Source organism: Alistipes sp. AF14-19 (assembly GCF_003461645.1).
GTDB classification, from domain to species: domain Bacteria; phylum Bacteroidota; class Bacteroidia; order Bacteroidales; family Rikenellaceae; genus Alistipes; species Alistipes shahii.
The window spans coordinates 1-57,671 of record NZ_QTXM01000017.1; the positions used below are offsets into that span (position 1 = coordinate 1).

The window sequence follows — 57,671 nt, forward strand, 5'->3', positions numbered from 1 at the left end:
GTCGTGCGTCGCCCCGCTGAAGGCAACGACCGCAAAGACAGCAACACTGACCGAGAAGAACAGCGGAAGGTGAAGCGACAGGGCCGCGACGCCGAACAGAACGCCGCTCAGCAACTGGCTCCCCACGACCCAGAACTTCTTCGTCCGGTAAAGCTCCAAAAAAGGGCTCCACAGAAACTTGATCGTCCATGGCCACATGATCAGAGAGGTCCAGAACGCGATCTGAGCATCCGAGATCCCCAGGTCCTTGTACAGAACCGCAGAAACCATGTTCAGAACCACAAACGGAAGCCCCATCGCAAAGTAGAGCGATGGAACCCACCGAAGGGGTGAACGCGAAGAAAGATTCATTTCTGTAGGATCAACGTATTACTCCACAATTATCTCATCGGTGAAAATCCATCCGCCAGGATGTCCGTTATGAAAGGCTTTCAGCCGAATATAACGTCCTTGGGATTCACCCGTCCAGCCAAACGTCCGGTAACAGTCCTGTCTGAAATCGAACGGCACGTCGTTCTCAACGGTCGCAAGCATCGTATACGCCTTATTATCGTTCGAAACAGAAATTTCAACCGCCCGAGGCATCCAAATATCAGCATAGAATCCCTGCATAAAGTCTGCGGCAATATGTTTCACTGAACAGCATTCCCCCAAATCAACCACCAGATCAATGTCTGTATCGAGCCAGCCTTGCCAGCGGCCGTCGCCGTAATTCCAGTCTCCGCGCAGCCCGTCGGTCAGCGAGCCATCGCCCACAGCCGCGTATTTCGGGCTGTAAGGCGTATGGTAAACAACCGGTTTGCCTGTCGAGAGGCACAGAACAGGTTCGATTGATTCGGGACGGTCCCCTACGGCATTCTTCTGATCGAAAGGATGATATCCCCTCTCTTGCATCCACGCCACGGCATCGAGTACGCGGGCATGAAAATCATCGTAATCCTTGCGTTCCGGAAGGCTCCACCCCACTTCGGCAATAGCCATCAAGCGCGGCCATATCATATGCTCGGCATGTTCCCCGGTCGGCACATGCTCGCACCACAAATTACCCTGCACACCAAGGATCATCGGCACTACATCGACGCCGAGCGAATCGGGAGCCGGATCCAGGGAATAAGCCTTTTCAAGCGTGACGAAAGCCGCAGCAGCAGCCGGTTCACGCGTAGGATCATCTTGGCAATAATCAAGGTAACAATAACTATTGGGAGTCATCACGGCCTGATGTCCCGCACGGGCGGCTGCAATACCGCCCTCGGAACCTCGCCACGACATCACCGTAGCGTCCGGAGCCAATCCGCCTTGCAGAATCTCGTCCCAGCCCAGCAAACGGCGTCCCTTACCGTTAAGAAACACCTCAACACGATGCACCAGATAGCTCTGCAATCCGTCAACATCTTCCAGTCCTTCCTGCCTCATCCGAGTCCGACAGCGCGGACATGTCGCCCAACTCGCCTTGTCCGCTTCATCACCTCCAATATGGATATATTCCGAGGGAAAAAGTTCAATGACTTCCGAAAGCACATTCTTCAGAAATTCGAAGGTTTCTTCATTGCCAATACACAAGTCCTTATTGACATAAGGCTTGCCGCTGCAGGCAAGTTGCGGATAGGTTGCCAGCACCTCCTCGCTATGCCCGGGCATCTCAATCTCGGGAATCACGGTGATATGCAGGGCGCGAGCGTATTCAACCACCTCGCGGATCTCCTCCTGCATATAATAACCGCCTTCGGCCGCAGGATCATCCCGATGACAGTAACGCCGGTCGCCGTAATACCACTCCGTATAACAGGAATAGGGCCTCCAAGCCGCAAAATCCGTCAACTCGGGATATTTCTTGATCTCGATACGCCAGCCAGCACCGTCGGTCAGATGCCAATGAAACCGGTTGAGCTTGTAGCGGGCCAGCAGATCGAGTTGCCGTTTGACAAACTCCTTATCCCGGAAATGACGCGATACGTCGAGCATGAAGCCCCGGTAAGCGAAACGCGGAGCGTCTTCGATCGTAACGGCGGGAATACGTTGCCCCGTATGCTCTGCCAACTGCGCCAGCGACTGCAAACCGTAAAACAAACCGGCTGCATCAGGAGCCGTAATCGTCATGCTGTCGCGGACGACATCAAGCCGATAACTCTCGGGGGCACCTTTATCTGCAATCCGCAACCGCAGAGCCGGAATATCGCCTTCGAGGGCTTCGACAAAAGGAACGGGGAAAAACCGGCCTGCAACCGAACGCTCCATCCACGCTGCAAGATCGGCTTTTTCCTGCCCCTCAAGATCAGTGACATAAGTCAACGTCCGAGGCATACGGAATGTCCCTTCACCCCAATTCACATGCTGCGGAACGGGAATGATTCCCGTAGAAAAGGTCTCCGACGGCCGGCTGCATGCCCCGGCAAACAACACTGCGGCAAGAAACAGATATCGTAATTTCATAGTTTATTTTTTAATTAAAAAGCGGACGGCTTGCAGGCCGCCCGCTTCGATACATAGCACTGCATTTTTCCGTACAACGAGGTCCGTTGCTTAAAATAGGGATTCAAAAAACAGGACCATTTCGAAAAAATGTATGTCGCTTACCAATTGGTGTCAATAAAATCCGGATTTCTTCCTTCCCCGTAGGCATCATATCCGTGGCCCGTCTGATCGACAATCCGATTATAGAAAATGCGATTAAGAATCGGGTCTCTACGAGGCTCTTCAAGCACTTCGCATTCGTTCATCTTCCAATAGGCCAGCAAGCCGGGCGACTGCGGATCGACAACCACCAAATCCTTGTTGTTGGCGATTTCATTCGACGAGAGCGCCCGCGACCAGACACGTGCCTCGGCCAAATAACCGTTAAGCGGACGGTTACCCTGATAAACCGAAGCTGCACCCAAACCAAATCCGATATGGCTGCCGCCATCCAACTTATGATAACCTGCAATATCAACCGTCTCTCCCTGGTGCTTTTGCTCGGCAACAAGTTTTCCGTCGATGTAAACACGCAACACAGAGCGCGACCATACGGCAGCCACATGGTACCATTGGTTCAAAGCACAAGGCGAACTGATAGCTGCCGGCTGATAATCGCCTTTGCAGACCTGGAGCACGTCATAGCCGATCTTCACATCGCCGAAACGCATACAAACTTCACCCTCAAAGCCCATAATCGACGATATGTAAGGATCGCTCTCCTTAAATGCATTAACCATAACACGGCATTCAAGCGTCACCTCCTGCATCGTTTCGAGATTCAATCCTTCAAATGAGGGATGCTCGGGGAAAGTCGGAACAAAGCACTTGTTGCCTGACCCAATATAGACCGCTTTACTCCTAACCGGTGCCCGGAATACAAGAAAAAGCTTACTCGACGATTCCAAGATCGACATGCCTCCGTCCGTAGAGGCGATCTTGACCGGCAGACAATAGAATGTTCCCGGTTTCAGTTCCTCGTTCACGACAACTTCGACACTTTCCGAAACATTTTTACCGGCAGCAATCACCACTTCTTTTTTCGCAAACGTAAAGTCTTCGAGTGCAACGGCAGTCCGTCCGTATCTGTCATTATAATCCGCAACCAGTTCCGGACATGCTTCAAACGACACATGCGTATCACGGTCGACAATCTGTGCCGCCGAAACTGTAAATTCGGCTTTTTCTCCAGCTTGGGAGATCGTAATGGTTTTAACCTCTTGCCGCTGTGCCTCGGTGATATAAATCGACGGTATGTATTCGGAAGCCTCCTGACACCCTGCAAGAGCAGCCATACCTGCGACAAAAACAATAAAATATTTCAGGTTCATAGTTTTTCCGTATTTAACAATTAATTCGAAGCAATGGCATTGAATTCATTGCATCCTACATAACCATTGAGCGCACTCTCTTTATCGCAACGATAGGTCATTCGGACAAAACGGCAAGAAACAGGCTTATAGAATTTCACATACTGCCAATCATCACCGCTCAAAGCCAAAGAGACGAAAGAATCCCCCGATTGCGAAACCCAATGCTGACCGTCTTCGCTCGTCTTCACGTCATAAAGCCGTAATACCTTATAATAGCCTAAACCATACATGGGACGGATGCGGAAACCTGCAAGCGTATGAACATTCACCATATCGACAGTCGCCGTCACGGAGCCGTTTGTAATATACCAGCCTGATTGATTCATCGCTATTGCTCCGTCGAACATTTGCGAAGAGACGAGCCCTTCTGCACCCGGAGCATCATAAGTCCATCCGCTCATATCCGCAATCACCGTACCGGGAACCCGCGTAGCATTTTCCTCAATATTCCCTTCCATCTTTTTGAATACCACGAATTTAACAATATCCTTATCTCCAATGGTATTGAAATCCGCATTCCCGCCAAGATCGACTTTCAAAACCACCATCGATCCGTCCGACGTCAGTTTTTCATAATCAACAGCCTTAATCTCAACAGGGGTGGTCGCCTGACTATTTTTCGGAAGCAACAACTCGTCTGGAAGCGTTACATCATTCGCAGACATCGGGGTGTATTTCGTGCCGTGCTGTTTGTTATAACTATCAACCAAGGCAGGATCAGCCACAATGGAAAATTTGCTATCGACAGGCACTCCGATGGAGGCCTGCAATTGCAACGTATAACCTTTCTTCTCAATGACCATACCGTCTTCTCCTTGCATCACAGAGATTTCAGTCACCTGCTCCATTCCAGGAAGCGACAGAACACAAACCTGCTGCTTCGTCTTCAACTTAAGGTAACAAACCTCTTTGTCGGTATTGGCAGAAAAACCTGAATGCTTTGAGAAATCAACACGCACTGGAACCAAATATTCCTCATCACCCAATGTCGTAACATCTGTAATGCCGACGATAACCGGAGTTTCCGAATCCTGTGACCCGGCCACGAAATGAAGCGGTCCGGAAAAAGAGATAAGTGCGGGATCCAGCGTTTTATATTCCGTATAATAATAATTGTTATAAGCCGTCACCAGACTGTTGTCCACAACCAGCGGAATCTCGGCATCGGCTGTCGGGACACCCGTCAACGAGCCCGTCAACGAGAACCGGATGCCGTCACTCATGCCCGAAGGAAAGACCGGAATCTCGAAAGCGTACTCGCCTGCCTCGTTCAACGTAACCAAATTTTTCGAATAGTCCCCATGCGGGGCCGGATTTGCATACTGAATCGCCTGACGCATATATTTATAAGGCATATCCGAATGGCCATATTCATACTCCATGTGATAAGCGCCAAAGCCGCACGAAGTGCCATTTACCGCAAAATCGGCCATACCCTGCAACGACATCATCTGTTCACCAGATAAGGTCGTATGAGGTCTACCGCCACTTTTCCAATAAGACTCGAAATTTTCAGTAAAAATAAGCTGATCGGCTTTCCAGCCCACCCGTTCTGCACTTGCCGTACGGCTTGTCAATGATGTATAGCCCATGGTCGCAGACGAGCATCCATAAGCCTGCGAAACGCCATAATTACAAAGTTCGGCAATACCCTGATCAAGAGCATCAATGTTACCGTCGATCAGGAACAGACGTCCTGTCCCCGATTTAGGACCGATATATTGGCTCAACTCTTCGCAGAACTTCTTAAACAGTCCGGGCGTGGTATTCAGCGGTCCCAAATGGTCTGCAGCGGTTTCGAAGTCAATATCAATACCGTCATATTGATATTTATCAATTGAATCCTTGCCCCATGCCCTGGCATAGTCTTTAAGGGACTCATCGGTGATCTGACCGTCAACCTTGAACTCTTCGGGAACATCTTTTGCTGAAATGCAGAAAACAACCTTCGTCCCCAATACCTGCTGCACGAAAGCTTTGTCTTCGATCTGCTCCCGGCTCAAACTGTGCCACTGACTCCACATGGAGATAATATCCATCGAGTCGGGTGCACTGCGCAAACGGCTCTGTTCTGAAGCGCCAATAGCTGTCCAAGAACCAAACCAGCCGAAAGCGAGTTTGTGATCCGTTTTCTTGTAAGCACGCAAACGGGCATAATAAACATCGTCACGTACGATGGGCGACTGTAATTCCGGACGTTGGATTTGAACCGGCTCAGGAGTGGTCTGCTTCTCACAGGAAATGAACGCAATTCCACAAACGAGCGGCAACAGAAAATGTTTTATACTATTTTTCATAATGAAATTCATTTGTGATTTCTATTCGACTTTTATCGGGCATCCCACCAAAGTCGGGTACCTCCACTGTCGGGTCCTCCCAACAAGCGCGTCGCAGCATTCACGGCTCCGGCGTTGTTCGCATACTCGCTCTTGGGGAAAATCACCCGTCGAATCTGCTTATTTTTGTCAATCGACGGATCGTTGCTATTTTCGTTAATCGGGAAAAGTTTCGGGAAACCCGTGCGACGGAACTCGGCCCATGCCTCCATCCCATTAGGGTAGAGGGCGATCCACTTTTGAGTAATGATTCGCTCCAACTCATTTCCATCTTCGGCCCACTTCACAGAAACGGTTCCTAATGCATTCTTTGAATACTTGGTCGGATTTTCCGACATATCTATGAATCGGGCAGGGGTCTTCATACTCTGCGCATAATCGGCAGCATCAGATGCGGACAATCCGTTCTCGAGAAACGACAGACGAATGCCCTCTTCATAATCGGATTTGGCCCCGCTCTTATCGCCTTTCAGCAGTTTGAATTCCGCTTTCAGGAAAGCCACCTCCGAAGCAAGCAGCCAACGCATCGGAGTCTCACCGAAAATGTTTGGAGCGGACATCTTGGTATAAAATTTCTGTTCGGTCGACCCCAAACCGTTAACCACACCATGAAAACCTCCTCCGGTAATGGTCGCAGGTTGGAACATCTTCTCGCGGCGCGGATCTTCATAACCATTCAGATACGAATCCATCGAAGCTCCCATACGGGCATCGTTGTAGGAGTTCCAAATCATTTCCAACGGATTGGTGACCGTAATCTGGCGATAAGTCTGCAACAAGGCATTCTCATCCGTCGAGGTGATGACCCCGCCCTCAATGGCTTCCTGCGCATATTGAAGGGCCAGGTCCGGCTCGACATAGCGGATACGCATCGCCAGACGCAGTTTGAGCGAACGGGCAAATTTCAGCCATTTGGCAAAATCCCCGCCATAAACGGCATCAACCTTCACCAACGCTTTGCTGTCGGGCGTTGTAGCAAGAAAATCTTCCAAAACGGAAATCGAATTATTGAGCGTCTGGAAAAAATGGTCGTAAAGTACATCTTGAGCATCATAAGGCGAGCGAGCCTCCCCGAAATGGAGTACAGGCAGGGGACCATACATATCGCTGGCCCGGTGAAGAGTCACAACCTTCAGAATATCTCCGACAGCCATCACCTCGCCGGCAACCAATCCCTGATCGTAGGCCGCTTTGAGTTGAAGCCATGCAGGCATCACTTGCGTAAATGCAACCGAAAAGACAGTACTGCGCCAATTATTCGTCAAATTATAAACGAGTGGATTGATACCACCCTCCCAATGATTGGCACATGCCATGTAACCGGCATAATGGTCTGCCAACAAGTTCCAACCTGTCTGATAATTATTCACAGGAACCGTCGTTTCACCCGTAGTGGGATACATTGCATCCAGCTCCATGGAGGTGATCAATGTAGTCGGGTCGATTTGCTGTGCGGAATTCGGGTCGGTATTGAAATGCTCGAAATCGCCCGTACAAGATACCATTGTCAACAGCGAAGCCGTAACGAAAGCCAAACCAATTTTGGTTCTATATAAAGTATTTTTCATGATGATTCTATCGTTTTAGAATTGAAGTCTCACGCTGAAACCGATTGTACGGACACTTGGCTGCATGAAAAAGTCGATTCCCTGATAATAAGTGCTTGTCGAAGCGGTCTGTTCGGGATCGAACGGAGCTTTGTTATAAAGCATCCAAAGGTTGCGGCCCACAAGCGACACCGTCGCCTGCATCTTGTTACGGAACCATTTCGAGGGCAGGTCATAACCCAATGAAAGCTCCCGCAGACGCACATTATCCATATCGTAGACATAGCGAGCCAGCATGCCCATACCGTCGCCTGTATTATTAAAGAACTCCTGAGCTCCGGAACCAGGAAGCATCTGATGTTCCGAAAGCTGAATCCCGTTTTCACGAGCATCAACCGAAGCTTCCGAAACCCCGAAGCGGTCCATCAAAGCTTGTGTCACCGACACACCGCGACCGCCGATGCGCGCATCGAACAATGCACCGAGTGAAATACCTTTCCAGGAGAACTGGTTATTCCATCCCAAACGGGCACGCGCATCCGTATTTCCTGCATAAATCCAGGTGTCGGGATCGGTCGTCACCGTATTCGAGTTCGGATCGACATAAATGTTGCCTTTGTCATCGGTTTTAAGACCTGTCACATAGAAATCTCCGATAGAGCCGCCCTTTTTCAACTTAACCCGATAACCTCCGAAATCCATATTCACTTCCGGAAGATTCACTTCAGCTCCCGTTACGGGATCAATCGTTCCTTCGGGAACCAGTTCGCGAATCGTATTGCGGTTCATCGAAAAAGTGAAACTCGTCGACCATGAGAAATTCTTCCACGTGTTCTTATAGCCGGCAACAGCCTCAATACCCCAGTTATTGACTTTACCGGCATTCAAATAGGCCTTCTTGTAACCGGTCGAGGGAGGGGCGTCATAGCAGAACAACTGGTTATAAGTCGCCGTATTATAGTAAGTAAAATCAGCCCAGATCTTGTTGTCGAGAAACTTTGCATTCATACCTACTTCGAAAGATTTGGTACGCTCCGGACGCAAATGCGTAGCAGGAGCGATCGTTTCGGTTGTCACAACGCCTCCCTTGATCGAATAATTCCGTCCCGTAATGTAACGCTGCGGCGGGTTGCCGACCTCGGCGTACGAGGTCCGAATTTTAAGGAACGAAATGCCTGTTTTCGAAAGATCTGCCATCGACGAGATCACGGCAGAAAGGCCTACTGAAGGATAAAAGATATTCAATTCATCCGTAAAAGCCAACTGCGAAGCCCATTCGTTACGAGCCGTCACATCCAGATAAAGCATCCCTTTCCAACCCAGTTGTAACGTGGCATAAACGGCCTGATTCTGATCATGGTAATTCTCTTGACCGGGTAGTGTGTTCAGGTCGCTCGATACGATATTGTTATAAGTGAATTTATTCGGAATACCGGCCAAATGTCCCTCATAACCGACCAGTGAATGTTTGTCATCCGTAAGACTGGCTCCCAAGTTAAATTGCAGGGAAAGCGCTCTGTCGAAAAAACTCTTGTCGATGGACAAAAGGGCATCAGCATAGAGGTTATTATGACTCATTGTATGGTTCAAGTAGTTACCATATTCCGATGCAAAAAGAGTATTCGAAGAGGCATAGATTTTACGCGTATAATTCATCCGCGTGTTGTCCGTACGCACCCGACCGGACAGAGTCAACCAATCGGTAACATTCCATTTGAGCGTAGCATTGAATGTATAACGCTGCATATTATTCTCGAACAGCTCTCGATTGGTAACCCAATAAGGATTTTCCACGCCATTAATGAATTCCAAACCCCAAAATTGTTCGCTGTAACCCAAACCAGCATTATAACGCTCGTAAAGTTGATACTTACGGATATCATCTCCTCGCGGAAACAGATAGACGCCGATCAGCGGATTGTGATAGATACCCTGCACCAATGCATTCCGCGAATACTGCTTCATATAAGTAGCACCCAAATCGAGCGTCAGCTTTTCAGGCAGAAGCACGGCGGAATTCCGCAAGGAAAAATTATAACGGTTGTAGACATTGTTGGGAATAATGCCCCGCGTGTTTACAGAAGCGGCCGAAAAATAAGTCTGATTACGCTCGGTACCAGCGGTGATGCCAATCGAGTTCGTTTCATCAAACCCGGTCTGGAAAAAATCTTCGGGGTCATAACGATGGGGGGGGGAAACCAACTTCTCACCCCAACTCATTGAAGGTGCGTCTGAACTCGTACCATAGGTATTCTGAAACTCAGGCATTACGAGAGGCGATGAAAAGGTTGTATTGTTGGCATAGTTAACACGCACACGTCCTTCTTGTCCCTTTTTAGTAGTAATAAGGATCACACCGTTGGCTCCCTGTGAACCATAGAGAGCGGCTGCCGTAGCTCCCGTCAATACAGACATCGACTCGATGTCCTCTGGGTTGATGTTGGCGATACCTTCGTAATCGCCACCATCGGGCGTTTCATAAATGCCTTCCGTCTGTTTAGAACGCAGGCTCGGAAGCGGAATGCCGTCAACTACATAAAGTGCATTGTTATCCCCGTTGATCGACTTCACGCCACGCATAACCACACGCGTCGAACCTCCGGCTCCCGAAGCGCTGGCATTGATCTGCAAGCCTGCGATCTTTCCGGAAAGCGAATTGACGAAATTGGCATCCTTAACCGTATTGACAATAGAGCCAGAAACCTCCTGAACATTATAGGTCAATGCTTTTTCCTGTTTCTTGATACCGAGCGCCGTCACCACGACAGCATCTACACCAAGCGACTGTTCCTGCAAAACGATATCAATTCGCTCCCGGGTGCCGACAAGCAGTTCAATCGGCTCATATCCCAGATAATTAACCGTTATCATAGTATTTGCATTCACTTCTGGAATACGCAACGTATAAACTCCGTCGACACCTGAACTCGTGCCAACAGTCGTTCCTTTGACAAGTATTGCCGCACCTATCACAGCATCACCTTTATTGTCCGTTACTTTTCCCGACACGACTTTCGGACCATCCGTTTGTTGGCTCCTGACAGTAAGAATAATATTGGAACCTTGAATTTCATAAACCACATCTGTTCCCTTCACCATCTGATCAAGAGCCTCAGCAACAGGACGCTTATTAACATGCACATTGACCAAACGCCCCGTGTCCATATTTTTATCATAAATAAACAAATACTTGGTCTGATTTTCGATTTCGTCCATTACCTGCACCATCTTCACCTGTTGCAAATCAATGGTTACGAGCGCTGTCTGTGCCTGAGCAGCCGAGGCCGTAAGACAAAAGAAAGTTACGAACAGCGAGATTATCAGACGTTTTGATTGCCTGATAGTTTTTTTCTTCATATCTTTGTAAATTAAAGAGGGATAATGAGCCGGAAATATCCGGAATTAATTCAAATAACGACGTTACCCTCCAGTGCCCGAAACTGTGACAGCAGTTCGGGCATCTTTTTATAAAAAGATAACGCGCAAAATAGGATGCGGAATTACATCATAGGCAGGTGGGTTTAAGGTTCATAAAAGGTTAGCTAATAAATGGTTATTTCGTTGGTTTCGTGGTTGTACATGTAATTGAATTTGCAATTGCGCTGCAATATGCCGAGAGCATGCTCGATACCGTCGGAAATGCGAAGTTTACCCATTGCCTCCAATGTTGGTATTGGAGCAACATTGAGGTTGATACGCACGCCGTAACAATGCTCCATACGATGTATCACCTCTTTGAAATCAAGCCCACTGATAGAGATCAGCCCTTTGACCCATAGATATTCGTTAGGGTCATCTGCTCTATGAAGGGTCAATTTTCCATTTTCGAATACGGCCTTTTCATCAGGTTTGAGCACAACTTGCTGTCGAGAATCCTCCAATGATGTTAGGCGAACACTGCCACGCAGCAAAGTGGTCGAAAAACCAGAGTGCTGCACATCGGCATTCACGTTGAAGCGAGTTCCGAGCACTTCAACCCGGCACGCAAAAGTTTCTACGACAAACGGCTTGCTGGCATCGTGGCTGACATCGAAAAATGCTTCACCGGCCAACCGAACCCGGCGAGTATCCCCGGCAAAAAGAGACGGATATTCAAGTTCTGCACCCGAATTGAGCCACACTTCAGTGCCATCCTGCAATTTCAGATTGACACGTTGCCCTTCAGGGGCAGAGATACGAGTTGTAAGCGCTTCCCAGGAATGCTCGTGATAGGAAACATATCCCCAACCGATCCCCACTGCCAAAGCAAGCATTGCGGCAATTTGAGCTGCATATCCGATTATTCGCCGCAAGCCAATCGACTGACGGAAAGCAACCTGTTTCTGCGGAGCAAACAACAACAAGGCATTATACATTTGTCGTTCTCGATCAAATGTTCGGCGGTGTTCTTCGTCGGCATCAAGCCAATCCATCAAGCATTGCTGCTCATCAGGAGTAGTTTCTCCTCGAAAAAAACGATATAAGGTTTCTTTTTCCATCTTACATGCAGCCTTTTCAGGCGCTTACATAAATAAAACACTTCTGCGAGACTGTTTCCCGCAAAAAATATAATTTTTTTTTGTAAAAAACGAAAAATCAACGAATGAAACGACTTAGAACCAAGGATACAAGTATCACAGGCAGATAATCCTTCAATCTTCTACGCAATTTATCCAATGCACGGGCAAGTTCAGTTTCAACTCGTCGTTCAGAAATGGCATACTCGACAGCAATATCCCGATAAGACTTACCCTTAAGGCGTTGATCTATAAAAATATAACGGGTCAATTCCGGTAGTTCTTCCAAACTTTGCCGAACGAGAGCCTCAACCTCTCCAGCAAAAAGATGGACGGGATCACAAAGCTCCAACGACCGGATATTCTCCTGCACAATACGACTTTGAGATTCTCTGATCTCGTTATGACTCCGCAATCGAACTTGTAACGCACGCAGATGATTGAGACATTTATGTCGAATAGTCGCAAGAATATAAGCCGCAGGATTTTCGTCTTTCGATCCAACTCGATCTCTGTGTTCCCACCAATAGACGAATGAATCGGTTACAATATCTTCCGCTACACTGCGATCTTGTATATAACTTATGGCAAACCTTTCGAAACGAACTTTATAGCAATTATAAAGTTCCTCGAAGGAAACATCAGCTTTTCGCATCATATGTTACCCTATTTACTCAGATTCACGCCCAAACTTTATAAAACAAAGATAACATTTTCTGTCTTATTATAAAATATTATCTGCTTTGCACCATTTTTACCAACATATTAAATAGATGCGTTGTTTGAATTAAAAGCAAATTTACACGTATTTTATGGTACACTGACGCAATCATTTCTGTTTGTTAATCGAGGTACAACATCCACTGTCCATATTTGTCGAACAGCTCTAACATCTTCTGCCCAAAGAGTACTTCCGCTTTATCCTTATCCACTTTCTCCTTGTTATAATACAACGCTCCACTAGGCGAGGGGCCCGACCTTATATTCGCAACCATTCCTTAGCCTGTTTTGCGGGGTTGAGAATTTCGATGCTTAGGACTTTCAATTCGCGTGTCTGTTGTTCCAACATGGCAATCTGATGCGGGATCGCAATGTTGGAAAAGTGCGCATTGACGACCTTTACAATCTGGTTATAGTTATTGGCCAGTTTCTGAAATTGAAAATAAAACTCGTTGTGTCGAGCGATGAACTGCACTTTCGAAGGGGCGCGTCTGATGATGATGAACTCCTCGGCGAAGATACATTTTACAATAAATCGGCTTCCATAGCCGGATCAGTTCCGGGGTGTAATATTACAACCGTCCGGCACGAAAAAAACCGCCGAACGGACTGGAGCGGACATAAAACCCGAATGCATCACAAATAAAATCTTTCACTATCAAAAGATGAAACGCGAGATTCAAAACCCTCTTTCCTACATTCCTTTTACAAGTCATTCATGGAATCGATATGGCAGGCAGGAACGCCTCCCATCTCCTCTGCATAAAAGAAGTCGTTCACGAATGAATACAGTCGTGAATCACCAAAATCACAAATTCATGAACACAAGAATTCTTTAATTTATCGCTTATAAAAAACTCTTAATTATGCACTGCCTTATGTCGTCAGAAGAATGGCATCGGAAAATTCCCTTCACAGGTTATTTGCTGGCTATCAGCATAAGTGTTCCGGTCGTGGATTTGGAGAGCGTTCGCAGGGTAGCGTCCGGGGCGCAGAATATCGTCTTTCTCGCCGGCTGGGAATTGCTTGAATATTAGGTTGCTGCGCGACCTTGAAAACACGGTTGAATTTCTCCGCTCAATGCCGTCATATCTTGTCCGATCTTGTCGTTGGTGATTTGGGCGTAAATTTGGGTCGTGGTGATATGTTTATGTCCCAGCATCTTCGATACGGTTTCCAACGGTACGCCCTGCGTGAGCGTGACCGTCGTGGCAAATGTATGCCGGGCCACATGGATCGTCGGATTGAACGGCAACCGGCATGCCTGGTAACATGCCGTAACGACATATTCAACGTATTATAGGTGCCTTTGAGCGGGAAGGCCCTGTCTCCCGAGAGGTGCATGTCCTTATAACAGTCGTAAATCATTTCAGCAACGGGGAGAAGTTTGACACGGAACTGTGTACCCGTCTTCTGACGCTTGTCGATGATCCAACGATCCCCGTTGTCGTCTGTATGAATATCTGTATGGGTCAGTTTCGAAACGTTCGCATAGCTTAAACCTGTAAATGCGCAGAAGACGAAGACATTCGGTTGATGCGTTGGGCTTCGAGGCTTTTGCCGGCTGCTTTATTTGCCTTGGTATCCCAAAAAGAAGAACGAACGGTGAGTTTGCAGCTGAACTGCGACATCGTACCGTTGATCGTAATACGGCCATGACGGGAATCTGGCCCGATTTCTCCGACTGCCTTTTTACGTAGAAAAGGACTTTGAACGTGCTGCGTTGCATAATAACTTGAACTTGTTGGATGGGTTAAACGTTTAGTCAAGTTATTTGGCATGCGAGAATTCGGCACAACAAGCTGAAAAACAAGCGCTTTAATGCGAAATAAAGCATTTCGGGCAGGTAACGGATAAGTAATACAACTCACCGTTAAACCTGCCCGATTCTGCCTTTGAGTGTTTCGGAACCTACGGAAATCAATACATTAAATACCTGTAAACAAAACATTTACACTTTTATGCATTGTACTGCTCCTACAAAAAGCCGCACCCTTTCGGGAGCGGCTTTTTTCGATATGTACACGAAGGGCAACTGCCCGGCGACACGTCGTCGCCATAGCCCCCCCCCTTCGTCTTCGGCTACTGCGCCTGCTGGAGCGACTCCAGATCGGCCTTCGAACCGACTACGAGGTCGTCGTAGTCGCGCAGGCCCGTACCGCCGGGGATCAGGTGACCGCAGATCACGTTCTCCTTGAGGTTCTCCAGCGGATCGACCTTGGCCTGGATGGCCGCCTCGTTCAGCACCTTGGTCGTCTCCTGGAACGAAGCCGCCGAGATGAAGCTCGAAGTCTGGAGTGCGGCGCGGGTGATACCCTGCAACACCTGGGTCGAAGTCGCGGGCACGATGTCGCGCACCTGCACCGGCTGCTGGTCGCGGCGCTTGAGGCTCGAATTCTCGTCGCGCAGCTTACGCAGCGAAACGATCTGCCCGGGCTGCAACGATGTCGAATCGCCCGCGTCGGTGACGACCACCTTGTCGTACAACTCGTCGTTCACATCCATGAACTCCCACTTGTCGACAACCTGATCCTCGAAGAAACGGGTGTCTCCCGGGTCCTCGATCTTCACCTTGTTCATCATCTGGCGGACGATGACCTCGAAGTGCTTGTCGTTGATCTTCACACCCTGCATGCGGTACACCTCCTGCACCTCGTTGACGATGTACTCCTGCACCTTCGTCGGGCCGAGGATATTGAGGATGTCGCTCGGGGTGATCGCACCGTCCGACAGCGGGCTGCCGGCCTTCACGTAGTCGTTCTCCTGCACGATGATCTGACGCGACAGGGGAACCAGATAGCGTTTCACGTCGCCCTGCTTCGAGGTGATGATGATCTCGCGGTTACCGCGCTTGATCTTGCCGAACGCCACCTCGCCGTCGATCTCCGATACGATGGCGGGGTTCGACGGGTTGCGGGCCTCGAACAGCTCCGTAACACGCGGCAGACCGCCGGTGATGTCGCCGCCCGACTTGCCGACGGCGCGCGGAATCTTGATCAGGATGTCGCCGGCCTTGATGCGGGCGTTGTCCTTCACGACCACGTGGGCGCCCACGGGCAGGTTGTACTGCTTGACCTCCAGACCTTCGCGGTCGACGATCTTGATGACGGGGTTCTTGGTCTTGTCCTTCGACTCGATCACGACCTTCTCCGAAAGGCCCGTCTGCTCGTCGCGCTCGTCGCGGTAGGTGATACCCTCGATAACGCTCTCGTAGGAGGCCTTACCCTCGTACTCCGAAATGATAACGGCGTTGTAGGGGTCCCACTCGCAGATCAGGTCGCCCTTCTTGACCTCGGAGCCGTCCGCCATGAAGAGCGTCGCGCCGTAGGGCAGGTTGTGCGTATAGAGGACGATGTCGGTCTTGGGGTCGACGATGCGGAACTCCGACTGACGCGAAATCACGATGTCGATCGCCTCGCCGGCTGCATTCTTGCCCTTGACGGTGCGCAGCTCGTCGATCTCCAGACGGCCTTCGTATTTCGAAACGACGTTGGTCTCGACAGCCGTGCCGCCGGCCACACCGCCGACGTGGAACGTACGCAGGGTCAGCTGCGTACCCGGCTCGCCGATGGACTGCGCGGCGATGACGCCGACGACCTCGCCCTTCTGAACCATGCGGGCCGTGGCCAGGTTGCGGCCGTAGCACTTCGCGCAGACGCCGCGGCGCGACTCGCAGGTCAGCACCGAACGGATCTCCACCGACTCCAGCGGCGATTTCTCGATGGCTTCGGCGATCGGCTCGGTGATCTCCTCGCCGGCCTTGCAGATCACCTCGCCGGTCAGCGGGTGAATCACGTCGTTCAGGGCCACACGGCCCAGAATACGGTCGTAGAGGGTCTGCACCACGTCGTCGTTGCGCTTGATGGCCGTAGCCGTCAGGCCGCGCAGCGTGCCGCAGTCCTCCTCGTTGATGATCACGTCCTGCGCCACATCCACCAGACGGCGCGTCAGGTAACCTGCGTCGGCCGTCTTCAGGGCGGTGTCGGCAAGACCCTTACGGGCGCCGTGGGTCGAAATGAAGTACTCCAGCACCGAAAGTCCCTCCTTGAAGTTCGAGAGAATCGGGTTCTCGATGACCTGCTGGCCACCCTCGACGCCCGACTTCTGCGGCTTGGCCATCAGACCGCGCATACCGCTCAACTGACGGATCTGCTCCTTCGAACCACGGGCGCCGGAGTCGAGCATCATGTATACCGGGTTGAAACCGTCATTGTCCTTGATCAGCGTCTCGATCACGGCCTTCGTCAGCTTGGTATTGATATTCGTCCAGACGTCGATGATCTGGTTGTAACGCTCGTTGTTGGTGATAAGACCCATGTTGTAGTCCTCCATGATGGAGTCCGAACGTTCGTAGCCCTCCTGCACGAGCTTCTCCTTCTCTTCGGGGATGATCACGGCATCGAGGTTGAACGACAGACCGCCGCGGAAGGCCATCCGGTAACCCATATTCTTGATGTCGTCGAGGAACGCGGCCACCTTGTCGGCACCGGCCTTCTTCATCACCACGGCGATGATGTCGCGCAGCGAACGCTTCGTCAGAATCTCGTTGATATAGCCTACCTCCTTGGGAACCACCTGGTTGAAGAGGATGCGGCCGATGGTCGTCTCCTTCAGCACGCGCACCTCGTTACCCTGCTCGTCCAGGTCGTCGACCATACACTTCACGATGGCGTGCAGGTCGGCCCGGCCCTCGTTGTAGGCGATGATCGCCTCCTCGGCGCCGTAGAATACGCGGCCTTCGCCCTTCACGCCCTTGCGGGGCTTGGTGATGTAGTAGAGACCGAGGACCATGTCCTGCGAAGGGACCGTGATCGGCGCGCCGTTCGCGGGATTGAGGACGTTGTGCGAACCCAGCATCAGCAGCTGGGCCTCCAGGATGGCGGCGTTGCCCAGCGGCAGGTGTACGGCCATCTGGTCGCCGTCGAAGTCGGCGTTGAACGCCGTACATGCCAGCGGGTGCAGCTGCATGGCCTTGCCCTCGATCAGTTTGGGCTGGAACGCCTGGATACCGAGGCGGTGCAGCGTCGGGGCGCGGTTCATCAGCACGGGGTGTCCCTTGATGACATTCTCCAGAATGCCCCAGATCACGGGGTCCTTGCGGTCGATGATCTTCTTGGCCGACTTCACCGTCTTGACGATGCCGCGCTCGATGAGCTTGCGGATCACGAACGGCTTGTAAAGTTCGGCGGCCATGTCCTTCGGAATGCCCATCTCGTGCATCTTCAGCTCGGGACCGACGACGATGACCGAACGGGCCGAGTAGTCGACACGCTTACCCAGCAGGTTCTGGCGGAAGCGGCCCTGCTTGCCCTTGAGCGAATCCGACAGCGACTTGAGCGGACGGTTCGACTCGTTCTTCACGGCGTTGCTCTTGCGCGAGTTGTCGAACAGCGAGTCGACGGCCTCCTGCAACATGCGCTTCTCGTTGCGCAGAATCACCTCCGGGGCCTTGATCTCGATCAGACGTTTGAGGCGGTTGTTGCGGATGATGACGCGGCGGTAGAGGTCGTTCAGGTCCGACGTGGCGAAACGTCCGCCGTCCAGCGGCACCAGCGGGCGCAGCTCGGGCGGGATCACCGGAATCACGTTCAGCACCATCCACTCGGGCTTGTTCTTGCCCTCCGAGGCGCGGAACGACTCGATGACGTTCAGACACTTCAGCGCCTCCGACTTACGCTGCTGCGAGGTCTCGGTCGAGGCCTTGTGGCGCAGGGCGTAGGACATCGAGTCGAGGTCCACCTGCTTCAGCAGCGTGTAGACGGCCTCGGCGCCCATCATGGCGACGAACTTGTTGGGGTCCGAATCGTCGAGCGACTGGTTGCCCTTCGGCAGCGCGGCCACCACGTCGAGGTACTCCTTCTCCGAAAGCGTGGCCAGACGCTCGATGCCCTGCTCCGAGGCGGCGCCGGCGTTGATCACGACGTAACGTTCGTAGTAGATGATCGCCTCGAGTTTCTTCGACGGAATGCCCAGCAGGTAGCCGATCTTCGAAGGCAGCGAGCGGAAATACCAGATGTGCACCACCGGAACCACCAGCGAGATGTGTCCCATGCGCTCGCGGCGCACCTTCTTCTCGGTCACCTCCACGCCGCAGCGGTCGCAGACGATGCCTTTGTAGCGGATGCGCTTGTACTTACCGCAGTGGCACTCGTAATCCTTCACCGGGCCGAAAATCCGTTCGCAGAACAGACCGTCGCGTTCGGGCTTGTAGGTACGGTAGTTAATGGTCTCGGGCTTCAGCACCTCGCCGCTCGACTGGGCCAGAATCTCCTCGGGGGAGGCCAGGCCGATCGAAATCCGGCTGTAACCATTATTCGGTTTATTGTCTTTGGTAATTGACATATTTGTTCTCGTTTTTCTTTTCCTCTAAAATACACCTTACTCGAGTTTCACCGACAGAGCCAGACCGCGAAGCTCGTGCAGCAGCACGTTCATCGCCTCGGGAATACCCGGTTTGGGCAGATTCTCGCCCTTGACGATGGCCTCGTACGCCTTGGCGCGGCCCATCACGTCGTCGGACTTGATCGTCAGAATCTCCTGCAGGATGTTGGCGGCGCCGAAGCCTTCGAGCGCCCAGACCTCCATCTCACCGAAACGCTGACCGCCGAACTGCGCCTTACCGCCGAGCGGCTGCTGCGTGATGAGCGAGTAGGGACCGATCGAACGCGCGTGCATCTTGTCGTCGATCATGTGGCCCAGCTTGAGCATGTAAATCACGCCCACCGTAGCCGGCTGGTCGAACATCTCGCCCGTTCCGCCGTCGTAGAGGTACGTACGGCCGCTGTGCGGGATACCCGCCTGCGCGGTGTATTCGTTGATCTGGTCGAGCGAAGCGCCGTCGAAAATCGGCGTGGCGAACTTCAAGCCCAGCTCGCGGCCGGCCCATCCGAGCACGGTCTCGTAAATCTGGCCGAGGTTCATTCGCGAAGGCACGCCCAGCGGGTTCAGGCAGATGTCGACGATCGTTCCGTCCTCGAGGAACGGCATGTCCTCGTCGCGCACGATACGGGCCACGATACCCTTGTTACCGTGGCGTCCGGCCATCTTGTCGCCCACCTTCAGCTTACGCTTCTTGGCGATGTAGACCTTGGCCATCTGGATGACGCCCGTCTGCGGAAGCTCGTCGCCGTTGGTGATGTTGTACTTCTCGCGCTTGATGGCGGCGTCGGCCTTCTTCCACTCGATGGTGTAATTGTTGATGGTGGCCTCGATGAGCGCATCGGTGTGGGCGTCGCCCGTCCAGTTGCACGACCCGAGGTTCAGATACCCCATCACCACGCCGGTCTTCTCGTCCGTCGACTTGCGGGCGATCTCCTCCAGCATCTTCTGCGAGAATTTCGTCCCCGCGGGATAGAGTTCCACCCCGAAGTAGTCCGTAACGCCCGTGGAGGTCTTGCCCTGAAGCAGCGTCCACAGTTTGCCGACCAGACGCTTCGTAAGTTCCGCGATTTCGGCTGCGAACTTCTCGTCGAGCTTGTCCAGCTGGGCCTTCTCGGCGCTCTTGCTCTTTTTACCCTCCTTGTTGGCGCGGCTGTAAAGACGGGTGTCGATCACCACGCCGTGCAGCGACGGCTGGGCCTTCAAAGAGGCGTCCTTCACGTCGCCGGCCTTGTCGCCGAAGATCGCGCGGAGCAGCTTCTCCTCGGGCGACGGATCGCTCTCGCCCTTCGGGGTGATCTTGCCGATCAGGATGTCGCCCGGGTGGATATTGGCGCCGACACGGACGATACCGTTGGCGTCGAGGTCCTTCGTGGCGTCCTCCGAGACGTTGGGAATGTCCGACGTAAGCTCCTCGACACCGCGCTTGGTGTCGCGAACCTCCATGATATATTCGTCGACGTGCACCGAGGTGAAGATGTCCTCACGCTGGATACGCTCCGAGATCACGATGGCGTCCTCGAAGTTGTAACCCTTCCAGGGCATGAACGCCACCTTGAGGTTGCGGCCCAGGGCCAGCTCGCCGTGCTGCGTCGAGTAGCCTTCGGTCAGAATCTGCCCCTTCGTCACCTTGTCGCCCGTCAGCACGATGGGCTTCAGCGTCACCGAGGTATTCTGGTTGGTGCGACGGTAGCGCGGCAGCGTGTAGGTCGTCACCTCCGGAGCGAACGACGCGAGGATCTCGTCCTCCGTACGCTCGTATTTGATCTGAATCTTCGTCGCATCGGCGAAAACCACCTCGCCGTCGCCCTCGGCAACGATCTGGATGCGGCTGTCGGAGATCATGTCCTTCTCGATACCCGTGCCGACGATCGGGGCTTCCGAAGTCACCAGGGGCACGGCCTGGCGCATCATGTTCGAACCCATCAGCGCACGGTTGGCGTCGTCGTGCTCCAGGAACGGGATAAGGCTCGCGGCGATCGAGGCAATCTGGTTCGGAGCCACGTCCATCAGGTCCACTTCGCTGGCCGTGACCACGGGGAAATCGGCGCCTTCACGCGCCTTGATGCGATCCGGCTCCAGGAAATTGCCCTCCCCGTCGATCGGGGTGTTCGCCTGTGCGGCGACCAGGTCTTCCTCCTCCTCGGCCGAATAGTAGTGGATGTGCGAATTGTCCATATCGACCTTGCCGTTCTCCACGCGGCGGTAAGGCGTCTCGATGAAGCCCATCGGGGAGATCTTCGCATAGACGCACAGCGACGAGATCAGACCGATGTTCGGGCCTTCCGGCGACTCGATCGGGCAAAGGCGTCCGTAGTGCGTGTAGTGCACGTCCCGCACCTCGAAACCGGCGCGGTCACGCGACAGACCGCCGGGACCGAGGGCCGACAGACGGCGTTTGTGCGTGATTTCGGCCAGCGGGTTGATCTGGTCCATGAACTGCGAGAGCTGCGAGGTTCCGAAGAAGGAGTTGATCACCGACGAAAGGGTCTTGGCGTTGATCAGGTCCACCGGCGTGAACACCTCGTTGTCACGCACGTTCATGCGCTCGCGGATCGTACGCGCCATGCGCACGAAACCGACCGAGAACTGATTCGACAGCTGCTCGCCCACCGTGCGGACGCGGCGGTTCGACAGGTGGTCGATGTCATCGACGTCGGCCTTCGAGTTGATCAGCTGGATCAGGTATTTGATGATGGCGATGATGTCCTCGCGCGTCAGCGTGCGGATGGCCGGATCGGTGTCCAGATCCAGCTTCTTGTTGATGCGGTAACGGCCCACATCGCCCAGGTCATAGCGTTTGTCCGAGAAGAACAGCTTCTCGATGACGTCGCGCGCCGTAGCCTCATCGGGCGGCTCCGAAGCGCGCAGCTGCCTGTAAATATAAACCACGGCCTCCTTCTCGGAGTTGCACGGGTCTTTTTGCAGCGTATTGTAGATGATCGAGAAGTCGATGCCCGAGAGGTTCTCCTTGTGCAGCAGAATCGTCTTGGCGCCGCTTTCGAGGATTTGGTCCACATGCTCCTCCTCGAGAACCGTCTCGCGGTCCACGATCACGTTGTTTCGTTCGATGGAAACCACCTCGCCCGTGTCCTCGTCCACGAAGTCCTCGACCCACGTCGAGAGCACCCTCGCGGCCAGCTTGCGGCCCACGGCCTTCTTGAGGTTGGCCTTGTTGACCTTCACCTCGTCCGCCAGGTCGAAGATTTCCAGGATCTGCTGGTCGGCCTCGTAGCCGATGGCGCGCAGCAGCGTCGTGACGGGCAGTTTCTTCTTACGGTCGATGTACGCATACATCACGTTGTTGATGTCCGTAGCGAACTCGATCCACGAACCCTTGAAAGGAATGATTCGCGCCGAGTAGAGCTTGGTGCCGTTCGTGTGCATGCTCTGTCCGAAGAACACGCCGGGCGAACGGTGCAGCTGGGATACGATGACACGCTCCGCACCGTTGATGACGAACGTACCGCGTTCGGTCATATAGGGGATCGTACCGAAGTACACGTCCTGAACGACAACACCGAAATCTTCGTGTTCGTCGTCCGTGCAGTAGAGCTTCAGCTTGGCTTTCAGCGGAACGCTGTACGTCAAACCGCGCTCCAGGCACTCCTCGATCGAGTAACGGGGCGGGTCGATATAGTAGTCGATAAACTCCAGAACGAAATTGTTCCGGGTATCCGTGATGGGGAAATTTTCCTGGAAGACCTTGTAAAGGCCCTCGTTCTTACGGTTTTCGGCCGTGGTGTCCATCTGGAAAAAGTCCCGGAATGATTTAAGCTGTACCTCCAGCAAATCCGGGTACGGAACCCGGTTCTTTACTGTCGAAAAGCTAATTCTTTGTTGTGTTTTTGCTGCGGACATCGTAAAATCCAAATTAGTTGAAGTGTAATGGGTTACGCTCCCCAAAATGTGCGGGTCATTATCCCGGCAATGCTCCCGTATGAAGGCCTTGCAGGCCCCGGGAGCATCCTATATTCCAAAAACCGGACACAGCTCCTGATCGGCACTTCCGGTCTTTAGACCAAGAAAAGGCATAGAGCTTACACACCGGTAAGCCCTATACCTGTTCGTCTTCTATTGACGCTTAAGCAGCAATGCTACTTGAGCTCAACTTCAGCACCTGCTTCCTCGAGCTGGCCTTTGATCTGCTCAGCCTCCTCCTTGGAAACACCCTCCTTAACGGCCTTGGGAGCACCGTCAACAAGTGCCTTAGCATCGCCCAGCGAAAGACCTGCGATGTCCTTCACTACCTTGATAACCTGGAGCTTGGCCTGACCTGCAGCCTTCAGGATAACGTCGAACGACGTCTTCTCGGCGGCAGCAGCCTCGCCTGCGCCTGCAGCGGGAGCTGCAACGGCAACAGCGGCAGCAGCCGGCTCAATGCCATACTCCTCCTTGAGGATCTGTGCGAGTTCGTTTACCTCGGTAACCTTCAGGTTTACCAGTTCTTCAGCAAGTTTCTTTACGTCTGCCATAGTTGTAAGCTTATTAATTTGTTTTTGATTCTTGTTTGTGAAATTAGTTGTTTCTCGATTCGAGCGTCTTCACGAGGCCCGCAATCTTTTGGCCTGCATTAGCCTGCAATGCAGAGATAACATTCTTGGCCGGGGACTGGAGCAGTGCGACGATGTCGGCGATAAGCTCTTCCTTCGACTTGATGTTACACAGAGCGTCCAGCTGATCGTCACCCACGTAAACGCATCCTTCGGCGAAAGCCGCCTTCAGGACGGGCTTCTCCGACTTCTTGCGGAACTCCTTGATCAAAACAGCGGGAGCTTTCGCAACGTTGGTGAACATAATCGAGGTAGGACCCTCCAATACTTTTACCAGATCAGCATCGGCCTTCTCCACCTTCTCAAGGGCTTTGCCCAAGAGGGTGTTCTTAACGACCACCAGCTTCACGTCGCTCTCGAAGCACTTGCGGCGCAGGGCAGCGGTCTGCTCTGCGTTCAGCGACTCGATGTCGGCGATATAGAAGTGAGGATAAGCCTGGAGCTGCTCGGCAAGGCTGTCAATTACAACCAGTTTTTCTTCCTTAGTCATCTCTTCTCTCCTCCTTCTTATTTGGTTTCTACTGATTTGGAATCAATCTGCACGCCGGGGCTCATGGTGGTCGAGAGATAAATACTCTTCACGTAAGAACCTTTGGCAGCAGCCGGTTTCAGCTTGAGAATCATATTCAGCACCTCTTTCGCGTTGTCCACGATCTGATCTGCCGAGAACGAAACCTTGCCTACCGTCGTGTGGATGATACCGAATTTGTCGACCTTGAAGTCGATCTTACCGGCTTTCACCTCCTGGACGGCCTTGCCGACTTCCATCGTAACCGTACCGGTCTTGGGGTTCGGCATCAGTCCGCGGGGACCCAGAATACGGCCCAGCGCACCGACTTTACCCATCACATTGGGAGTACAGATGATCACGTCAACGTCGGTCCAGCCGGCCTTGATCTTGTCAACATACTCGTCCAGACCTACATAGTCCGCGCCTGCAGCCTGTGCCTCGGCCTCCTTTTCGGGAGTACACAGCACCAGCACGCGCACCGTCTTACCGGTTCCGTGGGGAAGCGTCACCACGCCGCGGACCATCTGGTTCGCCTTGCGGGGATCGACTCCCAGACGCACGTCGATATCCACCGAAGCGTCGAATTTCGTGAACGTAATTTCCTTCAGAAGAGCGGCAGCCTCCGAGAGCTTGTAAGCCTTACCGGCTTCCACCTTAGCGTAGGCGATCTTTTGATTTTTTGTCAACTTACTCATCTTCTTCGCAATTACATATTAGGAAATTCTCCGACGACACTGATACCCATACTGCGGGCAGTACCGGCAACCATGCGCATAGCGGATTCCAGCGTGAAGCAGTTCATATCGGGCATTTTGTCCTGCGCGATTTCGCGGATCTGATCCCACGTCACCTGACCGACCTTGTCGCGGTTGGGCTGCGCGGAACCTTTCTGCACTTTAGCTGCTTCCTTGAGCTGGATAGCTACGGGCGGCTGTTTTACAACAAAGTCGAACGACTTATCGCTGTAAACCGTGATGATGACCGGAAGAACCTTTCCCGCCTTGTCCTGCGTACGAGCATTGAATTGCTTGCAGAAGTCCATGATATTGACTCCCTTAGAACCCAATGCGGGACCAACCGGGGGCGAAGGATTGGCGGCACCACCTTTGATCTGCAATTTAATAAATGCAGCAACCTCTTTTGCCATAGTTTTCCTTGGTTAATTATTCTTTTTCTACTTGGGTGAAACTCAACTCCATAGGAGTTTTGCGCCCGAATATCTTCACCGATACCGTGAGTTTCTTGCGCTCGTTGTCGACTGCCTCGATAGTACCTTGGAAGCTCGAGAAAGGACCGTCCGTAACCTTGACGGTCTCGCCGACAAAGAAGGGTATTTCGTTCTCCTCCTCCTGTGCGTTCAGTTCGTCGACGCGGCCGAGAATACGCGCTACCTCCTGCGGACGCAGAGGCGTGGCGTTCATCTTGCGGCTGTCCTCTTTGGTGTCGCCGAGGAAACCCAGCACGTTGGGGGTATTGCGAATTATAATCGGAATCTGCCCTACGAACGCAGCCTCCACCAGCACGTAGCCCGGATAAGAGACCTTCTCCTTGGAGACCTTCTTTCCGTTGCGGATGGTATAGACTTTTTCGGTAGGGATCAGCACCTGGGAAATGTAGTCCTCAAGGTGGTTGTGGCGGATTTCAGCCTCGATATACTCTTTGACCTTCCCCTCCTTGCCACCGATTGCGCGGACGACATACCACTGTTTCTTAATCTCGCTCATCGTTCAGCAAACAATTAACGGCCAAGACCGCCCAGGGTCTTGTAAATGCCTGCCATCACGTTCTCGAACGTCACGTCCATCGCCAGAACGACCACGGCAAAGATGACCGAAGCCACCATCACGACGATCGTAGAACTCTGGAGCTGCGGAAACGTAGGCCACGTTACCTTGTTTACAAGCTCGTTGTAAGATTCTTTAACGTATTTGAACATATCTTCGTCTTTTACTCTTGGCAGGAGCAGAGAGATTCGAACTCCCATCAACGGTTTTGGAGACCGCTATTCTACCCTTGAACTATGCTCCTATGTGACAGAAAGAGTACAGTAACCCGTACTGCTTTCTGTCTATTATTTCGTCGCCCGAAAACCGCAGGCGACAGTAGTCGGCGTCGCTCGGCCATTCGCAAGCAACCTTCCGATGGCTCTCGCGCCTGAACTACTTCACGATCTTCAGGATCTGACCTGCACCTACCGTACGGCCACCCTCGCGGATTGCGAAACGCAGACCTTCGTTGATAGCTACGGGGTAGATCAGCTTCACGGTGATGGTCACGTGGTCGCCCGGCATAACCATGTCGACGCCTGCGGGCAGGTGAACCTCACCCGTTACGTCCATCGTACGCAGGTAGAACTGGGGACGATAGTTGTTGTGGAACGGCGTGTGACGGCCACCCTCCTCTTTCTTCAGGATGTAGACCTCGGCCTCGAACTCGGTGTGCGGAGTGATCGAACCCGGCTTGGCGACTACCATACCGCGCTTAACCTCCTTCTTGTCGATACCGCGGAGCAGCAGACCTACGTTGTCGCCGGCCTCGCCCTCGTCGAGCAGCTTGCGGAACATCTCGACGCCCGTGCAGGTCGACGTGAGGGTCTTCTCCTCAAGACCTACGATCTCGACGGGATCGCCTACGTGGATGACACCGGTTTCGATACGGCCCGTTACGACGGTACCGCGGCCGGTGATCGAGAACACGTCCTCGACAGGCATCAGGAACGGCTTCTCGTTCTCACGCGGAGGAACGGGGATATATTCGTCAACGGCAGCCATCAGCTCCATGATCTTCTCCTCCCACTTCGGCTCGCCGTTCAGGCCGCCGAGTGCGGAACCGCGGATGATGGGAGCGTTGTCGCCATCGTACTCATACTTGGAAAGCAGGTCGCGAACCTCCATCTCGACCAGGTCGAGCATTTCGGGATCGTCCACCATGTCGCACTTGTTCAGGAAAACGACGATGCGCGGTACGTTCACCTGACGGGCGAGCAGCACGTGCTCGTTGGTCTGGGGCATCGGACCGTCCGTAGCGGCAACGACCAGAATGGCGCCGTCCATCTGAGCGGCACCGGTAACCATGTTCTTCACATAGTCGGCGTGGCCCGGGCAGTCTACGTGAGCGTAGTGGCGGTTGGCCGTCTGGTACTCAACGTGCGAGGTGTTGATCGTGATACCACGCTCTTTCTCCTCGGGAGCGTTGTCGATCGAGTCGAACGAACGGAGTTCCGACAGACCGTTCTTTGCCAAAACAGTCGTGATAGCAGCGGTAAGGGTGGTCTTACCGTGGTCAACGTGACCGATGGTACCGATGTTTACGTGCGGTTTCGACCGGTCGAATTTTTCTTTTGCCATAGTATTAAGTATTTAAAGTATTGTTAAAAATTGTCCCAAAGTTTTAAAATTCATTTCGCAGAACAAGCGAGCGACACAAACTCCCCATCATCGCTGAACGGAGGCGTTCGTATCACACGCTGCTGCGCATTGGAGCGGAAGACGAGGCTCAAACTCGCGACCCTCAGCTTGGAAGGCTGATGCTCTATCAACTGAGCTACTTCCGCAAAAACAGACCGTATCAGAGTTATCCCCTCCCTCACACCGTCTCTCGACGGCGCCGGGCCTGCAACTCCAACCGGCACTCTTTTTTGTGGGAAGTGATGGATTCGAACCACCGAAGGCGTACGCCAGCAGATTTACAGTCTGCCCCATTTGGCCACTCTGGTAACTTCCCTTGTTTTGCTCCTCTCCCGTGAGGAATTCGCTTCGCTCGTCTTTCCCGGAGGAATTGGCTCGTTTCACTCGGCTGCGCCTCGTTCCACTTCGCCGATCCCGCTTTGGGGAGGCTTTCGTTCTACCGGCGCCCGGTCGCTGCTTCCGTTACAAAAGTTTCTTCGAAACCTCACATCTGAAAAACCTTGTCTGCGTCAGGCAAGCCTGTGCCGCCAATCTTTTTCATCTGTGCCGCTAACGCGGTTTTGTAACTTCATTTCGCTTCCCTCGCGTCGGCTTTCCGAGCCGATGGAGGGATTCGAACCCCCGACCAGCTGATTACAAATCAGCTGCTCTGGCCAACTGAGCTACATCGGCAGTATTCACCGTTTTGGATTGCAAAAGTAGGCATAAAAAATTTATCGCGCAAATTATTCGGAATAAATTTTCTACTTTTTCACTCTTCTCAAAGAACCGCGCCCGATCGTCCTGACTTCAGGGGCGAAATCGGGTGCAAAGATAGGAAAAGTTTTGGATAACGCAACAGCTACCGCAAAAAATATTACCTCCCCGGGCCAACTATGTCACCCCGCCACCCGGACGGCGTCCCGGCAGCTCCCGGGCGGCAGGATCCCGGGCCTTCGACACCTATTTTTATATGCAAACCCGAATGCGCGCTTTTTCCCGATCTTCGGCGCCAAGGGCCTGCCGCCTTTATCGTTCGGCGCGTTTTGCCGAATCGAGCGCCATCCGGCTTTGAAACCGTCCCGCTTTTTCGTATCTTTACCGCTACGAATTCACGCACTATGGAAACCATCCCCCTCTTCGGCCCTTACGCGCTCCGGCGGCTCCGCACGGAGGACGCACCGGACATCTTCGCCTCGATCGACACCCAACGCCGCTACCTGGGCCGCTGGCTCCCGTTCGTGGCCGACACGCACCGGATCGAGCAGACCCGGCAGGTGGTGGCCGGAATGCTCGCCGACACGGCCAATCCGGTCTTCACGCTCCGCAGCGGCAACGCCTTTGCGGGACTGATCGGCTTCAAATCGGCCGACGCCGCCAGGCGCAGCGTCGAGATCGGCTACTGGCTGCGCGAGGAACAGCAGGGCAAGGGGATCATGGCGGCCGCCGTGCGGACGCTCTGCGACCTTGCGTTCGGGGAGATGGGCATGCGGCGTGTCGAGATCCGCTGCGGCACGGGCAACCTCCCGAGCAACCGCATTCCGCAGCGTCTCGGCTTCCTCCGCAGCCATGTCGAGGCACAAGGCGAACAGCTCTCCGACGGAGAGTGGATCGACCTGAACGTCTACGTGCTGGAACGCTGAAAACCAGATGGCATCCGCCCCGGCGTCACCCGCAAATCCGATCCGGCCCGATGCCCTACGCCGCGACCGGCCCGATGACGCCGTGCGCGGTTCATCCGGCGTCGCATCGAAAAAAGGAGACCTGCGGAGAGGCCTCCTTTTCATCCTTTTTATCCGTGGCGGCCGGCGGCCCTATTTCTTCTTGATCGAGTTGATCAGCTGCGCGGGCGTCGCCTGAAGGTAATTCTTGCAGAAACGACTGAACTGCGTGTAGTGACGGAACCCGTACTTGTTCATCAGCGCCTTGGTGCTGTCCTCGCCGTCGCGGATGTCGGTGAAGACCTTCAGCGCCTTCTGGCGCATCATCCAGTGGTAAACGCTGTCGTTGAAATGCTCGGCGAAGCGGCGTTTGAAAACCGAGAGGCTCATGCCCGCCAGCGAAGCCAGCTCGGCGACGCCCTGTGCCTTGTCGTAATTGTTGCAGACGAAGACGCGGAAATTGTCCTGCGGCTGAATCATCGACTGGAAGAAGTAGGCATGTTCGGTCGGCGTGTAGAGCACCTTGATCATCATAAAAAGCTCGGTGGCCTTCATCCGGTGGTAGCGGACGCAGTTGAACATCTGGCGGATCGTAAAGAATGTGCTCAAAAGGCGTTCTATCGCCGGATGCATCGAAAGCATGGGGACCGATTCGGTCGGAACGACCGAGTCGTAGGGCATCACCTTGTCGAAAATGTCCTGCTCGCAGAATTCGATCCGATGGATGAGCGACAGCACGACCACATGCGTCTCGTCGTCCTGAGCCGTCACCACGAAGCGTTCGCTGCGGGCGAGACACACGCACTGTTTCGACGTAACCAGACGCACCGTGTCGTTTCCGTGTTCCAGCCTCAACGATCCCGACATCACGAAAAGGATGCGCACCATGCGGTCCGCGGGGAACGTCACCCCTTCTCCGGCTGCAAACGTAAGCTGTGAAAACCGACAATAGGTCGAATCGCCGATGCGGCGGAACGGCGCCGGAAACGTAGGACAACTACTACAATCCGCAGAACAACTCTCCTTCAATGCCGACTCCTCAAACTGCGGTTGGGGTTGATAATCCATAAACTTATTTGATCTGTGTGATGTGATTTTACGAACAAAAATACAAAAAAATCAGGAAAAGCAAACAAATCAGCTCCCGTGATGTCAAAAAAAGTCCCCGCCGCGACCGGCAGGGACTCTGAAAAGCGTTGTAACGGCGGACGAACCGCCTATTTGCAACTAATGATCAGAATTTTCGAAGACTCCCAGAACCGCACGGGATCGGTGATGATCAGTTTCTCGACGACCTTGTTCGCGTCGGTCACCAGTTCGTACGACCCCTCGGGATGCGAAGTGACGAGCGTCGCCTTCTTCTGTCCGACAGGGACCTCCGACAGCAGGCGCGAATCGGTCATCGTGAAGCTGTCGAAATTGCTGTTCCGTCCGACGGTCAGCGTCCGTCCGATGAATCCCTGCTTGTTGATGATCTGCGCGTCGCGCAACTCCTTCTCGGCCCCCACGATGTAATAGACCGTGTTGAGCTGGTTCTGCAACTCGACCTTCTCGCCGCTCAGGTTCTCGACCTCGGCGCTGCGGACAGCCACCTCCTCGGTCAGGCTCTTCACCTCGTCGCCCATCCGGACGAGACTCTCGCGCAGCTGCTCCACCTCGGCCTTCTTCTCCGCCAGCTGCCTGTTCATGTCGGCGATCATCTTCTCCAGACCGTCGATACGCAGATTGGCCTTGCGCAGCTGGGCCGCCGAACGTTGCAGCGACTCGATCTTCGCGCGGTTCTCCCGCAGCAGCCGGTCGATGGCCTTGATGTCGTTGTCGATCTCCTCGACGGGACGGCGGCCTCCCTCCGACTCCCCAGCCACGGTGATCAGGTTCTCGCGCGACTTGATCAGCGCGAGGTTCTCCGAGATGGCGTTGATGTCCGCGAACACGGCATTGATCAGCGAGTCCTTCGCGCTGACGACCAACTCCAGCGAATCGCTCCGGCTCTCGGCCTCGACGGCAACCTGCCTGCTCACGCAGGAGGCAAGGAGTGCAACGACGCCCAGCGCCGCGGCGGTTGCTATATGCTTCATCTTGTTTTTCATGGCTCCGACTCTTTAAGGGTTTACGGTCTTGTTTGCCTTCAGGCGCAAATATATGCATAAAAATAAAATCTTGTACGGATTTTTTCACAAAGACCGGAAATTCCCTGCGGGGAATGAAAAACAACGGGCCGCAACCCTCGGTTGCAGCCCGTTATTTCGTAAATGCGCAAGCAGTTTTACTTCGCATTCTTCTTATCGTAGCGTTTTGCGTAACGGCTCATAAACTTATCGACGCGACCAGCGGTGTCAACCAACTTCATCTTACCCGTGTAGAACGGGTGCGAGGTGTTGGAAATTTCCATCTTATACACGGGATAGGTTTCGCCGTTCACTTCGATGGTCTCTTTTGTCGAAACGGCGGACCGACACAAAAACACGACGTCGTTGGACATGTCCTTGAACGCCACCAAACGATAATTCTCCGGATGAATACCCTTTTTCATTTCGTTGTTTTTGTTTTTAATTAATGCTTAAGCGCGACAAAGGTACGAATTAATTCGCAACAAACAAGCCCGCGTGCAAATTTTTTCGCACCCGAAGCACCTCGGGGTTGCGCAATCTGAATACTTTTTCTATCTTTGCGCCACGAAAGCGCCCCCGGGGCGCAGGACCGGGCCCATAGCTCAGTTGGTCAGAGCAGCGGACTCATAATCCGAAGGTCGTGGGATCATGCCCCTCTGGGCCCACAGAAAAAGAGGTTACGAATTGCCGTAACCTCTTTTTTCGCACTCTTCGGGAGCGGCGTTATTCCAGCTTCGCCGCGTCGGAGGCCAGCTTTTCGTAGATGGCGACCATTTCGCCGAACGATCCCTCGCCGCGTTTCAGTTCGTACATGAAGACGCCCTTGTAACCGGCCTTCATCAGCGCCCCGTACAGCGCGGGCCAGTCGATCCGACCCTTGCCCGGAAGCCAGTGACGCTCATCGACCATGTCGTAATCCGAGACATGGACGGTCGCAATCCGGTCGCCGCACGCCTCGACGAAGTGCAGCAGGTCCTCCGAAAGCAGGTGGTTCGTGTCGAAACAGATTTTCACCTCGGGATAAGGGGCGATGATGCGCAGCAACTCGGCCGAGTTCCGCCCGAGGCACGTGCGGGGCAGATCCTCGATGCACAGCTGCGCGCCGATCCGCGCCGCCTCCCTGCGCAATATGCCGATCGAAGCGATGCTGTTCCGGATACGCTGCTCGCGCTCCCCGTCCGCAATCGGTTCGGAACTGGGATGCAGCACCAGTTTCTCCGGTCCCACTTCGCCGCAGATCGCGATCATTTCGGTCAGGAATTCGAGGTTGGCCATGCGGGCGCTGTCGTTCAGCACCGAGATGTCCAGCTTGCGGGAGAACGGGAGGTGGCACGACCAGACCTTCAGACCGGCCTCGTCGGCCATGCGTTTGGCGTGCAGCGCCTTCTCGCGGATTTCAGCCACGGTCCCGCGGCCGCTGATGCCGATTTCGACATACTCCACGCCGGCCTTCGCGGCGGCGGCCATCTCCTCGGGGCTCATGCTGCTGGTCGAGCTTCCGACGCCGAGACACTGGGCCGTCAGGTTGGCGGCGCACACCAGCGCCGCTGCCGTAAACAGAATTCTTTTTTTCATCGCTTCCGGTTATTTGGTGTAGTTTTTCACGCAGCGGACGTTCAGATAAATATCCTTGGCCGCCTCCTGATTGGTCTTGGTCTGAAGGTTCAGACTCGTACCGCTGATGACCAGCGAACGGGCCGTCGAGGCGTTGGTCTGCCCGATGAACCACACGTAGCCCCATTTGCCCAGCGCGCCGCTGTTGAAACTGCCGTCGGCCTTCTGATAGCCCAGCGGATACCAGCCGAAACCGATGCTTTCGGCCCCGTCGACGAATTGCAGGAGGGGTTCCCCGGCGTCCGTGAGCGTCATATTCGCCTGATTCCAAATACCGCCGTCAACGATACGGCCGTTGCCGCCGCGCAGCCATGCGCCGACGTTGCCCGTATTCTTGACCGTGCAGCCCGACTTGTAGAATCCGGCCTTCGTAATGGCATTCTCGGGTTTCCCGTCGTGGCCGCCGGAGAAGGTGTATCCGCCCTGCGCGAAATCGTCGGGAATGGCATACTCGCTTTTGATAGCCATCAGCATGTCCCACCAGTCGTTGGCGTTGGCCACGTGCCAGCCTTCGGGACAGCAGCCGCGTATCTGGACGCCGAACTCGCCCTCCTCCGTACCGTCGAGTTTGAAGGCGTTGCCCACGTCGTCCACCCCTTCGTAATTCTGCACATAGGGACACTGCTCCGCCGTACAGCCCGATATGCCGGTCATCGCCTCATACCAGGTGTAGTAACGGCCCTTTGCGTCGTTCAACCGCTGCAAATGCGACGCCTCCAACCCCGCAACCGAGAAAGCCGTCAGGTCGGGCGCAACGCCCAGATTGCCGTCCTCGCCCGCTTCGTGGCAGTTCTCGGTCATCCACCAGCGTTTGCCGTACTTCTTGATCGTATAGCCCGGCAGCTCGATGGGGACCGACACGGTGATCGCCGCGAAATACTCGCGCACCTTGCTCGCACCCAGTTCGTTTTTGGCCACCACCGACACCGACTGGGCGGGAATCACCACGTCGTCGTTGACCACCCTAACGGTGATGACGTTGGTTCCCTGACCGTCGATGATCGAGATTTTCGACTTCTCCTGCTCGGCGATCGTCCATTCGTAGGTCTCGGCCCACTGAACCTTCGAAACCGAGAAGGTGAACTCTTCGCCGCCGTTGCAGGTGAGCGTTGCCGGCACCTTCGTGATCGGTCCGGGTTTCTTGGGAACGGTCATCTCCTGGATTTCCTCCTCGGTGTCGCGTTTCACGGCCTCGGTGCAGGCGACCAGCGCCGCAGCGGCGGTCATGCATGCCGCGGCCATCATGTATTTTCGGATGTTTTTCATCGTTTTTGCATTTTAAGTTTTACAAAGTGTGAACCTCGGGATACCCGAACGGATTCTCCACATACCAGCGGGCCTTGTAAATCTGGTAGCCCGCGCGGTTGAACAGCCGGTTGCCCTTCATGTCGCACACCTCGGCCGACCACCAGTTGCTCCCGCCCGACGTGGGGCGCATGACGATCGTGGAATACCCCTCCGGACCCGTCGAAATGCTCTTGATGGTGTTCTGCTGGAAGATCTGCACGTCGAGGAACTTCTCCGCCGCACAGTCGAACTTGTAGACATGCTGATTCGTCGATACATACATCGCATCCTCCCCGCAGACGGGCGCCAGGTCGTGGGCATCGGTATTCCCCGCCGCCATATCGTAAGAGCGCACCTGCGTCAGTTCCGGAGCCGTACGCTTCCCGTTGTAGGCGAGCTTGAGCAGCTGGGCGCCCGTCGCCGTCCAGAGGCAGCCGCGCTTCCGGTCCCAGACCACGTTGTGGGCCGAATGGACCGGCATGGTGAAGGCGGGTCTGGAAACGTAGCTGTCGGCGCCATTGTACACGTAGACGCTCAACAGGTTGCCCGTGCTCGACGCCACGACGACATTCCCGTCGGGCAGCACCTCGGCCGAGTGGGGGTTTCCGCCCGGCTTGGCGTAGAACATCGCCTTCTTGTCCGCAATGCGGATCAGCGCCACGCCGCCGCCCGAAGCCGTGACGAGCACGCACGTACGGTTGTAGACCGGTTTGGCCTCGTCGGGCAGATCGAACCACGCCTGTTCCGCAGCCGAAAGCCCGCTGTCGGCGGCCGTCCACTCCCAGGCGACCTTTCCCGTCGGCTGGTCGATCATCACGATCCGGTTCTTGGCCTGCTCGGTCAGAATCATCACCTTCGTGGCCTTGTCCAGGTCGATCGTCTCCTCCTTGTCGTCGCCCGGCCGCCAGGGAACGTAAGGTCCCTCCTCCTCGTCTTTGCTGCAAGCCTGAAGGAGAAATGCGGCAGCCAGTATCCACAGATATTTTTTCATAATTGCCAGTTAGCGGTTGTCGGATTAATAATTGGGATTCTGTTCGAGTTTCTTGTTCAGCAGGATCTGGTCCGCCGGAACGGGCCACCAGTAGTCGCGGTCGGGGTCGAACGCCCGGACGGCGATGTCCGTGCCCGCATAGTCCTGAATCACGGCGTTCATCACCAGCTCGGCGGTCATCCAGCGGCGGATGTCGTTATAATAAAGCCCCTCGCCGGCGAATTCGACGCGGCGCTCGTGGCGGATGATCTCGCGCATTTCGGACTGGCTCTTCGAACCGTAGGCATAGGTGGGCATGCCGACGCGGCCGCGCACGCGGTTCACGGCGTCGTAAACGGCATCGGAGGGCGTGGCGTCGACCTCGTTCTGCGCCTCGGCGAACATCAGCAGCACGTCGGCGTAGCGGATGAACATGTAGTTGGTCTCGCCGTTGCTGTCGTCCGAATCGCGCTTCTGCGCGTCGTAGATCGTGAGTTTCCGGTGTGCGAAGCCCGTGAACTGGCACACCTCCCCGGCCGGGCAGTTGGCCTTGCCGAGGAACGTGCTCCCGGGATAGAAATTCGTCGCCGCGAAACGCGGATCGAGGTTGTCGTACTTGCCCATCGTGGCCGCACCGTCGGTCGTCGTCCGGTAGTCCATCACCAGATCGAGCAGCGGTGCGTTGTTGCGGTACTGGACGCTGTAAACGTTGAACGAATTGACGGCCGTGTTCTTGGTCTTCGAGAATTCGATGTTGAAGACGCACTCGCAGCTGTGCTCGTTCGCCGGCAGGAAGAGTTTCCGGTAGTCGCCGAACAGGTCGTAGCCCGCCTGGGCCTCCTTTTCGATCACGGCTTTGGCCGCATCGGCCGCAGCCTGCCATTTCGCGGCGTCGTTCGAGGGGTTGACCAGCTTGCTGGCCTCGAAAAGCAGCAGACGGGCCTTGAGGGCCATCGCCGCGCCGCGCGTGGCGCGCCCCTGGTCGGCGGCTTTGGTCCACTGCCAGTCGAGCAGTTCACGGTCGATGATGTCGTTCAGATCGTCGAGAATCGCCCGCACCACCTCCTCGCGCGAGGCGCGGGGCAGCGAACCGTGCGCATAGACAGGCTCTTCGAGGATCAGCGGCACGCCGTTGTAATAGGTCACCAGCATGTAGTAATAGAGCGCGCGGAGGAACTTGGCCTCGCCCTCCATCTGCACCCTGCGGTCGTCGGCCACGACGGCGGCAGGCAGGCGGTTGAGATGGGTGTTGCAGCGTCCGATGCCCTCGTAGCACTTTTTCCAGCGGTTGGCGATGATGCCCGAGCTGTTGGCCGTGTGGGTCCCCTGGGCGATGACATTGTATCCGCCCGCGTTGTTGTAATTATAGGCGTTGGGCGTGCAGGTCTCTTCGAGCAGCGGCGCCGAGTCTCCGAACAGCGCGCTGTTGGTCAGTATGTTGTAACAGCCGGTCATGGCGGCCTCGGTTCCTTCTTCGGTTTCCCAGAACGTCTCGACCGTATATTTGTCGGTGGGAATGGTGTCGAGGTTGCAGGAGGCCAGCGCCGCCGCACCGCAAAGCATCAATCCGATTACTGTTTTTTTCATGTTTTTCCGTATTTGAAGCGATTAGAAAGTAATGTTGAAGCCGAAGTTGATCGTCCGCAGCGAAGGATACTGCATCAGGTTGGTCGACGAAAGGTCGATCTCGGGGTCGAACATCTTCAGCGGGGAGATCGTGAAGAGGTTCTCGCCGTTGACGAAGATCTGGCACTGGCTCATTCCGAGCTTCGAAATCCACCTCTTGGGGAGGGTGTACGAGAGTTGCAGCTGCTTGCAGCGCAGGTACGACGCATCGTAGAGCCACTGCGTGTTCTTGTAGTCGTGCATCTCGGGCGCGCCCGTGGCGGTGTGGAGGATCGGCAGGCGGGAGTTGTGGTTCTCGGGGGTCCACGCGTCGGTCGCCCACTCCTTCAGCACGCCCGCTCCGTTCCAGAACGGGGCTGCGAGGTTGCCCGAAAGATAGGTCTTCACGTCGGCGACGCCCTGGAACTGCGCCGAAAGTTCGAGTCCCTTCCATCCCAGCGAGAAGTTGAAGGCGTAGGTGATGCTCGGCGTGAGGTTGCCGCAGACGGCGCGGTCGTCGTTGTCGATCTTGTCGTCGTTGTTGAGATTCTTGTAGCGGATGTACCCGGGCTTCACGCCGCTGCCGACGGTCACCGAATTGGCGATCTCCTCGTAACTGTTGTAGAAGCCGTCGGCCTGGTAGAGATACCACGCGTCGATGGGTTCGCCCTCGCGGATGATGTTGAAGGTCTTGATGTACTCCTGCCCGTCGAGGTCGACGACGATGTTCTTGTTGTAGCAGAAGTTGCCGCCGAGGCTGTAATGGAAATTCTTGACCGCGCTCCGCCACTGGAGGTTCAGCTCGACGCCGTCGTTGGCCACCACGCCGATGTTCTGCTTCGGGCCGTTCAGGTTGCCGATCTGCGCCGGAATCTTCACGTCGCGCAGGATGCCTTCGGTGCGTTTCTTATAGAGGTCGACGCTGAACAGCAGGCGGTGGTCGAAGGCCTCGAAATCCAGTCCGAGGTTGTAGGTGCGGGTGGTCTCCCACGAGATGTTCTCGTCGACGAAATCCTTGATCGCCGCGCCGCCCGACAGCACGTCGCCGAAGCTGTAATTGTAGCTCTTGTTCGCCAGCACGGCCATCAGGTACTCGTAGTTGCCGATGGCCTGGTTGCCCATCTCGCCGACCGAGCCGCGGAGCTTGAGCACGTCGACCGCCCGGACGTTCTGCATGAAATTCTCCTTGTCGATGCGCCACCCGACCGACACGGCGGGGAAGAAGGCCCATCGGTTGCCCTTGGCGAATTTCGACGAACCGTCGTAACGCGCCGTCACGTCGATCAGGTATTTCTCCTTGTAGTCGTAGGTGATTCGCCCGAAGTAGGAGAAGAGCAGTTCGAGCGACGATCCGCCCGAAATATCCTCCATCGTGGCGCCGACCGACAGGGCGGTGAGCTGGTTGTTGAAGTAGTCGCGTTTCTTGGCCTGGAAGTTCTTGCCGTCGTAACGCTTGTACTCCGTGCCGACCATCACGTTGAAGTTGTGGTTGCCGCCGAAGCTCTTGCCCCACGAAAGGGTGTTGTAGAAAGTGTAGTTGATCGCGTTGTTGTCCCAGTCCTTGGCCGAAACGTAGGCGCTGAAGTTCTTCCGCTCAAGAGTTTTGGGATTGTAGGTGTACATCGCGTGCTTGAAGTCCTTCGAATAGTGGTCGACCTTCACGTAGCCCAGGTTGGCGTTGTACTTGATGCCCCACGGCAGGTCGTAGCCGATGTTGATGCGCCCCAGAATGCGGTGAAGCTGACGTTTGGTGTTGCCCTCGTGCAGCTCCATGAGCGGATTCTCGGGGTTGTTGCGCCCGGGGGTCGAGAGCCACGTCGAGAGCCACTTGCCGTCGGGCAGCTGCGTGCCGAAGATCGGCAGGGCGCGGTTGATGACGTTGACCGTCGTCGATACGCCGTAGATCGGGTCGGTGTTGTAGCGCAGGTTGCCCAGCAGGCTGATGCCCACCTTCAGGCGCTTGGTCACCTGCGCGTTGATCTTCATGTCCCACGAGAAGCGTTCCGCGTCGTCGTTGGCGACCATGATGCCGCGCTGGTTCATGTAACCGCCGCCCAGCGAGTAGGAGATCTTGTCCGTGCCGCCCGAAACGCGGGCGTTGTACTGCTGGAGAAAACCGTTCTGGTAGCAGAGGTCGTACCAATCGGAGGCGGGATAGATGTACTTGTCGTGCTTCATGCCCTCCTCGTATTCGAGGATGTCGTCGCGGTTGTAGGTCACCGTCAGCTTGCCTTCGTTCAGTTCGGCCTGGTTGCGCATGTTCATATACTGAATCGGGTCGGTCACCACGTCGGGCACGTAGGTCGCCGACTGAATGCCGAAGTTGGCGCTCAACTTCACCACCGGTGCGCCCTTCTTGGCCTGCTTCGTGGTGATGAGGATGACGCCGTTGGCGGCCTTGGAACCGTAGATCGAGGCCGAAGCGTCCTTCAGCACCGAGATCGTCTCGATGTCGCCGGGATTCAGCTCGTTGAGCGAATACTCCATGCCGTCGACCAGCACCATGGGGCTGGAACTGCTCATCGTGCCGACGCCGCGTATGCGGATCGTCGCGCCGTCGCTGCCGGGCTTCGACGAAGCCTGGTTGATGTAGACGCCGGGCATCGAATAGAGCGCCTGCGAGGCGTGCGTCATGGGCTGGTTCTCGATCTCCGACATCTGGCGCACGGCGACCGAGCCGGTCAGGTTGACCTTCTTCTGCACGCCGTATCCGATCACCACCACGTCGTCGAGGAGCTGGTTATTCTCCTTCAGCACCACGGTCAGATGCGTCCGGTTGCCCACTTCGACCTGCGCCGCGTCGTAGCCGATGAACGACACGCTGAGCCGCGCGCCCGCAGTCACGTTCAGGGCGAATTCGCCCTTCGAATTGGTCACCATGCCGTTCGTCGTGCCCTCGACCAGCACGTTCGCCCCCACGATCGGATCGCCGGCCTCGGTCTCGACGCGGCCCTTCAGCTGGTATTCCCGGCCCCGGCCTGCCGGGTCGGATTTGTAAAGCACGATGTGGCGGCCTTCGAGTTTGGCCAGAATTCCCTGGTCGGCGAGCACGCCGTCGAGCAGTTTCAGGACGTTCTGATCGTGCGCCTCGACCGAAACGCGCTTCCGGAGGTCGATCTCGCTCTCCCGATACCAGAACGAGTAGCCGCTCTGCGTCTTGACCGCTTCGATCACCTCGCGCACGGTGGCGTTCTTCAGCGTCAACGAAATCACGGGATTCTGCGCGTAAAGAGCCTGGGCCGCCACCGTGAACCAACACAGGGTCAGCAATCCGCTCAGTCTGCACAGCATCCGCTGGCCGAAAAGGTCCCGGAAGGACCTTCTGCTGGTAGAATTGTTACTCATAAGGATTGAAATTTAGGTTGTAGTGAAAAAAATCGTGAATCTCTATCGGTTTCTGTAAAGCTCGAAATGGTTCTTGCGGCTGCGGCAGAGGATACGGCTGTCGGCCGAGATGATCCGCATGATTTCGTGGATGTTCTCGCCGTCGACGAACTCACCCGTGAAACAGATCCTGCGCAGCCGTTCGTCGGGGATCGTGATGTCGACGTTGAACTGCCTTTCGAGGCTCCGGGCGATCGACGCCAGGGGTTCGGCCCGGAAGTAGAGCCTGTCCTCCTGCCACGAGAGCACCTGCTCGACGTTCACCCTGCGCAGCGACAGCAGCCCGGAGGTCCTCTCGAAGAATCCCTGCTCGCCGGGACGCAGCCGCACGCTCCGCGACTCGGGACCGCCGTCCACCAGCAGGCTGCCCGTCGCCAGCGTGATCTGGTAATTCTCGTCCTCGGAATAGGCGTGCACGTTGAAAGTCGTTCCGAGCACCGTCGAGACGACCTGTCCCGTGACGACGACGAAGGGCCTGCGGGCGTCGTGCTCGACCTCGAAATAGGCCTCGCCGTCGACCTCCACGCGGCGTTCGTCGCCGAACAGCGCGGGATAGACGATGCGCGTGCCGCCGTTGAGCCGCACCCGCGAACCGTCGGGCAGCACCACGTCGGACTTCACGCCCAGAGGCGTCGAGACGCTCACCGGCTGCGCCGCGGCGACCAGACGGCTTTCGGTCCGGCGTCCGCCCATGAACCAGCTGCCGCAGACGACGCCCGCCATCACGGCCGCAGCCGCGGCGTAGCGGACGATCCGCATCCGGATTCCCCGGCGGCGGATGCGCGAGCGCACGTCGGCCCACACCGCCTCCCGCATTCCGTCGGCCATGGCGTCGACTCCGGGTCCCACCCGGATGCCGTCCAGCAGCTCCGCCAGCCTGCGGCGGTCGCGCTCCGAACCTTCGATCAGTTCCGCCATCTCCGGCTCCCTCTTCGTATGCTGATATTGCATGATTTCTCCTTTTTGGTCGTATACACATATAGAGTGCGAAAGCCGCGGTTCCGTTTAAGGGAACCGCGGCTTTTTTTCATTTTTTTCATTCCGGCAGGCGTCAGAAACGCGCCGTGAAGAGGAACAGCAGCAGGGAAACCAGCTTCAGGTCGGGATAATGCGTGCGTATGCCGGCCACGATCCTGTCGACGGCGATCTTGATCTGGACCCGCACCGTGCTCTCGGAGAGCGACAGCGCCTCGGCGATCTCGCGCGACGACAGCCCCTCCTGCCGGTTGAGCAGAAACACCGTGCGGCAGCGTTCGGGCAAATCGTTTATGAGACGGCGCACCAGCTCCTCGACTTCGGCCTCTATCAACCGGCTATCGGGAGCGTCTTCGCTGTGGGGGGGGGAATTTCGGTCGATCAGCGAGATGGGAATCTCCTCGAACGAGAGGCAGCGGCGGCGCGTACGGGACTCCTTCAGATACCGGTTCGCCTCGTTGCGCGCGACGACGTAGAGGTAGGCGTCGATGTTTTCGATCCTCCGCAGCGCGACGCGGGACTTCCAGACGGCGACGAAGACGTTGCTCACGACCTCGCCGCAGGCCTCCCTGTTGCGCAGAAAATAGTAGGCGAACCGGAAAACGCTCCGGTAATAGAGATCATAGAAAACCCGGAAAGCGTAATCGTCGTTCTCGCTTACGGAAACAAGCAAATTCTCAAGTTCTTTTTTCTTCTCCACGTCCGGGCATGTTCAGGCTTTCACAAGACAAAATTAGGAAACTTTTTCAGAACCGCAATATACGGTTCCGTTAAAATCCCGCGACGCGGCCCCGGAGCGGCAGCCGCAAAGAGAGAGAGGGACCGCGCCCTCCGCACGGTCCCTCTCCCCGCCGGCCTGCGGCCGGATTATTTCCCTTCGTCGCCGCTGCGGATCTCCTTGCGGCGGATCTTGCCGCTGATGGTCTTGGGCAGCGACTCCACGAACTCGATCACGCGCGGGTATTTATAAGGAGCCGTGATGCGCTTCACATGGTCCTGCAACTCCCTGACGAGCGCCTCCCCGGCCTGCCCGCGGTAGGCCTCGGCGAGCACGATCGTCGCCTTGACGACCTGGCCGCGAATCTCGTCGGGAACGCCCGTAATGGCGCACTCCACCACCGCCGGGTGGGTCATCAGGGCGCTCTCCACCTCGAACGGACCGATGCGGTAGCCCGAACTCTTGATCACGTCGTCGGCACGCCCCACGAACCAGTAGTAGCCGTCCTCGTCGCGCCACGCCACGTCGCCCGTATAATACACCCCGTCGTGCCACGCCTCGCGGGTCAGCTCATCGTTCAGGTAGTAACCCTTGAACAGACCGAGGGGCTTGCCCCCGTCGGTGCGGATCACGATCTGCCCCTGCTCGCCGTCCTCGGCCGAACGGCCGTCGGGGGTCACCAGGTCGATCCGGTACTGGGGATTGGGGACGCCCATGCTCCCGGGTTTGGACTTCATCCACGGGAACGTGGCCAGCGTCAGCGTCGTCTCGGTCTGCCCGAAGCCCTCCATCAGACGGATGCCCGTCAGGCGCAGGAAGGTGTCGTACACGGCTCCGTTCAGCGCCTCGCCCGCCGTGGTGCAGTACTCCAGCGACGAGAGGTCGTATTTGGTGAGATCCTCGCGGATCAGGAAGCGGTAGACCGTCGGAGGCGCGCACAGCGACGTGATGCGGTACTGCTCGATCTTGCGCAGCATGTCCGCGGGCGTGAACTTCTCATGGTCGTAGACGAACAGGCAGGCCCCGGCCAGCCACTGCCCGTAGAGTTTGCCCCACGCGGCCTTGGCCCACCCCGTGTCGGCGATCGTCAGGTGCAGGCTGCCTTCGTGGAGGTTGTGCCACAGCAGCCCCGTGGTGATATGCCCCAGCGGATAGGTGAAGTCGTGGGCCACCATCTTCGGCTCGCCGGTCGTCCCCGAGGTGAAATACATCATCATCACGTCGTCGTTGGCGTTCACCCGCTCCGGGCGCACGAAAGGAGCCGCCTTTTCGATGCCGGCGTGGAAATCGAGAAACCCTTCGGGGACCTCGGGACCCACGCTGACGAGCAGTTCGGTGGTGGGGCTTTCGGGCATGGCCGCCGCGATGTGATCGGTGATCACCCGCTCGCCCGCCGCGACGATGGCCTTGATCCCGGCCGTATTGCAGCGGTAGACAACGTCCTTTTTGGTCAGCAGGTGGGTCGCCGGGATCACCACCGCGCCCAGCTTGTGCAGCGCCAGAATCGAGAACCAGAACTCGTAGCGGCGCTTGAGGATCAGCATCACCACATCGCCCTTTCCGATGCCGAGGCTCTGGAAATACGAGGCCGTGCGGTCGCTTTCGCGCTTGATGTCGGCAAAGGTGAACCGGATTTCGGCGCCCTGGTCGTCGGTCCACAGCAGCGCCTCCTTGCCGGGCTGCTCGGCGGCGTATGCGTCCACCACGTCGTAGCCGAAATTGAAATTCTCCGGAACCCGTATGTGCAGGTTCTTCCGGTAATCCTCCTGCGAGACGAAGGAGGTCTGGGATAAAAATCGCTCTACCATGCTGCCGTTACATTATTATGGCCAGAAACCGCACCGTTTTGCCGTCGAGGGCTTTCATCCCGTGCGGCAGGCCCGAATCGAAATAGAGGCTGTCGCCCGTGTTCAGCACGATCTCCTTGCCGTTCAGCCCGATCAGCAGGCGGCCCTCCAGCACGTAGTTCATCTCCTGCCCGGGGTGGCAGTTCAGGTGCATCGGGGCGTCGTCCGCAGCCGGCTCGACCGTCACGATGAAGGGGTCGATCTTCCGGTCGCGGAATCCCGCCGCCAACGCCTCGTACTTGTAGGCCTTCTGCCGTTCGACCGACACGCCCTTTCCGGCGCGGGTGATGAAATAGGCGTTCATCTTCGGCTCCTCGCCGAACATCAGCACATCGAGACTGATCCCGTAATGGCGGGATATGGTTTGCAGCACGTTCACCGAAAAATCGGCCGTGCCGCTCTCCATCTCCCTGTACTGTCCGACCGGAAGGTTGCAGCTCGCAGCCACCTCCTCCTGGGTCAGTTCAAGCGCTTCGCGCAGCCCGCGCAAACGGGTCGCAATCGACTGAATAGGGTCACACATTGTCTTTTCGTTTTAAATGAAAGGTCCGCGCTGCGGGTCCCGGACGAACAGGTTACAATCCGGAAGGCCGCCCATACGGCCCCTGCGCACCGCACGGGCCGTTTTCACTGGATGCAGGCCGTAAATATACTAAAAACTCTTAAAAACCGCAACTTCGCGCTCCGTTTCCCTTCCGCGCGCCTGCGGCGGCTATAATCAATCCGCCGGATGCAAAAAAATCCGGGCCGGATTTTGTTTTTTCCCGCAGAAACCCTATATTTGCCTCCAACAACCGGACGAATGACGATTTTCAACCATATCCATCATCACCATCACCACTTTACCGAGGGGTAGGTCGATTATGTATATGTAACAGGTTATTATAGAATACATGAAGCTCACCCCCTGCGGGTGGGCTTTTTTGCGTGCCGAACCGCAGGTGGGTGTCCGAAAGAAGCAAACAATCAAACACACACCGAATATGTTACGAATAGCCATCCAGGCCAAGGGCCGACTGAACGAACAGAGCATCGACCTGCTTTCCGAAGCAGGCATCCGCGTTGCCGAGAGCAAGCGCAAACTCATCTCCCGCGCGGAAGGGTTTCCGCTGGAAGTCCTCTACCTGCGCGACGACGACATCCCGCAGGCCGTCTCGATGGGGGTCGCCGACCTGGGCATCGTGGGGCTGAACGAGGTCGCCGAGAAGGGTTTCCCCGTCGAGCAGATCATGGACCTCGGGTTCGGAGGCTGCCGCCTCTCGCTGGCCGTACCCAAAACGACCGCCTACGAAGGCCTCGCGTTCTTCCGCGGCCGGCGCGTCGCCACCTCCTACCCCAACATCCTCGCCCGCTACTTCGCCGAGAAGGGGATCGAGGCCGAGATCCACACCATCGAAGGCTCCGTGGAGATCGCCCCGGCGGTAGGCATGGCCGACGGCATCTTCGACATCGTCTCCTCGGGCGGCACGCTCATCTCCAACGGGCTGGTCGAGGTCGAGAAGGTCCTCTTTTCCGAGGCGGTGCTCATCGCCTGCCCGGGGCTTGACAGCGACAAGCGCCGCGAAACGGAGCAGCTGACCTTCCGCCTCAACTCGATCCTCGACAGCCGCGGCATGAAATACGTGCTGATGAACCTCCCCAAGGAGCGGCTCGGCGACGCCATCCGGATACTCCCCGGCATGCGCAGCCCGACGGTGCTGCCGCTGGCGCAGGAGGGGTGGTGCTCGATCCACGCCGTCATCTCCCAGGACCAGTTGTGGGAGCGCATCGAACGGCTCAAGGAGATCGGGGCCGAAGGCATCCTGATCCTGGCACTCGAAAACATGATCCGCTAAAAATCCGGAACCGTCATGGAAATTCTGAAAATCCACAACAATCCCGAACGCGCCGAGTGGGCCGCCCTCACCGAGCGCTTCACCCGGGAAGAGGAGGAGATCACGCGACAGGTGACCGAAATCCTCGCCGACGTAAAATCCGGCGGCGACCGCTCGCTGCGCGAAGTCACCCGCCGCGTCGAGGGGCGCGATCCCCGGACGTTCGAAATTCCGGCCGACGTGCGCGCCGCAGCCGCCGCGCTCATCCCCGCCGCGCTGAAAGAGGCCCTCGCCGCCGCGAAAGCGAACATCGAGACCTTCCACCGCGCCCAGCTGCCGCCCGAGGTCGACATCGAGACGATGCCGGGCGTCCGGTGCGTGCAGCGCGCCGTGCCGATCCGCCGCGTGGGCCTTTACATCCCGGGCGGCAAGGCGCCGCTCTTCTCCACGGTGCTGATGCTGGCCGTCCCGGCCCGCGTCGCCGGCTGCGGGGAGGTCATCCTCTGCACCCCCGCGCGCCCCGACGGCACGATAGCCCCCGAAATCCTCTATGCCGCCGATCTGTGCGGCGTCGACCGCATCTTCTCCGTCGGCGGGGCGCAGGCCGTGGCGGCCATGGCCTACGGCACGGAGAGCATCCCGCGCGTCGACAAGATTTTCGGTCCCGGCAACCGCTATGTCACCAAGGCCAAGCAACTGGTCGGCGCCAACGACGTGGCCGTCGACCTGCCCGCCGGGCCCTCGGAGGTGCTGGTGCTGGCCGACGACGAAGCGTCGCCCGCCTTCGCCGCCGCCGACCTGCTGTCGCAGGCCGAACACGGAGGCGACAGCCAGGCGGTGCTGGTCTGCCCGTCGGTGGAGTTCGCCCGCGACACCCAGCGGGCCGTCGGCGAACAGCTGCTCCAACTGCGCCGCGGCGAGACCATCCGCGAGGCACTGCGCCAGAGCCGCATCGTGGTCCTCGACAGCCGCGAAAAGATGATCGGCTTCGCCAACGCCTACGCCCCCGAGCACCTGATCATCTCGATGCGCGACGCCTGGGACGTCGCGGCGCAGATCACCGCCGCCGGAAGCGTCTTCATCGGCCCCTGGTCGCCCGAAAGCGCCGGGGATTACGCCTCGGGAACCAACCACACGCTGCCCACGGGCGGCTGGGCGCGGGCTTACAGCGGCGTGAACACCGACTCGTTCCTGCGCAAGATCACCTATCAGGAACTCTCGCGCAAGGGGCTTGCGGCCCTCTCCCCGACCGTCATCGCCATGGCCGAGGCCGAGGGTCTCGGGGCGCACGCCGCCGCCGTGCGCGTCCGCATGAAAGGAGGTGTGCTGTGAGACCGCTCGAAGAACTGGTGCGCCCCAACATCCGGACGTTGAAACCCTACTCCACGGCCCGCGACGAGTTTTCCGGCGGAGAGATCACGACGTGGCTCGACGCCAACGAAAACCCCTACGACAACGGTGTCAACCGCTACCCCGACCCGCATCAGAAGCTCCTCAAACAGAAGATCGCCGCGCTGAAAGGCGTGCGCGAAGAACAGGTCTTCATCGGCAACGGCAGCGACGAGGCCATCGACCTCTGCTACCGCATCTTCTGCCGTCCGGGCGTCGACAACGCCGTTTCGATCGCCCCGACCTACGGCATGTACCGCGTCGCCGCCGACATCAACGACGTCGAGATGCGCGAGGTCCCGCTCGGCGCGGACTTCTCGCTTCCGACCGACGCCCTGCTGGCGGCCGCCGACGAGCGCACCCGTCTGCTGTGGCTCTGCTCCCCGAACAACCCCACGGGCAACGCCTTCCCGGCGGCCGGCATCGAACGGCTGCTCCGCGAATTCGACGGCATGGTCGTCCTCGACGAAGCCTACATCGACTTCACCGCCGGGCCGGGATTCCTCGCACGCCTCGGCGAATTCGGGAACCTCATCGTCCTGCAAACCCTCTCGAAGGCGTGGGGCATGGCGGGGCTTCGCCTCGGACTGGCATTCGCGTCGGAAGCCGTCGCCGGACTTTTCGCACGCGTGAAATATCCCTACAACATCAACAGCCTCGCACAACAGGCCGTCGCCGAACGGCTCACCGAAGACATCGCCCCGCAGGTGGCCGAAATCCGCGCCGAGCGCGACCGGCTCGCGCCGCAGCTCGCAGCCTGCCCCGCCATCGGGCGGGTCTACCCTTCGGATGCCAATTTCATCCTGGTCCGCACCCCCGATCCCGACCGCATGTACGACGCGCTGATCTCGGCCGGGGTCATCGTCCGCAACCGCTCGCGCATCCCGGGCTGCGAAGGATGCCTGCGCATCACCGTCGGAACCCCCGCGGAGAACGCCCGGATGATAGAAACCGTCAAAAACTTCCGATTATGAAAAAAGCCCTCTTCATCGACCGCGACGGCACGATCATCGCCGAACCCGCCGACGAACAGATCGACAGCCTCGAAAAACTCGCGTTCGTGCCCGGAGCCATCTCCGCCCTGAAGGCGCTCACGGGCCTCGGGTTCGACCTCGTGCTGGCCACCAACCAGGACGGGCTCGGCACCCCGTCCTTCCCCGAGGATACCTTTTGGCCGGCGCATAACAAAATGCTCGCGACGCTCGGCGGCGAGGGCGTCGCGTTCGACGACCAGCTGATCGACCGCACGTTCGAGGCCGACGCCGCCCCCACGCGCAAACCCCGGACAGGGATGTTCGGCCGCTACACGGGCGGCGAATACGACCTCGCGGCGAGCTACGTCATCGGCGACCGCGCGACCGACATCCTGCTGGCCCGCAACCTCGGGGCGCGGGGCATCCTGCTCGCTCCCCCCGCCGAAGGGCTGCGGACGCTGGAGGAAGCCGGCGCCGCCGACGCCTGTGCGCTGATCACCGACTCGTGGAGCGAAATCGCCGAATTCATCCGCCGCGGCGAACGCCGGGCCGAAATCCGGCGCGAGACCCGCGAGACGCAGATCACCGTCCGCCTCGACCTCGACGGCCGCGGGGATTTCAACGGCCAAATCTCCACGGGCCTGCGCTTTCTGGACCACATGCTCGCGCAGATCGCCCACCACGGCGGCGTCGCGCTGGCCGTCGACGCGCGGGGCGATCTGGACATCGACGAACACCACACGATGGAGGACGTGGCCATCACGCTGGGCGAGGCCGTCGACCGCGCGCTGGGCGCGAAGGCCGGGATAGCCCGCTACGGCTTCGCCCTGCCGATGGACGACTGCCGGGCGCTGGCGCTGCTCGACTTCGGGGGCCGCATCGACTTCGAGTGGGACGCCTCGTTCCGCCGCGAGCGGGTCGGCGACGTTCCGACCGAAATGTTCCGCCACTTCTTCCACTCGTTCGCATGCGCCGCGCGGTGCAACCTCCAAATCTCGGCCCACGGCGACAACGACCACCACAAGGCCGAAGCCGTCTTCAAGGCCTTCGCCCGCGCCCTGCGCATGGCCGTGGCGCACATCCCTTTCGATTACACCGTCCCCAGCAGCAAAGGAGTCCTATGATAGCCGTCGTCGATTACGCCACGGGCAACCTGCGGTCGGTTGCCGACGCCCTCCGCCGCGCAGGGGCCGAATTCACGCTCACGGCCGATCCCGCCCTGCTGCGCGGGGCCGACAAAGTGATCCTCCCGGGAGTCGGCGAGGCCTCGTCGGCCATGTCGCAGCTCCGCGAGCGGGGACTCGACACGGTGATCCCCTCGCTCACGCAGCCCGTCCTGGGCATCTGCATCGGCATGCAGCTGATGTGCCTTTCGAGCGAGGAGGGCGACGCCCGCTGCATGGGCATCTTCCCGACGCAGGTCCTGCGGCTTCCGGCCACGGCGGCCGACGGCGCGCGGCTCAAAGTCCCCCACGTGGGCTGGGACACGATCACCTCGCTCCGCTCGCCGCTGTTCGACGAAACGGCCGGGGAGACCTATGTATATTACGTCCACTCCTTCGCCGCCGAACCCTGCGCCGCAACCATCGCCACGACCGACTACGGTCGCCCGTTCAGCGCGGCGCTCGGGAGCGGCAACTTCTTCGGCACGCAGTTCCACCCCGAAAAAAGCGGTGCGGCGGGCGCGCGGATTTTACTCAATTTTCTAAACCTCTGACACCATGATCGAAATCATACCCGCAACGGACATCATCGGCGGCCAGTGCGTGCGCCTCACGCAGGGCGACTACGCCAGCCGGAAGACCTACTACCGCGACCCGCTCGAAGCGGCGTTCCGCTTCGAGGAGGCGGGCATCCGCCGCCTGCACATGGTCGACCTCGACGGCGCGAAGGCCTCGGAGCCGCGCAACCTCGCCGTGCTGGAACGCATCGCCGCGCGGACCTCGCTCGAAGTGCAGTACGGCGGAGGCATCAAGAACCGCGAGGCCCTGCACAGCGTCTTCGACGCCGGAGCGCGCCGCGCCATCTGCGGCAGCGTCGCCGTCCGCCGGCCCGACCTTTTCGCCGCATGGCTCGCGGAGTTCGACCCCGGGCGGCTGATCCTCGGGGCCGACGTCCGCAACGGCGCGGTGGCCATCGAGGGCTGGCTGGAAAGTTCGACGCTCTCGGCCCCCGAGCTGATCGGGCGATTCATTCCGCAGGGGCTTACGCAGGTTATCTGCACCGACATCTCCCGCGACGGCATGCTCTGCGGCCCCTCGGCAGCCTTCTACGCCGACCTGCAAGGCCGCTTCCCGACGGTGGAGATCACCGTCAGCGGCGGCATCTCTTCGATGTCGGACATCGAAGAGTTAGACCGGCAGGGCCTGCGGAGCGTCATCGTCGGCAAAGCCCTCTACGAAGGGCGCATCACCCTCAAAGACCTCGCGCGATGCTTGCCAAACGCATAATCCCCTGCCTCGACATCCGCGACGGACAGACCGTCAAGGGCATCAACTTCGTGGGACTGCGCCAGGTCGGCGATCCCGTGGAGCTGGGTGCGAAATACGCCGCCGAAGGGGCCGACGAACTGGTCTACCTCGACATCAGCGCCTCGGAGGAGGGACGCCGCACCTTCACGGAGCTGGTCGCGCGCATCGCCGCGCGCATCGACATCCCGTTCACCGTCGGAGGCGGCATCTCGTCGGTCGACGACGCCTCCAGGCTGCTCGACGCCGGAGCCGACAAGATCACCCTTAACAGCGCCGCCGTGGCTAACCCCGCACTGATCGACGCTATCGCCGCCAGATACGGCTCGCAGTTCGTCGTCGCGGCCATCGACGCCCGGACCGTCGACGGCCGCTGGGTCGTCACGACCCACGGAGGCCGGCGCCCCACCCAGCGCGAACTCTTCGCCTGGGCCGCCGAGGCCGCCGACCGCGGCGCGGGCGAAATCCTCTTCACCTCGATGGACCACGACGGCACGAAGAACGGCTACCCGTGCGACACCTTCGCGCGGCTGGCGGAACTGCCCGTCCCGATCATCGCCTCGGGCGGCGCGGGCACGGCGGACCACATCGCCGACGTGCTGACCCTCGGCCGTGCCGACGCGGCGCTGGCCGCCAGCATCTTCCATTACAACGAGATTCCGATCCTCGTATTGAAGCGGGAGTTGAAGAAACGCAACATAAACGTCAGATTATAAAACCACTATGAAAATCGAAGGAAAACCGTTTTCGGCGTTCGACGCCGCAAAACTCCCCGGCGGACTCGTCCCCGCCGTCATTCAGGACGACCGCACCCTCCAGGTCCTCATGCTGGGCTACATGAACCGCGAAGCCTATGAAAAAAGCCTCGCCGAAGGCCGCGTCACGTTTTACAGCCGCTCGCGCCAGCGTCTCTGGACCAAGGGCGAGACCAGCGGCAACTGGCTCGACATCGTGTCGGTGGCCGCCGACTGCGACTGCGACACGCTGCTCATCCGCGTCATCCCCCACGGCCCGACCTGCCACACGGGGTCGAAAACCTGCTTCGGAGAGGCCGTGCCCGAAACCGAAGGTTTCATCCGCTACCTGCAAAGCGTCATCCGGGGACGTCACGCCGAGATGCCCGAAGGCTCCTACACCTCGAAGCTCTTCAACCGCGGCGTGAACAAGATCGCGCAGAAGGTCGGCGAGGAGGCTGTGGAGACCGTCATCGAGGCCGTGGCCCAGAACCGCGAGGCGATGATCTACGAGGCTTCGGACCTCGTCTACCACCTGCTCGTGCTGCTCGAAGCCACCGGATGCTCGATCGCCGACCTCGAAAAAGAGTTGGCGCGCAGGCACTCCTGACCCCTCCCGGAAGCGTTCCGACACCCGAAAAAGCCGCTTCTGGCGAAAGAATGTAACGAATTGTTTGCCTTTTTCGCCCGAAGCGCTTATTTTTGCAATCGAACACCGTCAGCATCAGCGTCAAAGACTGCATGAAAACCGTAATCACATCCGAATACGAAGCCCTGTTCCGCCAACATTTCCGGCTGGCGACGCTCTATGCCGAACGCATCGTCGGTTCGGCACACGAAGCCGAGGACATCGTGCAGGAGGTCTTCATCGCGCTGCTCGACGTCGATTTCAGCCAGATCCGCCAGAAGGAGAGCTATCTCTACCGCTGCGTGCGCAACGCGGCGCTCGACCACCTGCACGCCCGGATGAAGAACCGCTTCTACGACATCAACTCGAAGGAGACGGTGCGCCTGGCCGCCGAAGAGAACGCCCCCGGCGACGAACAGGCTATGATCGAGCAGATTGCGGCCATCTACCGCCGGATCGAGGCGCTGCCCGAACAGGGACGCCGCATCTTCAAGATGATCTGCATCGAGCACAAAAGCTACGTCGAGACGGCCCGCCTGCTTTCGCTCTCGCTCCACACCGTGAAGACCCACATGTCGCGCTCGTTCAAAGCCCTGCGCAAAATGTCGATGTTCTTCCTCACGCTTTTTTAGGTCCCGGACAGCCGGAGTCCGCCCCCCCCCGAATCCGATTTTAATCCGACCCGATTTCGCCCCGCCGCACCGAAAGGACGAAATCCCGATTCCGCTTTTGTGTTACAATCCGTAACCCATCTGCAAATTTTTCACAAAAAAACGCCGGCATTGTATGTCCGGCGTTCGTTTTTTCGGTCTATTCCATAGGAAACGTTGTTTCCGGCCGCACCGACCAACCTGAAAACACGGAAAACGACATGAGTTTCGAAAACCAGATCAAAGAAATACTCAAAGCCCGCCTCGAGGGAACCGCCACCGAAGAGGAACTGGCGATCCTCCGGGAGTGGCTCGACCGCTCGCCGCAGAACCGGGAGTTGGCGGAACTGCTGGAGGAGTCGGCGGAGAACCTTCCGCTGCTGGGCCGGATATACGGCTACGACGAACAGCGCGTATGGGGCAACATCCGCAAGGCGGCCCGCAGGCGCCGGATGCGCATGCTGGCTGCCACGGCCCGGAAATACGCGGCGGTCGCCGCCGTGGCGGCGCTGCTGGCCGGCGGCGGCTGGTGGACGCTCGGCCGCCGGGCCGAACGGCTCGCACGGCAGGCTTACATCGAGCAGCTGACGCCCGGGGTACGGGGCGCCGTGCTGACCCTTTCGTCGGGCGAGAACGTCGCGCTCGAAGCGGGCGGGCGGCGGATGCTCGTCGAACAGGACGGCACGCGCCTCGAGATCGCCGGCGAGGAGCTGGCCTACCACAAGGTGGAGGCCGAGCAGGAGATTCCGATGACGAACACCGTCACCGTACCGCGCGGCAAGGAGTTCTCGCTCCGCCTCTCGGACGGCACGCAGGTATGGCTCAACTCCGAGTCGAGCCTCGTCTTCCCGGTCCGCTTCGGCGACGGGCCGCGCGAGGTAACCGTGACGGGCGAAGCCTACTTCGACGTGGCGCACGACGCCTCGCGGCGGTTCGTGGTCCACGCCGACACGGTTTCCGTAAGCGTCTACGGCACGGCGTTCAACATCTCGTCCTACGCCGACGAGGGCGCGATCGAGACCACGCTCGTGAGGGGCAGCGTCGAGGTGCGGAGCGGACACCGCCGCGCAATGCTCCAGCCGGGCCAGCAGGCCCGCGTGGGGCGCGAAGGGGCTATCTTCGACGTGCGGCAGGTCGCCGCCGAAGATTACGCCGCCTGGACCCGGGGACTGTTCACCTTCAACGACGAGACGATCGCCTCGATATGCCGCAAACTCTCGCGCTGGTACGGCGTGGAGATCGTCCCGCGGGGCGTCGACGCCGACAAGGTGCGCTACACGGGCGTCGTGAAACGCTACGAAACCTTTGCCGAAATGGCCCGTCTGCTGGCGCGCACCGATCAGATACGCGCCGATGTCGAGGAGGGGAAGATCGTGCTCTGCATCGACCGTGACGACGATTGATGCCGGTTAGTTGGGAAGCCGCCCGACGGGGCGGCATTCGTGTCACTTAAAACACAGCTATTATGAGGAAACTTTACCTATCAGTATCGCACCGAAGGCCATGGCTTGCCGTGTGCATGTGGCTGCTGGCGATTTCCGTCTGGGGCGCGCCCCGGCAGGCGACGGCGAGCGAAGCCTACCAGCAGCGCAGGGAACGCATCTCCGTATCGTTCCGCAACGCGTCGCTGGCCGAAGTTCTCCAACGGATCAAACAGCAGACGGGATATTACATCCTCTATAATAGCGACGCCGTGCGGGGAATCGGCGGCATCTCCTTCAGCAAGGCCGACGCCCCGGTGCGCGAAGTGCTCGACGAAGCGCTGCGCGGCACGCGGCTCGAATACTCGATCGACGACGACACGATCGTGATCCGTGGCCGAAGCGGGGGGGGGAACGCCTCCGCCCCGCAGAAAGCCCCGGACAAGGTCGTCAGCGGACGTGTGACGGACACGGCCGGCGCGCCGCTCGTGGGCGTGAACATCCTGATCCAGGGGACCGCCACGGGAGTCGTGTCGGGGTCCGACGGCGGATTCTCGATCCGCATGCCCGAGGGCCGCGACAACCTGATCTTCTCCCACATCGGCTACGTCTCGCAAACGCTTCCCTCGGCACAGACCAGACTGGTCAGGCTGGTGCAGGACGAACAGGAGATCGAAAACGTCGTGGTGACCGGCATCTTCACCCGCAAGAAGGAGAGCTACACGGGTTCGGCCACGACCATCACGTCGGGCCAGCTGGCCCGCGTGAGTAACCGCAACGTCTTCGAGAGCCTGAAAAACATCGAGCCATCGCTCTACATCATGGACAACACGCTGATGGGCTCCGACCCCAACACGCTGCCGGACATGCAGCTGCGCGGTATCACCACCTTCCCCTCGGAATCCACGGGCGTCAATATCAAGGGCAACTACCAGAACCGCCCCAACCAGCCGCTGTTCATCCTCGACGGGTTCGAAACCACGGCCGAGAAGGTGATGGACATGGACATGACCCGTATCGAGAGCATCACCATCCTCAAGGACGCCGCGGCCAAGGCGCTCTACGGCTCGAAGGCCGCCAACGGCGTCATCGTCATCGAGACCAAACGCCTGGCCGGCAATCAGGAGCTGGTGACCTACACCGGAAGCATCGAGGTGTCGATGCCCGACCTGACGAGCTACAACCTCTGCAACGCCTGGGAGAAGCTCGAGGCCGAGCGCATCGAGGGCGTCTACACCTCGGCGAATCCCCAGACGCAGGTGGATCTCACCAAACGCTACAACGCACTCAAAGCGCAGGTGCTCGGCGGACTGGACACCTACTGGCTCGCAAAACCCCTGCGCACGGGCGTCGGCCACAAACACACCCTCTCGGTCGAACTGGGCGACAGCCGCAAGCTGCGGGCGATGATCGACTTCTCGTACAACAACGTGGCGGGCGTGATGAAGGGTTCGGAGCGCACGGTGCTCTCGGGCGACGTGAACGTTTCGTACCGCAAGAAAAACTTCCTGTTCCGCAACATATTGAGCGTCAGCAACACCAGGAGCGACAACTCGCCGTGGGGCGATTTCGGGGACTACGCCCGGATGAATCCTTACTGGAGCGCCGTCGATCCCCAGACGGGCCAGATCGCCCGCTGGGCCTACGACGAAGTGGCCAACCCGATGTACGACGCCACGCTCGGAACGCTCGACCGCGAGACCTACACCAGCGTGACGGACAACTTCTACGCCGAATGGCAGGCCACCGAGGCGCTGAAACTCACCGCCCGCCTCGGCATCGCCGTAAAGCGCAGCGACGCCGACGAATTCTATCCGGCCAAGCATTCGAAATTCGCCACCTCGGCCTACGAAAGCACGAGCATGCAGCTGCGCAAAGGCTCCTACCAGCTCGACAACGGCAAGAGCAGCGACATTTCGGGCGAAATCTACGCCAACTACGCCAAAAACTGGGGCAGACACTACCTCTACGTCAACGCCGGCGGCCGGATCGCCGAAAACACGTACAGCGCCTACCAGCACTACGCCGAGGGATTCCCCAACAGCCAGACGGCCGACATCACCTTCGCCCGGCAGTACGCCCAGGACAAAAAGCCCGTCGGCATCTCGTCGATCACGCGCGAAATCAGTTTCCTGGGAACCGCGTCGTACAGCTACGACGACCGTTACAACGTCGACCTCACGTTCCGCGAAAGCGCCTCGTCGCTCTACGGCGCCGACAACCGCTGGTCGTCGGCATGGAGCGCCAGCGTGGCGTGGAACCTCCACAACGAACCCTTCCTGCGCGATCAGGACGTTTTGAAACAATTCAAGATCCGCGCCTCGGCCGGACTGACGGGCAACCAGAACTACGACACCAACGAAGTGCTGGCCACCTATCTCTACTACACCGGGGCCACCTACCACGGACAGACGGGCGCCTACCTCTCGAAGATGCCCAACCCCGCCCTCAAATGGGAACAGCGCATGGACTACAACGTGGGCGCCGACATTACGATCCACCGCGCAACGATCGCCTTCGACTACTACAACTCGGTGACCGAGAACATGCTCACCGACGTGGCAATCCCCATCTCCACGGGTTTCGACACCGTGAAGGACAACCTGGGCAAGGTCCGCAACCGCGGCATCGAGGCCAAATTGAGCTATACGCTCTGGCAGGGCAAACAGGGCTTTTTCAACCTCTTCGGCTCGATCGCCTATAACAAGAACATCATCATCAACCTCTCCGAAAGCCTCAAGGCCTACAACGAAAAGATGATGGCCCAGGCGCAGGACAAGAGCAACTCGACGCCCGTGCTGATCTATCAGGACGGAATGCCGATGAACGCCATCTGGGCCGTGCCGTCGCTGGGCATCGACCCCACGACGGGTCAGGAAATCTACGTCAGGAAGGACGGCACGCTGACCTACGAGTACGACGCGCAGGATCAGGTCGTGGCCGGCATCAGCGACCCCAAGTACCGCGGCAACTTCGGCTTCGCGGCCGAATACAAGGGCTTCGGGTTAAGCGCCACCTGCACCTTCCTCGGCGGCGGGCAGCGGTACAACACCACGCTGGTCAACAAGGTCGAGAACGTCGACATCCACTACAACGTCGACCGCCGCGTGCTCTACGGCCGCTGGCAGACTCCGGGCCAGAACGCCATGTTCAAGAAACTCGGCTCCTACACCGACGAAAACGGCAAGCAGCACGACGAAAAGACCCGGGCCACGACGCGCTTCGTGCAGGACAACAACGAGCTGACGTTCTCGTCGCTGAGCCTCTATTACGAGTTCAACCCGCGGCTGATCAGCAAAATCCGCCTCAAGCGGCTCAAGCTGGCCTTTTACATGAACAACATCGCCACGCTCTCGTCGATCCGCATCGAGCGCGGCACGACCTATCCCTTCGCACGGAGCATGTCGCTCCAGCTGACCGGAACCTTCTAACACAAACCACCGAAGCCATGAAAAACAGCATCAAATACCTCCTTCTGTCCGCCGCAGCCCTCGCAGCCGTCTCGTGCGAGAGCTGGCTCGACGTGACGCCCCCGTCGGAAATCCGCGCCGAGGACCACTACTCCTCGGCCGAAGGCTTCCAGCAGACGCTCATCGGCTGCTACCTCGCCATGGGCGAAACCGACCTCTACGGCGAAAACCTGACGTGGCACATGGTCGAAATGCTGGGC

Annotated in this window: 44 protein-coding genes, 5 tRNA genes and 1 pseudogene (1 of these 50 running past the window's edge); 14 read left to right on the plus strand and 36 right to left on the minus strand. The window is 57.5% G+C overall.

What is annotated here, in order from left to right:
- The 24 genes and pseudogenes from DWW03_RS12805 to DWW03_RS12920 all read right to left on the minus strand — a co-directional run.
- A pseudogene (locus DWW03_RS12805) lies at positions 1-351 on the minus strand (MFS transporter); the annotation flags it as partial.
- A gap of 18 nt (positions 352-369) precedes the next feature.
- Positions 370-2,430: a family 20 glycosylhydrolase gene (locus tag DWW03_RS12810; protein ID WP_022061060.1), complete on the minus strand. Its 2,061-nt coding sequence runs from the start codon at positions 2,428-2,430 to the stop codon at positions 370-372.
- A 140-nt stretch (positions 2,431-2,570) separates the two neighbouring features.
- Positions 2,571-3,782, minus strand: coding sequence for a DUF1735 and LamG domain-containing protein (locus DWW03_RS12815; protein WP_022061061.1), 1,212 nt, complete (start codon positions 3,780-3,782; stop codon positions 2,571-2,573).
- 20 nt (positions 3,783-3,802) lie between these two features.
- Entirely contained in the window at positions 3,803-6,121 is a 2,319-nt protein-coding gene (locus tag DWW03_RS12820) for a glycoside hydrolase family 18 (RefSeq protein WP_022061062.1), read from the minus strand.
- Between the two features lie 32 nt (positions 6,122-6,153).
- On the minus strand, positions 6,154-7,728 hold the full coding sequence (locus DWW03_RS12825) for a SusD/RagB family nutrient-binding outer membrane lipoprotein (protein WP_015546238.1): 1,575 nt from the start codon (positions 7,726-7,728) through the stop codon (positions 6,154-6,156).
- A 15-nt stretch (positions 7,729-7,743) separates the two neighbouring features.
- The gene (locus tag DWW03_RS12830; protein ID WP_118406830.1) at positions 7,744-11,064 is read right to left on the minus strand and encodes a SusC/RagA family TonB-linked outer membrane protein; all 3,321 of its coding nucleotides are present in this window, start codon (positions 11,062-11,064) and stop codon (positions 7,744-7,746) included.
- 185 nt (positions 11,065-11,249) lie between these two features.
- The gene (locus DWW03_RS12835; protein WP_044054007.1) at positions 11,250-12,185 is read right to left on the minus strand and encodes a FecR family protein; all 936 of its coding nucleotides are present in this window, start codon (positions 12,183-12,185) and stop codon (positions 11,250-11,252) included.
- Between the two features lie 97 nt (positions 12,186-12,282).
- Positions 12,283-12,861, minus strand: coding sequence for an RNA polymerase sigma-70 factor (locus tag DWW03_RS12840; RefSeq protein WP_015546241.1), 579 nt, complete (start codon positions 12,859-12,861; stop codon positions 12,283-12,285).
- A gap of 321 nt (positions 12,862-13,182) precedes the next feature.
- Positions 13,183-13,455, minus strand: a complete 273-nt coding sequence (locus DWW03_RS16785) for a hypothetical protein (protein WP_044054612.1) — start codon at positions 13,453-13,455, stop codon at positions 13,183-13,185.
- A 501-nt stretch (positions 13,456-13,956) separates the two neighbouring features.
- Positions 13,957-14,154, minus strand: a complete 198-nt coding sequence (locus DWW03_RS16900) for a tyrosine-type recombinase/integrase (protein WP_240046636.1) — start codon at positions 14,152-14,154, stop codon at positions 13,957-13,959.
- A gap of 265 nt (positions 14,155-14,419) precedes the next feature.
- Positions 14,420-14,794, minus strand: a complete 375-nt coding sequence (locus DWW03_RS16905; RefSeq protein WP_229028895.1) for an Arm DNA-binding domain-containing protein — start codon at positions 14,792-14,794, stop codon at positions 14,420-14,422.
- A gap of 211 nt (positions 14,795-15,005) precedes the next feature.
- Positions 15,006-19,265: a DNA-directed RNA polymerase subunit beta' gene (gene rpoC / locus DWW03_RS12860; RefSeq protein ID WP_015548059.1), complete on the minus strand. Its 4,260-nt coding sequence runs from the start codon at positions 19,263-19,265 to the stop codon at positions 15,006-15,008.
- Between the two features lie 36 nt (positions 19,266-19,301).
- Positions 19,302-23,162 carry a DNA-directed RNA polymerase subunit beta gene (gene rpoB / locus DWW03_RS12865; RefSeq protein ID WP_044054613.1) on the minus strand — a complete coding sequence of 1,287 codons (3,861 nt, stop codon included), beginning with the start codon at positions 23,160-23,162 and terminating at the stop codon, positions 19,302-19,304.
- A 236-nt stretch (positions 23,163-23,398) separates the two neighbouring features.
- Positions 23,399-23,776, minus strand: a complete 378-nt coding sequence (gene rplL / locus DWW03_RS12870) for a 50S ribosomal protein L7/L12 (protein ID WP_015548061.1) — start codon at positions 23,774-23,776, stop codon at positions 23,399-23,401.
- A gap of 43 nt (positions 23,777-23,819) precedes the next feature.
- On the minus strand, positions 23,820-24,344 hold the full coding sequence (rplJ, locus tag DWW03_RS12875) for a 50S ribosomal protein L10 (RefSeq protein WP_015548062.1): 525 nt from the start codon (positions 24,342-24,344) through the stop codon (positions 23,820-23,822).
- A gap of 17 nt (positions 24,345-24,361) precedes the next feature.
- A complete protein-coding gene (gene rplA / locus DWW03_RS12880) occupies positions 24,362-25,060 on the minus strand; it encodes a 50S ribosomal protein L1 (protein WP_044054614.1) in 699 nt (232 codons plus the stop codon).
- A gap of 11 nt (positions 25,061-25,071) precedes the next feature.
- Entirely contained in the window at positions 25,072-25,512 is a 441-nt protein-coding gene (gene rplK, locus DWW03_RS12885) for a 50S ribosomal protein L11 (RefSeq protein WP_015548063.1), read from the minus strand.
- Positions 25,513-25,528: 16 nt separating this feature from the next.
- Positions 25,529-26,089 (minus strand): transcription termination/antitermination protein NusG, encoded by a 561-nt coding sequence (nusG, locus tag DWW03_RS12890; RefSeq protein ID WP_015548064.1) that lies wholly within the window; start codon positions 26,087-26,089, stop codon positions 25,529-25,531.
- A gap of 14 nt (positions 26,090-26,103) precedes the next feature.
- The gene (secE, locus tag DWW03_RS12895; RefSeq protein ID WP_015548065.1) at positions 26,104-26,301 is read right to left on the minus strand and encodes a preprotein translocase subunit SecE; all 198 of its coding nucleotides are present in this window, start codon (positions 26,299-26,301) and stop codon (positions 26,104-26,106) included.
- A gap of 18 nt (positions 26,302-26,319) precedes the next feature.
- Positions 26,320-26,393: transfer RNA gene (locus DWW03_RS12900), tRNA-Trp, on the minus strand.
- A gap of 131 nt (positions 26,394-26,524) precedes the next feature.
- On the minus strand, positions 26,525-27,712 hold the full coding sequence (tuf, locus tag DWW03_RS12905) for an elongation factor Tu (protein WP_015548066.1): 1,188 nt from the start codon (positions 27,710-27,712) through the stop codon (positions 26,525-26,527).
- Positions 27,713-27,842: 130 nt separating this feature from the next.
- Positions 27,843-27,918, minus strand: a tRNA-Gly gene (locus DWW03_RS12910).
- Between the two features lie 87 nt (positions 27,919-28,005).
- Positions 28,006-28,088: transfer RNA gene (locus DWW03_RS12915), tRNA-Tyr, on the minus strand.
- A gap of 282 nt (positions 28,089-28,370) precedes the next feature.
- A tRNA-Thr gene (locus tag DWW03_RS12920) sits at positions 28,371-28,444 on the minus strand.
- Between the two features lie 428 nt (positions 28,445-28,872).
- Here DWW03_RS12920 and DWW03_RS12925 point away from each other — a divergent pair.
- A complete protein-coding gene (locus DWW03_RS12925; RefSeq protein ID WP_022061389.1) occupies positions 28,873-29,394 on the plus strand; it encodes a GNAT family N-acetyltransferase in 522 nt (173 codons plus the stop codon).
- Positions 29,395-29,565: 171 nt separating this feature from the next.
- On the opposite strand, the gene DWW03_RS12930 is transcribed toward DWW03_RS12925, so the two are convergent.
- The 3 genes from DWW03_RS12930 to DWW03_RS12940 form a co-directional block, all read right to left on the minus strand.
- Positions 29,566-30,480 carry a helix-turn-helix domain-containing protein gene (locus tag DWW03_RS12930; protein WP_022061388.1) on the minus strand — a complete coding sequence of 305 codons (915 nt, stop codon included), beginning with the start codon at positions 30,478-30,480 and terminating at the stop codon, positions 29,566-29,568.
- 149 nt (positions 30,481-30,629) lie between these two features.
- A complete protein-coding gene (locus DWW03_RS12935) occupies positions 30,630-31,502 on the minus strand; it encodes a hypothetical protein (RefSeq protein ID WP_022061387.1) in 873 nt (290 codons plus the stop codon).
- A 176-nt stretch (positions 31,503-31,678) separates the two neighbouring features.
- A complete protein-coding gene (locus DWW03_RS12940; protein WP_015548070.1) occupies positions 31,679-31,945 on the minus strand; it encodes a type B 50S ribosomal protein L31 in 267 nt (88 codons plus the stop codon).
- 169 nt (positions 31,946-32,114) lie between these two features.
- On the opposite strand from DWW03_RS12940, the gene DWW03_RS12945 reads away from it, so the two are divergent.
- Positions 32,115-32,188 (plus strand) — tRNA-Ile (locus tag DWW03_RS12945).
- Positions 32,189-32,246: 58 nt separating this feature from the next.
- Here the strand turns inward: DWW03_RS12945 and DWW03_RS12950 are convergent.
- From DWW03_RS12950 to DWW03_RS12990, 9 genes are all read right to left on the minus strand, one after another.
- The gene (locus DWW03_RS12950) at positions 32,247-33,098 is read right to left on the minus strand and encodes a sugar phosphate isomerase/epimerase family protein (RefSeq protein ID WP_022061385.1); all 852 of its coding nucleotides are present in this window, start codon (positions 33,096-33,098) and stop codon (positions 32,247-32,249) included.
- A gap of 9 nt (positions 33,099-33,107) precedes the next feature.
- Positions 33,108-34,403: an FISUMP domain-containing protein gene (locus tag DWW03_RS12955; protein ID WP_015548072.1), complete on the minus strand. Its 1,296-nt coding sequence runs from the start codon at positions 34,401-34,403 to the stop codon at positions 33,108-33,110.
- A gap of 19 nt (positions 34,404-34,422) precedes the next feature.
- The gene (locus tag DWW03_RS12960) at positions 34,423-35,415 is read right to left on the minus strand and encodes a DUF6528 family protein (protein ID WP_022061384.1); all 993 of its coding nucleotides are present in this window, start codon (positions 35,413-35,415) and stop codon (positions 34,423-34,425) included.
- 24 nt (positions 35,416-35,439) lie between these two features.
- Complete coding sequence (locus tag DWW03_RS12965; RefSeq protein WP_015548074.1) at positions 35,440-36,981, minus strand: RagB/SusD family nutrient uptake outer membrane protein; 1,542 nt, start codon at positions 36,979-36,981, stop codon at positions 35,440-35,442.
- 21 nt (positions 36,982-37,002) lie between these two features.
- Positions 37,003-40,344 (minus strand): SusC/RagA family TonB-linked outer membrane protein, encoded by a 3,342-nt coding sequence (locus DWW03_RS12970; protein WP_022061382.1) that lies wholly within the window; start codon positions 40,342-40,344, stop codon positions 37,003-37,005.
- Between the two features lie 42 nt (positions 40,345-40,386).
- On the minus strand, positions 40,387-41,334 hold the full coding sequence (locus DWW03_RS12975) for a FecR family protein (RefSeq protein ID WP_022061381.1): 948 nt from the start codon (positions 41,332-41,334) through the stop codon (positions 40,387-40,389).
- 100 nt (positions 41,335-41,434) lie between these two features.
- Positions 41,435-42,058, minus strand: a complete 624-nt coding sequence (locus DWW03_RS12980) for an RNA polymerase sigma-70 factor (protein WP_044054615.1) — start codon at positions 42,056-42,058, stop codon at positions 41,435-41,437.
- Between the two features lie 167 nt (positions 42,059-42,225).
- Positions 42,226-43,884, minus strand: coding sequence for an AMP-binding protein (locus DWW03_RS12985; RefSeq protein ID WP_015548077.1), 1,659 nt, complete (start codon positions 43,882-43,884; stop codon positions 42,226-42,228).
- A 7-nt stretch (positions 43,885-43,891) separates the two neighbouring features.
- Entirely contained in the window at positions 43,892-44,446 is a 555-nt protein-coding gene (locus tag DWW03_RS12990; protein ID WP_022061378.1) for a helix-turn-helix domain-containing protein, read from the minus strand.
- A gap of 460 nt (positions 44,447-44,906) precedes the next feature.
- Here DWW03_RS12990 and hisG point away from each other — a divergent pair, with 460 nt between their 5' ends.
- The 12 genes from hisG to DWW03_RS13050 form a co-directional block, all read left to right on the plus strand.
- On the plus strand, positions 44,907-45,758 hold the full coding sequence (hisG, locus tag DWW03_RS12995; protein WP_015548078.1) for an ATP phosphoribosyltransferase: 852 nt from the start codon (positions 44,907-44,909) through the stop codon (positions 45,756-45,758).
- A gap of 15 nt (positions 45,759-45,773) precedes the next feature.
- On the plus strand, positions 45,774-47,069 hold the full coding sequence (gene hisD, locus DWW03_RS13000) for a histidinol dehydrogenase (protein ID WP_118406832.1): 1,296 nt from the start codon (positions 45,774-45,776) through the stop codon (positions 47,067-47,069).
- On the plus strand, positions 47,066-48,100 hold the full coding sequence (gene hisC / locus DWW03_RS13005) for a histidinol-phosphate transaminase (RefSeq protein WP_118406833.1): 1,035 nt from the start codon (positions 47,066-47,068) through the stop codon (positions 48,098-48,100). The genes hisD and hisC overlap by 4 nt, the downstream gene beginning before the upstream one ends.
- The gene (gene hisB / locus DWW03_RS13010) at positions 48,097-49,224 is read left to right on the plus strand and encodes a bifunctional histidinol-phosphatase/imidazoleglycerol-phosphate dehydratase HisB (protein WP_118406834.1); all 1,128 of its coding nucleotides are present in this window, start codon (positions 48,097-48,099) and stop codon (positions 49,222-49,224) included. Before hisC ends, hisB begins: the two co-directional genes overlap by 4 nt.
- A complete protein-coding gene (hisH, locus tag DWW03_RS13015; RefSeq protein ID WP_015548081.1) occupies positions 49,221-49,817 on the plus strand; it encodes an imidazole glycerol phosphate synthase subunit HisH in 597 nt (198 codons plus the stop codon). The genes hisB and hisH overlap by 4 nt, the downstream gene beginning before the upstream one ends.
- Positions 49,818-49,821: 4 nt before the next feature.
- Positions 49,822-50,550 (plus strand): 1-(5-phosphoribosyl)-5-[(5-phosphoribosylamino)methylideneamino]imidazole-4-carboxamide isomerase, encoded by a 729-nt coding sequence (hisA, locus tag DWW03_RS13020; RefSeq protein ID WP_118406835.1) that lies wholly within the window; start codon positions 49,822-49,824, stop codon positions 50,548-50,550.
- Entirely contained in the window at positions 50,532-51,284 is a 753-nt protein-coding gene (gene hisF, locus DWW03_RS13025) for an imidazole glycerol phosphate synthase subunit HisF (protein ID WP_022061372.1), read from the plus strand. Before hisA ends, hisF begins: the two co-directional genes overlap by 19 nt.
- A gap of 7 nt (positions 51,285-51,291) precedes the next feature.
- The gene (hisIE, locus tag DWW03_RS13030) at positions 51,292-51,912 is read left to right on the plus strand and encodes a bifunctional phosphoribosyl-AMP cyclohydrolase/phosphoribosyl-ATP diphosphatase HisIE (RefSeq protein ID WP_015548084.1); all 621 of its coding nucleotides are present in this window, start codon (positions 51,292-51,294) and stop codon (positions 51,910-51,912) included.
- A 131-nt stretch (positions 51,913-52,043) separates the two neighbouring features.
- On the plus strand, positions 52,044-52,562 hold the full coding sequence (locus DWW03_RS13035; RefSeq protein ID WP_022061371.1) for a sigma-70 family RNA polymerase sigma factor: 519 nt from the start codon (positions 52,044-52,046) through the stop codon (positions 52,560-52,562).
- A 239-nt stretch (positions 52,563-52,801) separates the two neighbouring features.
- On the plus strand, positions 52,802-53,983 hold the full coding sequence (locus DWW03_RS13040) for a FecR family protein (RefSeq protein WP_118406837.1): 1,182 nt from the start codon (positions 52,802-52,804) through the stop codon (positions 53,981-53,983).
- A 62-nt stretch (positions 53,984-54,045) separates the two neighbouring features.
- Positions 54,046-57,432: a SusC/RagA family TonB-linked outer membrane protein gene (locus DWW03_RS13045; RefSeq protein WP_022061672.1), complete on the plus strand. Its 3,387-nt coding sequence runs from the start codon at positions 54,046-54,048 to the stop codon at positions 57,430-57,432.
- Positions 57,433-57,449: 17 nt separating this feature from the next.
- Positions 57,450-57,671, plus strand: partial view of a RagB/SusD family nutrient uptake outer membrane protein gene (locus DWW03_RS13050; RefSeq protein WP_022061673.1) — the 5' end (the start) only. It continues 1,320 nt past the right edge of the window; 222 of the gene's 1,542 nt are visible here — the first part of the coding sequence; the start codon lies at positions 57,450-57,452; its stop codon lies off the right edge, out of view.

Coding starts and splice junctions, on each gene's coding strand:
- DWW03_RS12810 (WP_022061060.1), bottom strand. CDS start 2,430: ATGAAATTACGATATCTGTTTCTTGCCGCAGTGTTGTTTGCCGGGGCA.
- hisG (WP_015548078.1), top strand. CDS start 44,907: ATGTTACGAATAGCCATCCAGGCCAAGGGCCGACTGAACGAACAGAGC.
- rplA (WP_044054614.1), bottom strand. CDS start 25,060: ATGAGTAAGTTGACAAAAAATCAAAAGATCGCCTACGCTAAGGTGGAA.
- DWW03_RS12960 (WP_022061384.1), bottom strand. CDS start 35,415: ATGAAAAAATATCTGTGGATACTGGCTGCCGCATTTCTCCTTCAGGCT.
- DWW03_RS12825 (WP_015546238.1), bottom strand. CDS start 7,728: ATGAAAAATACTTTATATAGAACCAAAATTGGTTTGGCTTTCGTTACG.
- hisH (WP_015548081.1), top strand. CDS start 49,221: ATGATAGCCGTCGTCGATTACGCCACGGGCAACCTGCGGTCGGTTGCC.
- DWW03_RS12970 (WP_022061382.1), bottom strand. CDS start 40,344: ATGAGTAACAATTCTACCAGCAGAAGGTCCTTCCGGGACCTTTTCGGC.
- DWW03_RS12975 (WP_022061381.1), bottom strand. CDS start 41,334: ATGCAATATCAGCATACGAAGAGGGAGCCGGAGATGGCGGAACTGATC.
- DWW03_RS12930 (WP_022061388.1), bottom strand. CDS start 30,480: ATGGATTATCAACCCCAACCGCAGTTTGAGGAGTCGGCATTGAAGGAG.
- DWW03_RS12955 (WP_015548072.1), bottom strand. CDS start 34,403: ATGAAAAACATCCGAAAATACATGATGGCCGCGGCATGCATGACCGCC.
- rplJ (WP_015548062.1), bottom strand. CDS start 24,344: ATGACTAAGGAAGAAAAACTGGTTGTAATTGACAGCCTTGCCGAGCAG.
- hisD (WP_118406832.1), top strand. CDS start 45,774: ATGGAAATTCTGAAAATCCACAACAATCCCGAACGCGCCGAGTGGGCC.
- hisF (WP_022061372.1), top strand. CDS start 50,532: ATGCTTGCCAAACGCATAATCCCCTGCCTCGACATCCGCGACGGACAG.
- rpoB (WP_044054613.1), bottom strand. CDS start 23,162: ATGTCCGCAGCAAAAACACAACAAAGAATTAGCTTTTCGACAGTAAAG.
- rplK (WP_015548063.1), bottom strand. CDS start 25,512: ATGGCAAAAGAGGTTGCTGCATTTATTAAATTGCAGATCAAAGGTGGT.
- rplL (WP_015548061.1), bottom strand. CDS start 23,776: ATGGCAGACGTAAAGAAACTTGCTGAAGAACTGGTAAACCTGAAGGTT.
- DWW03_RS12940 (WP_015548070.1), bottom strand. CDS start 31,945: ATGAAAAAGGGTATTCATCCGGAGAATTATCGTTTGGTGGCGTTCAAG.
- DWW03_RS12965 (WP_015548074.1), bottom strand. CDS start 36,981: ATGAAAAAAACAGTAATCGGATTGATGCTTTGCGGTGCGGCGGCGCTG.
- hisA (WP_118406835.1), top strand. CDS start 49,822: ATGATCGAAATCATACCCGCAACGGACATCATCGGCGGCCAGTGCGTG.
- hisIE (WP_015548084.1), top strand. CDS start 51,292: ATGAAAATCGAAGGAAAACCGTTTTCGGCGTTCGACGCCGCAAAACTC.
- DWW03_RS13040 (WP_118406837.1), top strand. CDS start 52,802: ATGAGTTTCGAAAACCAGATCAAAGAAATACTCAAAGCCCGCCTCGAG.
- DWW03_RS12935 (WP_022061387.1), bottom strand. CDS start 31,502: ATGAAAAACAAGATGAAGCATATAGCAACCGCCGCGGCGCTGGGCGTC.
- rpoC (WP_015548059.1), bottom strand. CDS start 19,265: ATGTCAATTACCAAAGACAATAAACCGAATAATGGTTACAGCCGGATT.
- DWW03_RS12820 (WP_022061062.1), bottom strand. CDS start 6,121: ATGAAAAATAGTATAAAACATTTTCTGTTGCCGCTCGTTTGTGGAATT.
- DWW03_RS12925 (WP_022061389.1), top strand. CDS start 28,873: ATGGAAACCATCCCCCTCTTCGGCCCTTACGCGCTCCGGCGGCTCCGC.
- DWW03_RS12830 (WP_118406830.1), bottom strand. CDS start 11,064: ATGAAGAAAAAAACTATCAGGCAATCAAAACGTCTGATAATCTCGCTG.
- DWW03_RS12985 (WP_015548077.1), bottom strand. CDS start 43,884: ATGGTAGAGCGATTTTTATCCCAGACCTCCTTCGTCTCGCAGGAGGAT.
- DWW03_RS13045 (WP_022061672.1), top strand. CDS start 54,046: ATGAGGAAACTTTACCTATCAGTATCGCACCGAAGGCCATGGCTTGCC.
- DWW03_RS12840 (WP_015546241.1), bottom strand. CDS start 12,861: ATGATGCGAAAAGCTGATGTTTCCTTCGAGGAACTTTATAATTGCTAT.
- DWW03_RS12950 (WP_022061385.1), bottom strand. CDS start 33,098: ATGAAAAAAAGAATTCTGTTTACGGCAGCGGCGCTGGTGTGCGCCGCC.
- hisB (WP_118406834.1), top strand. CDS start 48,097: ATGAAAAAAGCCCTCTTCATCGACCGCGACGGCACGATCATCGCCGAA.
- DWW03_RS12835 (WP_044054007.1), bottom strand. CDS start 12,185: ATGGAAAAAGAAACCTTATATCGTTTTTTTCGAGGAGAAACTACTCCT.
- nusG (WP_015548064.1), bottom strand. CDS start 26,089: ATGAGCGAGATTAAGAAACAGTGGTATGTCGTCCGCGCAATCGGTGGC.
- DWW03_RS12815 (WP_022061061.1), bottom strand. CDS start 3,782: ATGAACCTGAAATATTTTATTGTTTTTGTCGCAGGTATGGCTGCTCTT.
- tuf (WP_015548066.1), bottom strand. CDS start 27,712: ATGGCAAAAGAAAAATTCGACCGGTCGAAACCGCACGTAAACATCGGT.
- DWW03_RS13035 (WP_022061371.1), top strand. CDS start 52,044: ATGAAAACCGTAATCACATCCGAATACGAAGCCCTGTTCCGCCAACAT.
- secE (WP_015548065.1), bottom strand. CDS start 26,301: ATGTTCAAATACGTTAAAGAATCTTACAACGAGCTTGTAAACAAGGTA.
- DWW03_RS12990 (WP_022061378.1), bottom strand. CDS start 44,446: ATGTGTGACCCTATTCAGTCGATTGCGACCCGTTTGCGCGGGCTGCGC.